This is a genomic window from Streptomyces polygonati (genome assembly GCF_042650325.1).
GTDB lineage: Bacteria > Actinomycetota > Actinomycetes > Streptomycetales > Streptomycetaceae > Actinacidiphila > Actinacidiphila polygonati.
Window position 1 is genome coordinate 1 of the sequence record NZ_JBHSBB010000052.1, and the last position, 57,671, is coordinate 57,671.

The following is a 57,671-nucleotide window of genomic DNA, read 5'->3' on the forward strand; positions in this document are numbered from 1 at the left end:
TCTTCGACAGCCGGTTGAACGCGGAGAACGGGGGGCGCTTGTTCGGGATCGTGGTGAGCTGCATACGGTACTTACCTCTTCCGTTGGTGGACACGTGAATTCTTAGTCGTTTCGAATTCACCGGTCAAAGACCCCGGCTACGAATATGGTTCGTAGCCGGGTCCGGAAGGGCCGTCGAATGTCCGCGTATCGCGCTGTAGGGTGGGCGGGGAAATACTAGGCGGCTGGGTATGTGACGCACGTCCTATGGACCGAATCACGGGAGGGCGCCTCCCGCGTCGCTTTATGTGATTCCTGATGCGCGTTATGTGGCCGCTTTTTCAGCTCCCACCGAGCCGCGTTTCCCCCGCGCTTTCAGACCCGGCCTGCCCGGTCGACGGACCGCGCGGCGGGGGGCCATGTGCCGACGACGGTGGGGCCCGGGACGCCCTGAATGCTTGTGTTACGTTGACGGCTCTGCGCTGCTGAGTCGAAGTGATGGCCACCGCCATCCCGGCGAGGGAAATGAGGGTGGCCGTCGTGGCCTCGTACCCCGCACCGTCCGACGCCCGACTGATCGGGCGTGAACGGGAGCTGGTCGCCTGCGAGCTGCTGCTCGGCCGGGCGGGACGCGGCGGCGGTGTGCTGCTGCTGCGCGGCTCGGCCGGGATCGGCAAGACCTCGCTGCTCGACGCCGCCCGCGCCCGGGCCGAGACGCTCGGCTTCCGGTTGCTGGGCACGGCGGGGGTGGAGGCCGAGTCGGCGTTCCCCTTCGCGGCCCTCCAGCCGCTGCTGCTCCCGGTGGTCGACACCGACCTCGGCCTGCCCGGGCATCTGCGCAGGGCCCTGCTCGCGGCGCTCGGCCTGGTGGACGCCGCGATTCCCGGAGTGGAGACGGTCGGCCTCGCCGTGCTGGGCCTGCTGTCCGGGCTGGCCACCGAGTCCGCGCCGCTCTGCGTCGTCGTGGACGACGTGCACTGGCTCGACGCCGCGTCCGCCGTGGTCCTGCGCTTCGTCGCGCGCCGGCTGGGCACCGACCCGATCGTGCTGCTGGCGGCCGGACGCGAGGGCGGCTGGGCCGCGGACGGAGGGCTGCCCGAGCTGAGGCTGGCACCGCTCGACCGCGCGGCGGCGGAGGCGCTGCTGGTGGCACGCGCCCCGCGGCTGCCGTCGGCGCTGCGGCTGCGCGTACTCGCCGAGGCCGACGGCAATCCCCTCGGACTGGTGGAGCTGTCCGGCTCGATCGACACGGCCCGGCCCGCCCGCAGCGCCCTCAGCGAGGTGCTGCCGCTGACCGACCGGCTGGAGGCGGCGTTCGCCGGGCGCACCGCCCCGCTGTCGGCGGCGACACGGACGGTACTGCTGATCGCCGCACTCGCCCCGACCGCGACCTTGGCGGAGGTGCTGGCGGCCGCGAGCACACTCGCCGGGTCGCCGATCGGGCTCGCGGCGCTCGACGCGGCCGTGGGGGAGCGGCTGGTGGACATCGAGGGCCGGCAGATCCGGTTCAGCCACCCGCTGGTGCGGTCCGGTGTGGTCCACGCGGCCCCCGTCTCGGTCCGCCGGTCCGCGCATCAGGCCCTCGCCAGTGCGGTCCAGGACCAGCGGCGGCGGCTGTACCACCGGGCGGAGGCGAGCGTCGGCTACGACGACGAGCTGGCGGACGAGCTGGCGGCGGCAGCCGAATCGGCGTTGCGCCATGGGTCACCGGCGGCAGCGGTCCTCGCACTCGACCAGGCGGTGACGCTGACCTCGCTGGGCCCGGCCCGCGGCAGGCGGCTGGTACGGGCGGCCCGGCTGAGCTTCGAACTCGGCCAGGCCGACGAGGTCCGGCGCTTCCTGGCGCAGACCGACGATGTCGCGCTGGCCCGGGCGGACCGGGCGACGGCGCGGCGGCTCGCGCTGGCCGTCGACAACCCGGACACCGCGGATCCCCGGCCGGCCTGGGAGCTGATCGGGCTGGCCGACGAGGCCATCGCGGCGGCCGACCACGACGGCGCCCTTGAGCTGCTCGGCTTCGCCGCCACCCAGATCGCGTGGGGCAAGCCGTGGGAGGAGGTCGGGCGCGCCATCGTCGCGACGGCCGAGCGGGTACCGGTGACCCGCACCGATCTGCGCGTCATCAGCATTCTCGCGCAGGTACTGCCGGTCGACGCCTACGCCGAGGTGGCGGCCCGCCTCGCGCGGCTGGACGACGAACAGCTCACCGACCCGGCCGCCCAGCAGCTGATCGGCTTCGTCGCCGTGTTCATCGCCGACTACGCCCGCGCCGCCCGGCTGCTGGACCGGGCCGAGCGGCAACTGCGCGAGGACGCCCGGCTCGCCCTGCTGGCCCAGGTGCTCACCTTCCGCGGTATCACCGCGTTCAGCTCCGGCCAGTGGCAGCTCGCGGAGCAGATCCTGGACGAGGCCGAACGGCTGGTCCAGGAGACCGTCCAGGCCGGCTGGGCCAACCGGATCCGCTACGTCCGCGCGGCGATCGCGGGCATGTGCGGCGATGAGCGCCGGCACCAGGAGATCATCGACGAACTCGTGGTGGCCTACCGGCGGACGCTGTCCTCGCACCGGGACAACCACTTCTCCTTCGTCCGCGGGATCACCGCGACCATGCTCGGCCGGCACGACGACGCGCTCGCCCTGCTGAACACGCTCTTCGAGCCCGACGACCCCACCTACGACCGGCGCACCTGCTACGACGCGCTGTTCTACCTCGCCGACTCGGCAGCGGCCAAGGACCGCGCCGTCGATGTCGAACGCGCCCTCGACGTACTGAAGGCCACCGTCCCCGAACCGTGGCCGCCGGCCCTCCAGTCGGCCGTGGACTACGCGCGCGCCGTCACGGCCGACGAGGCGCAGGCCGCGGCGCGGCTGGAGGCGGCGCTGGCGGGCCCCGCAGGCGCGAGGGCCTTCGATCGTGCCCGGCTGCAACTGGCCTACGGCCGCTGGCTGCGCCGCCGGCACCAGCAGCTCAAGGCCCGGGAGCGGCTCCGGGACGCCCGCGACGCCTTCGACAAGCTCGGCAACGAGCCCTTCGCCGCCCTGGCCCGCGCCGAACTGCGCGCCGCGGGCGAGACCAGCCCGGTGCGGCCGGACGCCGCCTGGGACCTGCTGTCCCCCCAGGAGGCGCAGATCGCCCGGCTGGTCGCCGAGGGCCTGTCGAACAAGCAGATAGGCGAGCGGCTGTTCCTCTCCCACCGCACCGTCGCCTCCCACCTGTACCGGATCTTCCCGAAGCTCGGCATCACCTCACGGGCCCAGCTGGCCGGCGCCGTGGCATCGGAGTGACGGGTGAGCGGCGGCCACGGCGCACGCCGAGGACACCGGAGCCGACGGCCCGAGCGTCCCGGCGCACCGGCGGCGGCGGCGGTCAGGGGCCGCCGCGAGGGTGGTGCGGGGTGTGGCGGCACGCTCATGGTCGGGCGGTCGGTTGAGCCAGCGCATGAAAGCCCCGGTGAAGCCGATGGCCAGCGTGGCGGCTCGATGGACTCCGTCACGTCCGTGGTGCGCCAGCAGCTCACGGAGCACGATGACCGTTCCCCCGCCGAACCCGATCGCGCTGCCCGCGGCCGCGCCCGCGTTCAGGTGCAGCATGAGTTCGCGCCAGTGGTTGCTCAGGGAGGTGTTGAGGCCCGTGGGCTGGGACGGCGTGCCGTTCGAGCCGGTCGCCCGGACCAGGATGCTGGTGATGGCGACGGCGGTCGCCATGCCCAGGCTGGTGGTCAGCCAGCGGGACAGACCGTCGGACGGCGACTTGGCGACCGCGTCCCAGGCCCCGGACCAGCAGCCTGTCACCAGGCCGATGGAGCCGATACCGGCGGCGAGTCGCCAGGTGGAGGACTGCATCCAGCCGACCAGTGTCACACCGGGCCCCAGCGGCACACCGAGTTCGACGCTGTCGTGCAGCGCGACGGCGCCGCCGTGCAGGGCGAGGGCGACGGCACCGACCGTCACGGTGACGGCGGCGGCCGTGAGCAGGCCCTGGCGCGCGCCGTCCGCTCGGTTCCTGCTGACCCCGGCGATGAGGCCGAGTGCCATGCCCACCGGTGTCCCGCGGGCCAGTCCGGTGGGGAAGCCACTGGTCAGCGCGTACACAGTGGCCGCCATCAGGCCGGACACGCAGGCCCACGCACGCGGTCCCACCATGCCGTGCCATCGTCACCAGGACAGATGCCCGGCATCGTCGTCGTCCAGATCGCGGGCCAGCTGACGAAGCCATCGCTGAGCGTCCGCGGCGCCCCACTCGCGCTTCGGAAGAGCGGCCCCGTGCAGTTCCGCCGCCGGCCCGTTCGCCGACGGGTCCGGGTAGGTGAAGGCCTCCGCGAGGAAGGCGTGCTCGTAGGTATGGCCGAGCGACGCGGTGGTCGTTCTGCTGACCGTGACGCCCGCCGGTGGCAACCGGCTCGAATCCCAGTCGACTTCAGCCGGATCGGCACTGACAAGGCCTCGCTTGGCGGCCTCAGGACGCCATTGCTCCCGGAGGGCTTCGGCCAGCGCGTCGGCGGCCTCGTCCACCTCCGCGTCGGACGAGGGCGCTGTCACATCATGCCGTGTGAGTATCAGAGCCGCCGATGAGCCCAGCGCTGCCAGCTCGGCGATCACCGAGGCCAGTCCACCTGAGAAGTCGGGCGGCCTGGTTGCCTGGGCCCATATCAGCCAGGCCGCGCCCGACAGGCACAGCGCCGCGCCCCCCACCCGCCCGAGGGTGTCAAGCCGTCTTCGAGCCCTGCCCAGGAATCAACACCAATGCCGGGGGCGGGTTCCCCCGCCGAGGGGCGCATAGAAGCAGAGGGAGCGCGTCGGCGCACACCAGCGGAGATCCGTCGTCGGATCGGTCTTCGGCGACGGCGGATACGGCGCCGGGGAGCGGACGATCGCGGACTCAGAAGGTGATGACCGCGCGACCGCCGTGCCACTGTCCCGCGACCATCTCGGCGAGCGTGGCCGGGGCCTGGTCGAGAGTGACCGGGATGATGTCCGGCATCAGACTGTGCTGCGCGGCGAAGTCGAGGGTGGCCCGGGTGTCCTTGGGGGAGCCGGACGGCGAGGCCATCACATGCAGCCGGTTCATGATCATGGGCTGGCTCGGCAGCTCGAGCGGCTGCGGACCGTAACCGAGCAGGACCAGTGTGCCCTCGGGAGCCAGTCCGCCGAGCATGGCGGAGGCGGTTTCGGTGGAGGGCGTGCTGTTGACGATCAGGTCGGCGCCGAAGCCCCAGTTCTTCAGCTCGGCGACGGGGTCACCGTCGCCGGTGGCTATGAACCGTTCGGCGCCCAGTTCCTTCGCGCGGTCCTCACTGCGGTGCGAGCGGCCCAGCGCGGCGACCCGGGCGCCCATGGCGGCGGCGAACCTGATCGCCATGCCGCCGATGGCCCCGGCGCCGATCACCGCCACCCGGGATCCCGGAGTGATGCCGGCCTGCTTCAGGCCGTTGAACGCGGTCAGGCCCGCGCACATCAGCGGGGCGGCACCGACCGGGTCGATTCCGTCCGGCAGGGGCGTGACGAATCCTTCGCGGAAGATCGCGTACTCGGCGTAGCCACCGTCGGTCTCGACGCCGGTGATGTGCTTGTTCGGGCACATGATCTGCTCGCCGCGGACGCAGTAGTCGCAGTGCATATCGGAGTCGTGCAGGAACTGCGCGCCCACGGTGGTGCCCACCTCCGGCCAGGTCACGCCGTCGCCCAGTTCGGCGACGGTTCCGCTGACCTCGTGGCCGGGGATCGTCGGGAAACGGGCCATCGGGTATTCGCCGTTCGTCAGGGTGACTTCCGAGTTGCACATCCCGCAGGCGATCATCTTCACCAGAATCTCGCCCGGTCCGGGCGCCGGAACATCACGCTCGACGAGAGTGAGGCCGGTATGCGGGGCGGAAAGCTCGGCAGCACGCATGATCGTCTCCAAAATGACTGGCCAGCGGGGTCGGACCCGCGGTGCGGACCGTCCCCTCGGACAAGGGAAATCCTCGATGATGGTCTGCACCTCCCAGTATAAAAGCGCGCTGAAAAACATAAACCGCAATGTCCTGCGCCCGGCCGTACGAATATGCGGCTCCGTCCGCGGATGCCGGCCGGCCGCGCGGGCCGTACGCTGAAATTGGCTGCGGGAATGTGCCCGGGCAGCGCTGCGAGGGGCAGACCAGGCGCTCCGGCCGACCAGGACACGCCGCCGCCGCGGCCGCATCGACCTGTGCCTGCGGAATACCCGGAACTGAAGAGGTGAGCAGACGTGTCCGAGACATCGAAGTTCCAGGAAACCCTCACCAAGGAAAATGCCGCAGTCGTCCTTGTCGACCACCAGGTAGGGCTTTACAGCGGCGTGCGTGACATCGGACTGCTGGAGCTGAAGCACAATGTGACCGGCATGGCCAAGGCCGCGCAGTTGCTGGACGTCCCGACGGTGGCGACCACGACCGCGGCCGACAGCATGTGGGGTCCGATGATCCCTGAACTGGCCGAGGTGCTGCCGAAAGACGCCGAGGTCATCGACCGCACCAGCGTCAACGCGTGGCACGACGACGGGGTCCGCGAGCAGATCAAGGCCACCGGCCGTAAGAAGTTGATTTTCGCCGGAGTCTCGCTGGAAGTCTGCGCGACGATGCCCGCCATCGCCGCGGCTGCGGAGGGCCATGACACCTACGTGGCACTCGACGCGTGCGGAACCTTCTGGCAGGCCAAGCGGGAAGCCGGCATCGCCAGGGCGCAGCAGGCCGGTGTGATCGTCAGCGACTACGGCACGCTGATGGTGGAGATCATGGGCGACAACGCCGCCCCCGAGGCCGGCGAGGTCTACGGCGCGCTCGACATGTCCTTCGCCACCCTGCTCGGCCAGATCTCCTCCGCTTACGGCGATGACGGGTGACCGGCGCTTCGGCGACAGCTGAACCCGGCCGACCGGAAAACGTGCAGGGTCCCGCCATGTCCGCGGTGGGACCCTGCACGTGCTGTGTGGGGGTGGGTCAGTTTGTGGTGCAGGTGAAGGTGGGCCAGGTGGTGGAGCCGTTTTTCTGGATGGTGAGGCCCCAGTTGTTGCCGTTGCCGTTGGGTTTGGCCACCAGTTGCTGGGCGTTGGGGTAGGTGGCGGTGATGTTCCAGGTGGACATGACTTTTTCGGGGGCGGGGATGTTGGCGGTGACGGTCCAGTTGGTGGAGCCGGTGACGGCGACGCTGAGGTTGTAGCGGTCGCTCCACTGCGAGCCGGCGGTGACGGTCGCGGTGCAACTCCCGCCGCTGCCACCGGTCGTGCCCGTACTGGTGCCGGACGAGGTGCCCGACGACGTTCCCGCCGAGGTGCCGGCGGACGTGCCGGCCGATGTCCCCGCGGAGGTGCCCGCTGAGGTGCCGGCCGACGTTCCGGCCGAGGTCCCGCCGCCGTCGGTGAGGGTCGGGGTCTGCCAGGTCCGCCAGGAGGCCAGGTCGCCGGCCTTCGAGGGGGCGACCTTGAACACGGCGGGCGCGTTGCCGGTGTTGAGCAGGAACTTCTGGATGCTGGCCTGGAGCGGTGCTTTCCATTCCGGCCGCACCGCGCAGTGCGTACCGTCCTGGACATCGGACCAGTAGGAGATGTTGCTGCCCGCGCCGAGCGCCTTGTAGACCTCCGCGCCACCGAGGGCGGCGAGGCTGCCGGATTTGGCGCCCAGCCAGTCCACGTGCGGGTTCTCCATGATGAAGGCCCCGCGCGGAGCGATCAGGCCGACGACCTCATGGGTGTCCACCGGCAGTCCGGCCGGGTTGCCCGTGAAGGACCCGAAGGCGTCGCCCAGCCAGGGCTGCTCGCTGTACGCGCTGCTCAGCGGCTGCGAGCCACTCTCGGTGGGGATGCTGCGGAAGACATCGGTGCCACCGGAACCCGATTCGATCGGCATGGTCAGCGCGATGCGCTGGTCGAACGCGCCGGCCACGAACGCGCCCTTGCCGTACCGTGAGCAGCCCGTGACGCCGGTCGCGTCGGCTTTCAGGATGCTGCCGCCGGACTGCTGGATGACGTCGATGATCCGGCTGACGCCCCAGGACCAGGCCATCAGCAGGCCGGTGCTGCTGTTCGCGCCGTAGATGCTGTAGAACGCGCCCTGCTTGTTGGTGCGCGGCGTGCCCTCCTTACCGACCGCGGTGGGATCGAAGTTGATCACCGCCGCGCCCGACGCCTTGATCGTGGCCGTGTCCGCGATTCCGCCGTAGACGATCACCGCCGGGAACGGCCCGGTGCCACTCGGCAGCGACACACTCGCCGAGAAGCTCGAACTGCGGCCCTGGTCACTGACGTTGACGGTGATGTTGGTGCTCGACACCGTCCCGGTGACACTGGCGGGCCGGGCCGGCTTCTGGCCGTAGACGGACGTCTCGGCCTGCCGCACGATCTCCTCGCGCCGGCACCGCCAGTCGGAGACCGTGCTGATCCGGGTGCCGTCCGTCCTGGTGAAGGGGTCGGGCAGCTTGGAGTTGGACGCCGTCTGGCCACTGGACACGGCGCAGTCCGCGCCCTCGTCCTCGACGGAAGAGGCGACCGCGGCGGTGGAGGCGAGCCGGGCGGTGGCGCGGACACCGCTGCTTCCGGCGGCGCCCGCCTGCGGGAGGAGGGCGGTGGTGGTCAGGGTCGCGGCGGCCACAAAGGCCACTGCCGCCCAGATCCGGGGCCGATATCGATGGAAACGCATGGGTGAGCCTCCAGAGCGGGGGTGCGGTCCGGGGGAGCGGTTCGCAGGGCGGAGCCGCTCGCGTACCGGAACACGCGGGGGTGGGGGGATGCGCGCCGACCAGCCGGGTGGAAGCCGTACCGTCGGCGCGATGGGGCGGGTTGCGGTGCGCCGGATACGGAGCCGGCTATGGGAGCGCTCCCAGGGTAGGGATGCCCCCCAGGCGCGGCAACATTCCGGACGCCGGTAGCTCAACTTGGCTGCTTTTACCCGTGATCCGACCTGCGTGCTGCCTCGGTCGGCGGGCGGGGCGGATGAAACCAGCCACCTCTATCCCTCCTACCTGCTGCTTTGCCGGATGGTTGTTTTCAGCCCTGGTGCGGAAAGATTTCCGAAACAAACACAGATCCAAGGTGTCCTCAGCGTGCACTCCACGCCGTCTTCGATCTCAGACCGTGGCTTCGGGTCGGCTGTAGGGCGCCAGATGGCCGCACATGCCCAGCACGTCCTGCGCCGGCGCGGGCAGTGACGCCACCGAAGCTTCCCGGAGATGGCGGATGTCGCCCTGTCGCAGGGCGGCGATCTCCCGGCCGGTCCGTTCGGCGGCGGCCGCCGCCCTTGTGCGTCGTGTCCGCTCCCAGTCGTCGAGCCGTGGGGCGACCAGGGCCGCGGCAGCGGCGTAGAAGGTGTCGAGTGCCTCGCCGTTTCCCCCCTCGACCTGTGCGACGAGGTCGCGGAAGCCGCTGATCGCCAAGTCCCGCCTGATACGGGCCCGTTGGAAGCGGCTGGCCGGCGGCCCTTCGCCCAGCGAGGCGGCGGCGCGGTAGCTGTCGAGATCGGCCAGCTGGGCCGGGGGGAAGGTCATCACGGCGTCCCCGGCTTCCGGCAGGCCGTCGTTCTGCATGACGACGAGAACGTCGAGATGGTCGAGGTTCACCGCTCGGTGGATGGTGCCCGGTGTGAACCAGACGGCGTCGCCCGCGGCGAGCGGGGTGCGGCGCAGCCCGTCGGCGGTCAGGGTGTGCAGCTCCCCGGTGCCCGCCAGGACGTAGTAGCACTCGGTGCAGGCGAGGTGCGTATGCGGTGTACCGCCGTGCAGGGCGTCCTCGGTGGGCCAGGGGTAGACCCGCAGCCGGGACAGCCCGACTCCTCCCGGCAGCAGCGGAATGTCGGTCATGCGATCCCTTTCCTGGTAGCCGTCCGGGTCGGCGCCGAAGACGGAGACCGCGGTACTGGTGCGCGTCATGGCGAGCGGTACTGGCGGTGCCTGTTCCCGCCCGCCGGCTGGCCGGTGCGCGGGTCACCGGTGCGTGCGCCGCGACGCGGCGACGAGGTGCGGCGGCACGGCGGGGCGCCGTGTGAGGGCGGCCGGGGTGGGTGGCCGGGAGGAACTCCGGAGGCTTCCGGGAGACGGCGAAGCCGGGTCGGAATTCCGAATGTTTCGCTGTCAGCTCCGGAAGATTAGGGCCGGGCTTCCGGCAGAGTCAAGGTATCGGTCGGCGTTGATGCCGACACCGTTCCGAACCGGAACATGGCCCAGACCTGGTATCTGGTGCCGGAGGTGCGGGAATTGTGTCCGAGGTGTTGACGATCGAGCGGCCCGGACGTAGCTTCCTGGCCAGCAAAGTTTCCGAACTGATTCCGAAAGTTTCGTATCCCTTGCCACGCAGAAGATGAGCAGGAGGCATGTGTGCCCGGCAGGACCTTCCGCGTAGCCGTTGTCGGAACGGGCAACATCGCAGCGGTGCACGCGCAGAACCTCGCGGGTCTGGCGGATCGTGCGGAGTTGGTGGCGGCGGCGGACATCGACCGGGAACGGCTGGACGCCTTCTGCGACCGCTGGAACGTGTCCGGGCGCTACCACGACCTGGAAACGCTGCTGGCCGTCGCCCGACCGGACCTGGTGCACCTGTGCACGCCGCCCGGGCTGCACAAGCAGCAGGCGCTGACCTGTCTGCGCGCGGGCGTCCACGTACTGTGCGAGAAGCCGCCGGCCCTCAGCCTCGCCGAACTCGACGAGATCGGGGCGGCCCAGACGGCCCGTGGAGCGTCGTTCGCCACGGTTTTCCAGCACCGTTTCGGATCCGGCGCCGCGCGGCTGCGTTCCGTGATGGCGTCAGGAGCGCTCGGCAGACCCCTGGTCGCCGTGTGCCACACCCTGTGGCACCGGCCCGACGACTACTTCGCCGTGCCCTGGCGCGGCAAGTGGGAGATCGAGGGCGGTGGTCCCACGATGGGCCACGGCATCCACCAGTTCGACCTCCTGCTGTCCGTGCTCGGCGAGTGGCGGGAGATCAGCGCCGTGGCGGCGCGCCTGGTCAGGCCGACGGCCACCGAGGACGTGTCCTGCGCCCTGGCCACCTTCGTCGACGGCACGGTGGCCACGATCGTCAACTCCCTGCTGTCGCCCAGGGAGACCAGCTATCTGCGCTTCGACTTCGAGCGCGCCACGGTCGAGGTCGAGCACCTTTACGGATACGGCGACGACGACTGGCGGATCCACCCCGCGCCCGGACACGAGGACGCGGTGACCACTGCCTGGCGGGCCGGACCCAGCGGCCGGTCGTCCGGCCACGCCGCGCAGTTCGCGGCGGTCCTCGACGCGCTGGAGGTGGGTTCGCCGCTGCCGGTGACGCTGCCCCAGTCCCGCGCCACCCTCGAATTCGTCGCGGCCACCTACGCCTCCGCCTTCGAACGGCGCCCGGTCCGGCGCGGGGAGATCGGCGCCGGCAGTCCCTTCTACCGGCGTATGCAAGGCGGCGGCCCTCCGTGGACGCCCGCCCTGACCGCCGCCCGACCCCAGGAGACGACCCTGTGAACACCCACCCGAGGCCGTATCCCCCCAGCACGGAGCCGGGTCCCTCCGGGCTCGCGGTCGACCACGAGCTCGACACCTCGCTGCGGATCACTTTCGACGGGCGTCCGCTGACCCGCTATGTCTACCGGCCCTGGGACGCCCAACTGGAGTCCCCCCGCCCCTACTTCCACCCACTGCGCACCCTCGGCGGCGACCTGGTCAGCATCTACCGGCCGCACGACCACATCTGGCACAAAGGGATCTCGCTGTCCCTGCCGAACGTCGAGACGGAGAACTTCTGGGGCGGCGCCACCTACCGGCGCGGCACGGGCTACGGCCAGTACGACAACAACGGGTCGACGGACCACGAGGAGTTCGCCGAACTGTCGGTCCGCGGCGGACGTCTGCTGGTCACCGAACGGTTGCGCTGGCACACCGAACAAGGACAGCCCTGGTTCACCGAGGTCCGCCGGTTCGCCGTGGAGGTGCTGCCGGACCAGGACGCCTGGGTGCTCGTCTTCGAGACCGCCCTCACCAATGTGCGGGGCCGGGACACGGTGATCGGCAGCCCGACCACCGAGGGCCGGGACAACGCCGGCTACGGCGGTCTGTTCTGGCGCGGGCCGCGGTCCTTCACCGGCGGCACGGTCTACACGCCCGACGGCGCCGGCGGCGACGAGCTGATGGGTGTGCGCACGCCGTGGATCGGCTTCACCGGCCGCCACGACGCCCACGGACGCTTGTCCACCCTCGCCTTCGTGGACGGCGCCGGCAATGAGCCCGGTGGTGAACACGTCACGTGGTTCGTCCGTTCCACTCCCTACGCCTGCGTCTGCCCCGCGCCCTTCTTCGACACGGAGGTGACCGTCGAGGACCGCCGGACCCTGACCCGGCGCTACGCCGTGGTGATCGCCGACGGCGACCGCGGACCGGACGGCACCGCTGAACTGGCCGAGGCCGGAAGGTCGTCGCTGGCAGCCGTCGGCACGATGACGCCGTCCGGCTGAAGGAGCGTGCAGCGTGCAGACGAGCCGAGCGGCCGGCGCCAGCAGCAGCACGACGAGCCACGGGACGAACGCCACCGCCGCGGAACCGCCGCCCCCGCGACGGATGAGCCTGCGGCAGCGCGTCAGGCGGGACCGGGTGCTCCTGCTCGCCGCGCTGCCGGGCATCACCCTGCTGCTGGTCTTCCAGTACCTGCCCCTGCTGGGCAACGTCATCGCCTTCAAGGACTACCAGCCGTACCTGGGGATCAACGGCAGCCCCTGGGCGGGCCTGCGCGACTTCGCGGTGATCTTCAACGGCGACCCCGCGTTCGTCAACGCGCTGGAGAACACGGTCGAGATCACCCTGCTCCAGGTCCTGGTGGCCTTCCCTGTCCCCATCGCGCTCGCACTGATGCTGGACAGCCTGGTGTCGGAGCGGGTCAAGCGCATCGTGCAGAGCGTCCTCTACCTGCCGCACTTCCTGTCCTGGGTGATCGTTGTCGCCATCTTCCAGCAGACGCTGGGGGACGCGGGGCTGCTCAACACCTTCCTGCGCGGCCATGACCTCGCCACCGTGCACGTGGTCGGGAACGCGACGGTCTTCAAGGAGATGATCACCGCCCAGGCACTGTGGAAGGACGCCGGCTGGTCCATGATCCTCTTCCTCGCCGCCCTGTCGCGTATCGACCCGGGCCTGTACGAGGCGGCGGCGGTGGACGGCGCGAGCCACTGGCGGCGGGTCTGGCACGTCTCACTGCCGGGACTGCGCGGCATCATCGTGCTGCTGCTGATCCTGCGGCTCGGCGAGTCCCTGACGGTCGGCTTCGAGCAGATCGTGCTCCAGCAGGGCGGTGTCGGCATCGACGCCAGCGAAGTGCTGGACACCTATGTCTTCAACAACGGTATCCAGCAGGGCGACTGGGGCGCCGCCGCGGCCGTGGGGCTCGTCAAGGGCGCCGTCGGCCTGCTGCTGGTGCTGGGCGCCAACAAAGTCGCCCACCGGCTCGGCGAACAGGGGATCTACCAGCGATGACCGGCAACACGCCCGGCCCGGCGCGCTTCGGCCGGCCGACCCCACTCGGCAGAACCGTCAAGACCGTGATCCTCACCGTGTGCTGCGCCGCGGTGCTGATCCCCTTCGCCGGCATCTTCGCCACCAGTCTCGCCGACCGCGCGGAGATCACCAGGAGCGGTGGGTTCGTACTGCTGCCCCACGGCGCGCACTTCGCGGCCTACCAGGCGGTGCTGTCCGGCGGCGTGGTCACGCGGGCCCTGGTGGTCAGCCTGCTGGTCACCGCTGTGGGCACGGTGCTGTCGCTCGTGTCGACCGCGCTGCTGGCCTACGGGCTGAGCCGGACCGACTCCGTGGGCCACCGCCCGCTGCTGATGACCGTGCTCTTCGCGCTGCTGTTCGCGCCCGGCATCATCCCGAGCTACCTGGTGGTCAAGCAGTTCGGGCTGCTCGACAGCTACTGGTCGCTCATCCTGCCCGCCATGGTCAACGCCTTCAATGTGGTGATCGTGCGCGCGTTCTTCATGGAGCTGCCCCGCGAACTCCTCGACAGCGCCCGTATCGACGGGGCCGGTGACTGGACCGTGCTGTGGCGGATCGTCCTGCCGCTCAGCCGCGCGGTGCTCGCGGTGGTCGGCCTCTTCTACGCGGTCGGCTACTGGAACTCGTTCTTCGGCGCGCTGCTGTACCTCAACGACACCTCCAAGTGGCCCCTGCAACTGGTGCTGCGCACCTATGTCGTCAACAACACCGCACTGGGCGTCGACCAGATCGGTGCCGGCGGTTCGTCGCTCCCGCCGCAGACCGCCATCCAGATGGCGATCCTCGTGATCTCGATCGTGCCCGTCCTGGTCGTCTACCCCTTCGTCCAGCGCCACTTCAGCAAAGGCGTCCTCACCGGCGCCGTCAAGGGCTGACCGCAGGGCCAGGCCCGCATCCCCCCTCCACCCGATCCCCAGGGAGAGCCCATGACCGGCAACACCCCCCGTATGGACCGACGATCGTTCCTGCGGAGCGCCGCGTTCGCCTCGGTGGGCGCCGCCGGCGGCGGCCTGCTGAGCGCGTGCAGTTCGTCGAGCGCCGGAACTGCGGACAACGCCGCCGACAACAGCGCCGTCGAACTGCCCGCCTACCAGCCCTACACCGCGGTGCGCCCCGACTACCCGGGCAACGCCCAGGGCCTGCTGAACGGATTCTCCGGCTACCCCGCGCACCCGGCCAGAACCATCGGCGCGCCGCCCGCGCACGGCGGGACCATCTCGGCCTTCGTGGAGACCGGGTCGCCCATCCCACCGGGCCTGGGCAGCAACCCCTACTGGCAGGAGCTGAACAAGCGGGTCGGGGCGAAGCTCGACCTCACCATCGTCCCCGCGGCCGACCTGACCACCAAGTTCGCCACCCTGATCGCCGGCGGCGACCTGCCGGACTTCATGGTGCCCCCGCTGCCGCCGCTGGCCGGGGTCCGCGGTCTGCCGCAATTCCTCGCCGCCAAATGCCAGGACCTGACGGAATTCCTCTCCGGCGACGCGGTCAAGGAATACCCCTACCTGGCCAACATCACCACCGACGCCTGGCGTTCGTGCGTGTTCGACGGCGGCATCTACGGCCTGCCCGTCTCCCGCGGCGTGGCGGGCAGTCTGATGTTCTACCGCGCGGACCTCTTCGACACGTTGGGAGCCGACCCCAACCCGAGCAGCTACGCCGAGTTCTTCCAGCTGTGCAAGGACGTCACCGACGCCAAGAAGGGCCGGTGGGCGCTCGTCACCGCGGGCTCCGCCGTCGCCTTCGTCGCCCAGATGCTCGGAGTGCCCAACGGCTGGAGCGAGAAGAACGGCAAGCTCACCAGCTCCTACGAGGACGAGAGGTACAAGCAGACGCTCTCCCAGGTCCGTACGATGGTCCAGGCCGGAGTGATCCACCCGGACAGCTTCGATCCGGCGGCGCCCTGGAAGCAGTGGTTCAACGCCGGCAACGGCCTGATGGGCGAGGACCGTTACACCGCCTGGCCCCAGTACTACGCCGACAACGTGGCCGGGTCCGCGTTCGAGGTGGCCGGGATGAGGCCGCCGAAGTTCGACGGCGGCGGGTTCGCCGGCACCTGGCAGTCGCCTCCGGTCAACAACTTCACCCCGCTCAAGAAGGCGTCCGCGTCGCGGATCAGGGAACTGCTGTCCGTGGCCAACTGGCTCGCCGCGCCGTTCGGGACCGAGGAGTACCTCTTCCGCAAGTTCGGCCTGCCCGGGACCGACTACTCCCTGCGGAACGGCGGCCCCGCCCCCACCCAGGCAGGGCTCGCCCAGACCGTACTCGGCATCCGCTACATCACGGACGCGCCCGATACCATCTTCGTGCCCGGCGATTCCGAGGCGACCAAGGCATGCTACGACTACCAGCGGGCGATCATTCCGACGTCCGTAAAAGACCCCACCGTCTCACTGTTCTCCGAGACCTACTCACGGACCGGCGCGGTGCTCGCCCAGCACCTGTCCGACGCGGCGAACGACATCCTCACCGGCCGTAAATCGATTTCCTCCTGGGACACGGCGGTCGGCCAGTGGCGCTCGTCCGGCGGCGACAAGATGCGCGCCGAATTCGAGAAGCAGTTGGGCTGACCGCGGCCGGCGGCCGGCAGGCCGGGCGGCGCCCCCGTACCGCCGCTCCTCCTCCATGGCCTCGGGGCGGCTGCCCTGGCCGCAGCGCCAGGCGGTACGATGGGACCGTGACCGTGCCCAAATCGCCCAAGCAGCAATCCAAGAGCGAACGGGGCAAGTTGGCGGCGGCCGGTACGGCGACGCTCGCGGAAATCGCCCGGCAGGCCGGAGTATCCGCACCCACTGTTTCCAAAGTGCTCAATGGACGCGCCCATGTCGCGCCCGCGACCCGGAATAAAGTGGAGGAGCTGCTCAGGGATCACGGTTACCGCCGTAAGCGCGGAGTCGCGCGGCCCCGCCCTTCCGGATTGCTGGAACTGGTCTTTCACGAACTGATCAGCCTGTGGGCGACGGAGATTATCAGGGGCGCCGAGAACGTCGCCCGTCAGGAGGGACTCACCCTCGTCCTTTCCGAGTCGGCGGGCCGGGAGGAGATGGGACTCTCCTGGGTGGACGGGGTGCTCACCCGGGATCCGGCCGGTGTCATCCTCATCATGTCCAACCTGACCGCCGAACAGAGCTCCCTCCTCGTCAGCCGGGACGTCCCGTTCGTCGTCATGGATCCCGCCGGGTCCCCGGCCGACGACGTCCCCTCCATCGGCACGACCAACTGGCAGGGCGGGTACACCGCCACCCGGCACCTGCTGGATCTCGGCCATCGGCGCATCGGCGTCATCGGCGGCCCGGCCGGCGTGCTGTGCAGCCGCGCGCGCATCGACGGCTACCGGGCCGCACTGGAGACGGGGGGTGTGATGTCCGACAGCGAACTGATCCGGCACGGTACGTTCCAGCACGACGCGGGCTATCACATCGGCAAGGAACTGCTGAGCGTCGCTGACCGCCCCACCGCGCTGTTCACCGGGAACGACATCCAGGCCATGGGCGTCTACCAGGCCGCGCGGGAGCTGGGGCTGCGCATCCCCGAAGATCTCAGCGTCGTCGGCTTCGACGACCTGCCGATATCCGCGTGGATGGGCCCTCCGCTCACCACCGTGCGACAGCCGCTGGTCGACATGGCGGAGGCCGCCGTCCGGCTCGTCCTGGAGCTGGGGCGCGGCGAGCAGCCGGGCATGCGCCGGCTGGAGCTCGCGACGAGTCTCGTCGTCCGCGACAGCACGGCGCCGCCCCCGGTCAGTCGTTGATCAGGTCGAACTCCTCATAGCTGCCGATCGACGTGCGGTTGGCGATCAGTGCGGCGGCGCCGGCGTTCTCCGCCGTGACGTAGTCGTTGTTGGCGTGGGCGCGCAGGCTGACGCTGCCGTCGGGGTTGTTGATCAGGTCGAAGGATTCCCAGGGGCCGATGGCGGTGCGGTTGGCGATCAGCGGGGCGGCTCCGCCGTTGTCGGCGGTGACGTAGTCGTTGTTGGCGTGGGCGCGCAGGCTGACGCTGCCGTCGGAGTTGTGCAGCAGGTCGAAGGACTCCCAGGCGCCGATCGCGGTCCGATTGGCGATCAGCGGCGAGGCGCCGGCGTTGTCGGCCGTCACATACTGGCTGTTGGCGTGGGCGCGCAGGCTCACGACGCCGGACGGGCCCGAGGTGCCCTGCCAGCTGTTGCCGCTCACCGTCGCGCTGAAGCCGGTGGAGCTGTTGAGGTAGGCGGAGGCTCCCGGCTTCAGACCGGTCACCGTGTTGCCGGTGATGGTGGCGGATCCGGAGGGCGCCGGGAGGTTGGGCGGTGAGATCGCGATGCCGTTGCGCCACGGGGAGGTGATCGTGTTGCTGGTCAGCTTGGTGCCGTTCGAGCTGGAGATGCCGATCGCGTCGTAGACGGAGCTGATGATGGTGTTGCCGGTGACGGTGGCGTTGGCGACGTCCCCGGTGGACTGGCCCGGGGCGTCGATGCCGATGCGCAGCGCGGGCTGGCCCTGGTTGTAGGCGTTGCCGCCGGACCGCACGATGGTGTTGCCCGACACCGTGGCCGAGGTGAGGTGGCTGCCGTTGGCGCTGAACTGGCCGACGCTCAGGCCCGTATAGCGCGCGGTGTCGGCGATGTAGTTGTTCTGCACGAGGTCGCCGCCACCGCCGTAGACCCCGATGCCGTGGGCTCCCCAGACGGCGATGACGGTGTTGTTGGTCAAGGTGGGGGCGGTCATCGCGGTGTAGTAGGTGGTCGTGCCGCCGGTGACGTTGTAGTTGACGGAGTTGATGGCCATTCCGTCGTCGCCGGTGCCGCGGATGAAGTTGTTGGTCGCGGTGAGGTGGTCGCCGACGCTGCTGTTGTTGGAGACGTTGTTGATGTTGACGCCGTCGGCCCACATGTCGGTGAAGCGGCTGTTGGACACGGTGCCGCCGGTACCGGCGCCCCATATCCCTGAGGTGTTGTGCTGGGCCCACACTCCGTTGACGGCCCAGTCGGTGCCGGACATGTCCATGGAGCCGCCGGAGCCGTCGACGGTGGCGCGGCTGGTCGCGTTGGAGTCGAGATGGAAGTTCTCCAGGGTGGTGGACACGCCGTGGAAGAGCGCGGCCGGGCCCTGGGCGTTGGGCAGGGGCACGGAACGGTAGATGGTGCTGTACCACATGCCAGCCCCCTCGATCGTGATGCCCGTGGCCGAGAGGCCGTTGGTGCCCTTCACATAGAAGGTCCCGGACGGGATCCAGAGGATCTTGCCCTGTGACTGCGCCTGGTTGATACAGGTCTGGATGGCCCCGGAGCTGTCCACCGACGCGCTGTCGGCGGAGCCGTTGGGCTGGGTGGGGTCGGAGACGGCCCCGCAGCTCGTGATGGAGACCGAGTTGGCCGGCTGGGTGATCGGCGCGGGGGGATTCTCCACGTCGATCACGTCGATGAGGTATTTGGCGGCGGTGTTGGCCGCGTCCTTCTGCAGGGTGATCGTGCTGCCCGGCGCGACGGCGGCACCGGTGACGAACGCGTGCGCGTCGTCGAAGAAGACCTGGGGGTCGCCGTCCGCCGGATTCTGGTCCTGGCCGCTGTACGCGGTGCCTTCGTACAGCCAGCTCTGCTTCGAGTTGAGGTTCAGCGCCTGGCGGAAGGTGCCGTCCACATAGAGGTTCAGGGTGGCGGTGGTGCCGCCGCCCGAGGCGCTGTCCGGGATGCTGGCCCGGACGTCGACGAAGCTGACCGGATGTCCGGTGGTGTTCGTCCAGCGGACGAACTGACCGGTGCCGGTGAGCTGCGCGTAGGCGTGTCCGGACGCTTCGAGCGCCGCGCTGGAGTACTGCGTGGTGGGCGCCGCGGTCACCGACACGGCGGTGGCGCCGCCGCCGAGCGTTCCGGCCTCGCCCTCGTAGCTGGTGAACGGGGTCGTCGCGCCGACCGTCGCGGCTGTCGCGGAGGGCAGCGAGAGGGCGACCACCAGTCCGGGTATCAGCGCCGACACCGCGACCAGTGCCGCGCCCCTGAGCAACTTCGCGCGCCCGCGCGGCCTCGACGGGCCCGGCGGGCGGAATCGGTCAGGCGCTGGATCGTGGTTCATGAGGTCCTTTTCATGGAAAACGCTCCGTGCGGTGGATCTGCTGCGGCGGATCCACCGAAGTGGGGGGAAGCGGAGCCGGGTCGGTGAGCCACGGCACACCTGTCCCACCGGACACTTCTGACGGTGTGGCTCCCGGCGCGGGTGATTCAACTGCGAACCCTGGGCGTCGTCAATAGTCCCAGCTCTGAATGTCGCGATTCTCGACTATGAGTGGGTTGGGGGTATTTACCGAGTGATGGAAGGGCGGATTCCGGCCTATACATCGGATGACGGGCGATGCTGTCGGGCCGGCTGGTCCTGTCGGTGTCCCGGCAGGCGACGCCGGGTCCTATGCCGGGTCCTATGCCGTGCCGGGACCGTCGAGGAAGCGAAGCAGTACGGCGGCCTCCGCGCGCAGCCGCGCGGCCCGGTCGGCGTGCGCGGGCGCGGTCAGCTGGGCCGCGGCCTCCAGCCGCTCGGCGGCCTCGGCGCGTACGACGTCCACCACATCGCGCTCGCTCAGCTCACGCCTCGCCGCTTCGGTGGCGCCGGCACCGACCGGCGACTGCTCAAGGGCCACGCCACGCAGCCCGGCCTCGTCCACGGGCGCAGCCTCGGCGTTGTCCAGCGCGGCGAGCGTCGTCCGCAGGGCGCTCACCGCGGCCTTGTCACGAACCCGCATGGCTTCCGGCAGGGCTTGACGCATACGAAGACGCAGAGACATGCCGACGACCCTATGGCGGCGCCCCCGGGATCCACAACGCGATCACCGGTGCCGGCGGGACGCCGCCCCGAGCAGGTCGGCTTCCGCCTGGCGGAACTCGGCGGCGTGAGCCGCGAAGGCCTCCGGGTGGAGGGCGAGCAGCTGGTCGAATCGGTGGTGGGCCCGGTCCAGGAGATCGTCGGCTTCCGGGTCGGGGCCCTGGGCGAGCAGGAGCAGGCCGAGAGTGCCCGCGTAGGTGGGGTCGTCGCTCGCGTCGCAGACGGGACGCAGGCGGGCGATGGCTGCGGGCAGCCGGCCGGAGCGGGCTTCCGCGATGGCGGTGCCGAGTTGGGCGCGGGCGTGGCAGGGGAGGATGGCGACGGCCCGCCGGTAGGAGGCCTCCGCCTCGGTCCAGGCGCCCGCGTGCTCGTGCAGGTGGCCCCAGTCGCGGTACAGACCGGCCAGGGCGACGGGCGAGACGTCCGGGTAACCGGCCACAGCCTCGTTGAAGAGCTCGTCCGCCGCGTCGGTGGCGCCCAGTTCGGCCTGGACGCAGGCCAGTCGGCCGAGCACGTGGCTGTCCTGGGTGATCTCGGAGGCCGCCTCCCACAGCCGCAGCGCCTCGGCTACACGTCCCGTCGCCTGCAGGACCGTCGCGCGCTCCTCCGCCAGCTCCCGGGCCGGCGCCGCGCGGGCTTCCCCCTCGTCCAGGCTCGCCAGCGCCGCGTCGAACAAGTGAAGCGCGCCCTCGGTGCGAGCCCGGGTCAGGTGGGCCGTGCCGTCCCGCGGAAACGCGGCCACCAGGGCGGCGGACCATCGATGGGCGGTCAGGACGTCGTCGACGCGCGCCAGCACGCCACCGCGGGTGAGCAGAGCGGTGACCAGCTCCGCCACCGCCGGCGGCTGGAATTCCCGTGCGACGCGACGCCGCGCCGACCCGATGGACGCGGTCAGGTTGGCCGCCGCGATGCGGCCGGACGTCATGACCGGCAAGGACGGACGTGCGCTCACGCGGACCTCTCCGGCCGGCCGCCCATCGGCACGCCCGGATCGGCCACCGGAGGGTGGTGGTTGGGCGGCGCGAGGTACGGGAACGTGGTGGTGGCCGGCACGGTCGCCCGGTCGACGCCGTCGCTGACGGCCTCCCCGCCGATTCCATTGACGATCAGGGTGTACAGCGCGTCGATCACGTCGTGGTTCGGTGTCCGGCCGCCGCAGCTGACATGGGTTCTGCCTTCCAACGCGGCCAGCTCGATTTCGAGGAAGCCGTCTTCGCTGTAGGGCTTGGACAGGTCGACGACGAGGAAGTCGTCCAGCAGGAGATCGGTCAGCGGATATCTCCCGTTGACCTTCAGTCCTGAGTCCTTTCGCGGGTCGAGGCTGTTGAACAGGTCGAGATTGGCGTCGATCCGGGCGCGGAAAGCGGCCAGATAGGTGTCGCCGAGCGCGAACGCGTCCTCCAGGTTGTACAGGTCCCGCAGATCCAGCTCCGGGTTCGCCGGATCGTTGCCGTTCTGGGAGAGCATGAAGTTCTTCATCTCCGGCCGCCCCTTCCGCTCGAAGCGGGACATCGGCCGGCCCAGCGTCGTGGTCTCGGCGACGACGGCGACGACGGGACCGACCCCGTCACCGAGGACCGCGCGCACATCGCAGTCGACGATGACGCTGAGCGCGTTCTGCCCTTCGACGCTGTTCGTTCCCACCGGCCGGAAGGCGAGTTCACGGGTACGCCTGGTGCGGACCTCGGCCGGCACGTCCATGAAAAACGGGTCCATCCGCAGCCCCGCGAACACCCGCAGGTCGCCCCCGGCGTCGTCCGGTTCACCGACCACGACGGTCCGGGCCGAGCCGCCGCTCGTCAGGAAGGTCGCCGTCTGCCGGGAACCGTCGGTGCCGCCGGTGCCGTCGAGGTCGGAGAAGGTGACGGTGACGCTGTGCTCGGCCGCCTCGAACCGGGTGAGCGGATGGTCACCCGGCCGCACCGTCGCCGTCCGGAGCCGGAACCGGTACGCGACCGCGTCCGAGAAGGCGGCGCCCGCCTGTGCGCCCGGGAAGACGTTCATGATGAGCGTCAGCCGACCGTCGGCGCCGGGTGTCGGGAAGGCGTAGAGATCGGTCAGGTCGACAACGGGGTCCCGCAGGGCTCGCTGGCTGGAAAGGTGATCGGACATGTCGCTCCTCAGTCGCTGGTCTCGCCGACGGACGCGATCCAGTTCAGGGCCCGGATTCCGGGCATGAAGAAGTACTCGCCGCCGGTGGTGGTCATGAAGCGGGGGACCTCTTGCAGGCGCCGGCGGACGGGGCGCCGCGGGATGGTGAACACCCCGGTGCCGTCGTTCGCGCCGATGAGGGGGTCCTTCTCGGCGCCGAGCCCGGTGAACTCCCCGTCGTCGACCCATTGGGACTTGATGAATTCGAACTGCCGGGCCAGATCGGTGCCCATGAAGATGAACACGACACCGCGGTCCACGCCGTCGTCGTCGAGCACCCCGTCCGGCAGCCCCGGACCGTAGGTGGCCCCGCGACGCAGCGCGCGGTGCAGGCTCGGGTCCACTGCGGTGCCGGCCAGCGAGTCACGCGGGTTCATCCGCCGGATGTGCGAGCCCAGGGGACAGCGCAGTCCGCGCGGGTCCTGGTCGCGGTAACCGAAGTCGTTGACCCGCTGCGGGTCGACGGCGATCGCGGGGTCGTCGTGCTCGGGGGCGAGCATCAGCGGCGCGCCGCTGCGCCAGCGGCCGATCATCTTCGCGGCCAGCAGCTCCTCCTCGTCCGGGGTGGCGGCGTTGTCGCGCAGATAGCGGCGGAAGGCCGCGACCCGGACGTGCAGTTTGCGGAAGGCCACATAGGTGCCGTTGCGGCCCAGCACCTCGGGTTCGGGCATGGGGGTGACCTGGCCGAGCTGGTTGATGTAGCCCATCAGGAACTCGCCGGCCCGGACGGGGTCGCCGAAGCCGGACGGATCGCCGTAGTGGTCGGCCCCGGTCCGGAAGATGTCGGCGACACCGCTGCCCTCGATATCGGGTTCGCCGATCCCGTCGACGAACCCCAGTTGGCTGTGCCCGGTGGGTAGTTGGGGGGTGTCGATCCGGTAGACCACCGATACGCCGGGCAGATTGGCGTGGGCCTGGTGGGCGGTGGCCAGCACGGACTGCAGCGCGGTGTCGTCAGGGGCGAACAGGGCCAGGGCGATGTGCACCTCGGTACTGCCGAGCGGGGCGTCCCAGTGCTCCGGGCCGCTGTCCCCGACATCCCCGAGCGTGGCCGCGCGGGCGGCCATCCCCGCCTTGAACTCCGGCGGGAAACTGTCCAGCGACGCTTCCGGCACGCCCAGGCGGCGCAGCCCGGAATGGCTGATCGCTACGTTCAGCCAGGCCCGTTTCGGCGGGTCCCACCAGTTCGTCGCCGTGGCCACCAGCGGTGCCAGCCGCCTGAGCATCTCCCGGCCGTGGGCCGGGTCGTCGACGCGCAGCAGGAAGTAGGCGCCGGTGTAGGGGGAGGGCCGCTGCCGCAGCACCGTGCCCTGGATGTCGGCCAGTTCCAGGACCTGCCCCGAGGCGGTCTCCTGGCTTGTCTCCTCGACCATGGCGAGGTCTCCTCTCGGTCCGGGTCCGGCTGCCGGTCGCGCGGGGTCCCCGGAGCCGCAGCCCTCCCGACTCCGGGGACCCCGCGGGCTTCGCAACGGCATCAGCTCTGGGCGACGTCGAGCAGGTCGTCGAACACGGCCGACAGGCGCAGGCCCTTCGCGATGTTGCGAGGGCTCGCCTCCGGGTTGGAGGCGTACCAGACGGACGCCTGGACCTGGTACTTCAGGATGTAGTCCACCGCCGACGGGTGCGTCAGCCCGGGGTAGCCCTCGGCGACGCCGACGAACATGTGGTCGATCCACGGGCTCGCGAACTTGATGACATCGGCGACATAGGGCTTGAAATCATCGCTGTACGTGGCGGCGAAGAGTATCTGCGTGTCGTTGTTGACCAGCCCGACCCGGAGATCGTGCACGGTTCCCAGCCGTCCTTCCCAGAACCCGGCCTCGTACTGCGCCTTGATCGCCCGCTCGCGGAACACAGCGGCGCCGCCGGGCTGGATGACAGGGGCGATCAGGCTGAACTCCGCCTTGTTCGCCACCCGCAGTCCGTAGCCCTCGAACTGCTGCCGGCCGTCCTGGGACGCCTTCTGGATCTCGGCGGGATCGATGTCCGCGGAGATGGGTTCGTACGGTGCCGCACTCATGTGGTCGGTCCTCTTCTGCCTGGGCGATGCGCCGGACTTGTTGATCACCAGACTGGTCCGGAGGCCCGCCGCGCCGCATCAGTCACCTCACTGTCGCCGCGGCCGCGGGGGTACCTAAGTCATCGCCCGGTGGCGTCCGGGTCCGGGCGGAGGCGGCGGCGACAGTGAGATGACTGAAGTCCTGAGGAGGACTTCACCATGCCTGCGATCACCATCACCGACGGCGCTTCGATCTTCTACAAGGACCGGGGCAGCGGACAGCCCGTCGTCTTCAGCCACGGCCCACTCCACCGGCGGCGGTGAGGTCACCCGCTACGTCGGCCGCCACGGCAGCGACCGCGTCGCCAAGGTCGTGCTGCTGGGCGCGGTCGGTCCGCTGATGCTGCGGACCGATGCCCATCCCGGCGGTCTGCCGATCGAGGTCTTCGACGGCATGCGCGAGGCGGTGCGCGCCGACCGCTCGCAGTTCTTCAGGGACCTGCTGCTCGCGGCAGGGGTCGCCGGGCTCGTCGTGGGCGTCATCGTCCTGGCCTGGCCCGTTCCCAGCCTGCTGGTGGTCGGCGTCGCAGTTGTTCCTGGGCGTCGTCGGCGTGCTGGCCGGGCTGGCGATGGTGGTGGCCCCCTTCGCGTCCATCACCGCGCTCACCCTGGTCGTGGGCATCTGGCTGGTCGTCCACGGCATCGCCGAAGCGGTCCACGCCATCCGGCTCGCCCGGACATGACCCGCGCCGCGGCGGTGCTCGGGTAGGGCGGCGAGCCCCTCGGGTCCGCGTCACGCCCCCTCCGGAGGACCGGGTGCCGCTGGGCCGCCGGGCGGGGCGAGGCGCGGTCAGCCGGCCCGTTTTCTGGTGGTCTTCTTCGCCGGGGTCTTCTTCCGGGCGGATTTCTTGGCGGGCATCTTGTGGACCTCGGCCTTTTCCTCGTGCTCGGCGCGGGCTTGTTCCGTCGCCCGCTGGAGTGTGGTCATGAGGTCGGTCACGCCGGTGTCCTCCGGCTCGGGCCGGGCTGGTTCCGGTGGGGCCTTGTGCTGGGCCTTGGCCTCGACGAGCTGGCGTACGGCTTCGGCGTACTCGTCGCGCATGGTCCGCATGTCGATGTCGCCGACCGCGCGGATGTACTGGTCGGCGGCGGCCCGCTCGTCGTCGGTGATCTCGACGTCGCCTTTGGGGGCGGCGTCGTCGGCGGGGCGGATCTCGTCGGGCCAGTGCAGGCGTTGCAGGACCAGGATGTCGTCCTTGGCGTGGATGAGGCCGAGGGCTTCGCCCGCACCCCGCACCGCGTATTTGCCGACGGCCGCCTTGCCGGAGCGGGCGAGGGCTTCGCGCATCAGGACGTAGGGCTTGTTCGCGGCGGCGGAGGCGGGTGCGAGGAAGTAGGGCCGGTCGAAGAACGCGGGGGGCACGCCGCCGAGTTCGAGGAATCCGCTGATCTCGATGGTCTTCGCGGTCGGCAGCGGCATCTCGTCCAGCTCGCGGTCCTCGATGGGCACGAGTGTGCCGTCGGGGGCTTCGTAGGCCCGGCCGATGTCTTCGGTGCTCAGCGGGTGCTCGTCCAGCTCGCACACCTTGGTGTATCTGACCCGGCCCTGGTCCTCGGCGTGGATCTGCCGGAAGGCGACACGGTGTGAGCGGGTCGCGGATTCCATCCGGACGGGGATGGCCACCAGGCCGAAGGTGAGGGTCCCGGACCAGATCGGGGGCATGTCGGTCCTTCCGCGTGGGCGCGTCCCCCTGCCCGCAGCCTAAGCGCGCGCGGCGTCCGGCGCGCGCCGGTCCCGTACGCCCACCGCCGGCGCCACATGGCCGGCGGACGGCGGGACACTACGTGCGCCAGTGGTATCCGAGGGCGAAGTCGACGGCGACCGCGTAGGCCACGTAGAGCAGCCACGCCCCCGTGGCCAGGTGGAAGAGGCCCAGCGCGCGTTCGGCCAGCGGGGTGCCGAACGAGAGGAAGAACTCGCTGAAGTAGACGGCGAACAGACCGAGGAAGACCAGGCCGACCGGCCAGTCGCCGACCCTGAAGAACACGGTCGCGCCCATCGCGGAGATCAGCATGAAGGCCACCGACATACCGGCGTTGGGGCGTGGATCGTTTCCCCGGTAGCGGTTCCAGCCGAGGCTGAACCAGTGGATGCCGTAGGCCGAGAAGGCGAACGCGGTCATATAGAGGGTCCGGTTCTGGAACACCTGGAACCAGGTCAGTCCGATGATGAGGATGAGGCCGGTGACGAACTGGCAGAACCCCGGCAGCCAGATGCCCCACACGCCGAGCGACCGGTCCACCCGCTCGTCGCGTTTCGGCCAGCCGACCAGCTCGTGCGGGGCCCAGATCAGATATCCCGTACCCAGGCCGAAGAAGCCGAGAGCGATCGGGGGGAAATCCGAGGGAGCGAAGGTGATCTGCATACCGTCATGCCTCCTCTGACCCTTGCTCTTTCCCGGGCCTTCTCCGTGGACTCGCGACCTCCTGCGAGATGGTTATCCGATATGTAATGGGTCTTCGTCCGTCCCGCACACCGAGCGGGCCCGTACGGCGGAGGAAATGGTCCCGTGCGGCGCGTTCCTGAGTTGCGGACGACCGGCCCGCCGGTACCTTCGACATGAAGTGATCGACGCCGCGATGGACCGGGCCGGAAGGAACAGGCCGATGGGCGTGAAACAGTGGATCGACAGCTGGCCGGTGTACCGCCAGCTCACCGGGGACGACCCGCTGGGCCGGGGCACAGCGGCGCGGTCCCCCCGCTCCGCCGGACTCACGCCCCGCACCGAGACCGCCGACCGGGTGACGGATTCGGTCTGCCCCTACTGCGCCGTGGGCTGCGCTCAGCGCGTCTTCGTCAAGGACGAGCAGGTCATCCAGATCGAGGGCAATCCGCACAGTCCCATCTCGCGCGGCCGGCTGTGCCCGAAGGGCTCGGCCAGCAAGCAGCTCGTCACCGGCCCCCATCGCGTGCAGAAGGTGCGCTACCGGCCGCCCTACGGCACCGAGTGGCAGGACCTGGACCTGGACGAGGCCATGGACATGGTGGCCGACCGGGTGCTGGACGCCCGGCGCAAGGGCTGGCAGGACGTCGACGAGTCGGGCCGGACGCTCCGGCGGACCATGGGGATCGCCAGCCTCGGCGGAGCGACGCTGGACAACGAGGAAAACTACCTGATCAAAAAGCTGTTCACGGCCCTGGGAGCACTCCAGGTCGAGAACCAGGCCCGTATTTGACACTCCGCCACGGTTCCCGGTCTGGGAGCCTCGTTCGGACGCGGCGGTGCCACCGACTACCAGCAGGACCTGATCAACTCCGACTGCATCGTCATCATGGGCTCGAACATGGCCGAAGCCCATCCGGTCGGCTTCCAGTGGGTCATGGAGGCCAAGGACCGCGGCGCCCGGGTCATCCACATCGACCCGCGGTTCACCCGGACGAGCGCGCTCGCCGACCAGCACGTCACGCTGCGGGCCGGTACGGACATCGCCTTCCTCGGCGGGGTGATCCGCTACATCCTGTCCCGCGACCTGTACTTCCGGGAGTACGTGGCGGCGTACACCAACGCCTCCTTCCTGCTGAACGAGGGGTTCCAGGACACGGAGGACCTGGACGGGCTGTTCGGCGGCTACGACGCGCGCACCGCCTCGTACGACTCCTCCGTCTGGGCGTACGAGAGCAGGGCGACCGAGGAGGGGTCCGGCCGCCGGGCGAAGGAGCAGTCCCACTCCTACCGCCACGGCGCGAGCGGCCCCGTCGTCGAAGGCGCCGCGGAGGGGATCGCCGCCGACCCCACCCTGGAGCACCCCCGGTGCGTCTTCCAGGTGCTCAAGCGGCACTTCTCGCGCTACACCCCGGAGATGGTGGAGCGGGTCTGCGGCGTGCCGCAGGACCAGTTCCTGGAGGTGTGCCGGGCCTGGACGTCCAACTCCGGCCGCGAGCGCACCGCCGGACTCGTCTACAGCGTGGGCTGGACCCAGCACTCGGTCGGCGCCCAGTACATCCGGGCCGGGTCGATCATCCAGCTGCTGCTGGGCAACATCGGCCGTCCGGGCGGCGGGATCTACGCGCTGCGCGGCCACGCCAGCATCCAGGGTTCCACCGACATCCCGACCCTGTTCAACCTGCTCCCCGGCTATCTGCCGATGCCCGACACCACCCACGAGGACCTGAGCGCCTATCTGCGGGGCCTCAGCGGCCGCAACCAGAAGGGATTCTGGGGAAACGCCGACGCCTACACGGTCTCGCTGCTCAAGGAGTACTGGGGACAGGCGGCGACCGCGGACAACGACTACTGCTTCGACTACCTGCCGCGTATCAACGGCGACCACGGCACCTACCGCACCGTGATGGACATGGTCGACGGCAAGGTCTTCGGCTACTTCCTGCTCGGCCAGAACCCGGCGGTCGGCTCGGCCCACGGCCGTATGCAGCGCCTGGGGATGGCCAATCTCGACTGGCTGGTCGTCCGCGACCTCGCCATGATCGAGAGCGCCACCTTCTGGAAGGACGCACCCGAGATCGAGACCGGCGAGATCGCCACCGAGAGCTGCCGGACGGAGGTGTTCTTCTTCCCCGCCGCCTCGCACGTGGAGAAGTCCGGCACGTTCACCCAGACCCAGCGGATGCTGCAGTGGCGCGACCAGGCGGTCGAGCCCGCCGGGGACCAGCGCTCCGAACTGTGGTTCTTCTACCAGCTCGGACTCCGGCTGAAGGAGAGGCTCGCCGCTTCGACCGACGAGCGCGACCGTCCCCTGCTCGACCTGGCCTGGGACTACGCGACCGAGGGCGACGAACCGTCGGCCGCGGACGTGCTGCGCCACATCAACGGGATCGACCTGAGCACCGGCCGTACCGTCAGCGGCTACACCGAACTGCGGGCCGACGGCAGCACGTCCTGCGGCTGCTGGATCTACAGCGGTGTCTACGCCGACGAGGTCAACCAGGCCCGGCGCCGGAAGTCCCGCTTCGAGAGCGGCCCCTACGACGCGGAGTGGGGCTGGACCTGGCCGATGAACCGGCGGGTGCTCTACAACCGCGCGTCGGCCGACCCGCAGGGGCGCCCCTGGAGCGAGCGCAAGAAGCTGGTCTGGTGGGACGCGCAGCGCCGTGAGTGGACCGGACACGACATCCCGGACTTCGAGAAGAACAAGCCGCCGGAGTACCGGCCGCCCGAGGGGTCCTCCGGGCCCGAGGCGCTGCGCGGCGACGACCCGTTCATCATGATGTCCGACGGCAAGGCGTGGCTGTTCGCGCCGACCGGACTGGCCGACGGACCGATGCCCACCCACTACGAGCCGGCCGAGTCGCCGGCGTGCAACCTGCTGTATGGCCAGCAGGCCAACCCGGTGCGCAAGGTGTACGGGCGCGCCGACAACCCGGCCAACCCGGCGGCGCCCGAGGCGCACACCGAGGTGTTCCCGTTCGTCTTCGGCGCCGCCCGGCTCACCGAGCACCACACCGCGGGCGGAATGAGCCGGCAGCTGTCCTACCTGGCGGAACTCCAGCCGGAGCTGTTCGTCGAGGTGTCGCCGGAACTGGCGGCCGAGCGGGGCCTGCGCCATCTCGACTGGGGACATGTGATCACCAGCCGGACCGTGGTGGAGGCCCGGGTGGTCGTCACCGACCGGATGGCGCCCCTGCGGGTCGACGGCCGGGTGGTGCACCAGGTCTGGATGCCCTACCACTGGGGGCAGACCGGCCTGACCACCGGGGACGTGGTGAACGACCTGATCGGGGTGGTGGCCGACCCGAACGTCTTCATCCAGGAGAGCAAGGTGCTCACCTGCGACGTCCAGCCGGGGCGCCGGCCGAGGGGACCGGCGCTGCTGCGGTACGTCGAGGACTACCGGCGCCGGGCCGGGGTCACCCCGCAGACCGGCACCCGCGTCGTGACAGCCGGAGACGGCGACCGACCCGCCCACTCGGAGCCCGACCGGCCGGAGGAGACATCATGACCCAGGAGCACAGCCTCTACGGGCTGCTCACCGACCCCGCCGCGGACGCCGGCCACCGCGATCACCCGCCCAGGGTCGGCTTCTTCACCGACACCTCGGTGTGCATCGGCTGCAAGGCGTGCGAGGTGGCCTGCAAGGAGTGGAACGGCGTACCCGAGGACGGCCTGGAGCTGCTGGGCATGTCCTTCGACAACACGGGCATGCTGGGCGCGAGTTCCTGGCGGCACGTCGCCTTCATCGAGCAGGAGGCCCCGCTGGGGAGGCAGGACGCTGGCCTGTCGGGCCTTCCCACCGGCCCCTCCGTCACCGCGACGGCGGACCGGACGGTCGCCGCCGCGATGCCCGCGGCGCCGCGGGGCGGCGCCGAGCTGGGGACCGGCCCCGTCGACCTGGGATTCCCCTCCTTCGACCTGCCCGGCTCGGGGACCGGCGCGGAGAGCCGTACGGCCTTCCGCTGGCTGATGTCCTCGGACGTGTGCAAGCACTGCACGCACGCCGGCTGCCTGGACGTCTGCCCCACCGGCGCCCTGTTCCGGACCGAGTTCGGCTCGGTGGTGGTCCAGCAGGACATCTGCAACGGCTGCGGCTACTGCGTGTCCGGCTGCCCCTACGGCGTCATCGACCGGCGGCCCGACGACGGACGGGCCTTCAAGTGCACCCTGTGCTACGACCGGCTCCGCGGCGACATGGAGCCGGCCTGCGCGCAGGCGTGCCCGACGAAGTCCATCCAGTTCGGCCCCCTGGACGAACTGCGCGAGCGGGCCGGGCGGCGGCTGGAGCAGCTCCACGAGGCGGGGGTGGGCGAGGCCCGGCTCTACGGGCACGACCCCGACGACGGGGTGGGCGGCGACGGCGCGTTCTTCCTGCTGCTGGACGAGCCGGAGGTGTACGGACTGCCGCCGGACCCGGTGGTGCCGACCCGCGACCTGCCGGCGATGTGGAAGTCCGCCGGGTACGCCGCCTCGGCACTGCTGGCGGCCTCGGTGGCCGTCTTCATCGGTGGCCGGCGATGAGCGCCGAGCAGCTCCGGCCGCCGAAGCCCGGCGCCAGGGCCGCCGAGGCATGGGCGCGCGTCCGGGGCCGAATCGGTGGGGCGAGGCCGGAGCCGTCCACCGGGACGCCGCCCGGGCACCGCTCCTACTACGGCCGGCCGGTGCTGAAACCCCCGGTGTGGGAGTGGAAGATCCCGGCGTACTTCTTCACCGGCGGCCTGTCGGCCGGCGCCGGGCTGCTGGCGGCCGGCGCCGATCTGACGGGGCGGCCGGCGCTGCGCAGGGCGGGCCGCCTGGGCGGCTTCGGCGCGCTGCTGGTCAGCTCGTATCTGCTGATCGCCGACCTCGGCAGGCCGGAGCGCTTCCACCACATGCTGCGCGTCGCCAAGCCGACGTCGCCGATGTCGGTCGGCACCTGGATCCTGGTGGCCTACGGACCGGGCAGTGCGCTGGCGGCCGGCGCCGAGCTGCTGCCGCGCGCCGTGCGCGCCACCCTCCCGGGCCGGCTGCTGGTGGTGGCCGCCCGCCCGGCCGGCCTGTCCGCGGCGCTCTTCGCCCCGGGACTCGCCTCGTACACCGCGGTGCTGCTCTCCCAGACGGCGGTGCCGGCCTGGCACGAGGCACGCGCGGAGATGCCCTTCGTCTTCACCGGATCGGCGGCGGCCAGCGGCGGCGGGCTGGGGATGCTGCTGGCGCCGGTGGCCGAGGCGGGCCCGGCCCGCCGGCTCGCGGCGGCCGGCGCGGCGGCGGAGCTTGTCGCGTCGCGGCTGATCGAACGGCGACCCGGCCTGGTGCCCACCGCTTTCACCACCGGCCGGGCGCACCGGCTGCGTCAGGCCTCGCAGTGGCTCACGCTGGGCGGAGCGGTCGCCGCGGTCACGGTGGCCCGGCGCAGCCGGCCGGCCGCCGCCGCGGCGGGCGTGGCCCTGCTGGCCGGCAGCGCGCTGCAGCGCTTCGGCGTCTTCGAGGCGGGCGTGGCCTCGACGAAGGACCCGGCCTATGTGGTGGTGCCGCAGCGGGAGCGGCTGCGGACCACGGGCGGCGTGGCCCGCGAGGCGGGGGCTTCCGACCGGCCCCGGTGACGGCTCACATGAAGTTGCGGGTGTGCAGCGCCGAGAGCTCGGCCGCCTCGTCGGCGGGGAAGCCGAGCCGCACCAGCCGGCGCTGCCGCCCTTCGTCCATCGCCGCCAGGAGGTCACGGACGGCCCGGTGGCCGCGGCCGATGGCGGTGGGCTCCCAGCCGCCGGCCGCCAGCAGGACGAGGGAGTCGAGGACGTCCTGGTTGAGACCGGCGGTGTCCCGCAGCACGTCGTGCCGGCGCTCGACCGCGCCGCGCAACCGGCCGCGCAGGCCCGGGTCCACGGACGACTGGTGCTCCAGATGGGCGACGCCGAAGGCGACATGGCGGGCCTCGTCCTGGTGGGCCAGGCGCACCACCGCACGGGTGACCGGGTCGGGCGCGTGCCGGTCCAGGAACGACAGCAGGTTGAGGAAGCTGCCCTCGCCCAGCACGGAGAGCAGGAACGAGGCGAGCGCGAAGTCGGGTTCGGCGAGCAGGGTGGCCAGAGAAGCGCGTCCGCCGGCCGAGGAGGTGCCCATCCGCCCGGTCCTCAGCAGCGCCCGGCGGGTGAAGACCTCCAGGTGGCGGGCCTCGTCCGCGGCCTGGACGGCGAGCAGTTGGACCACCTCCCGGAAGTGCGGATGGACCCGCGCCAGCAGCCGGGCCGGCAGCACCAGGGCCGCCTGCTCGTTCTCCACCAGGTAGGTCATCACCTGCACCACCGCCGCCTCCACGTCCGGCGGCAACTCGAAGGCGGCGTCCCAGGGCACCGCCGCGGCGGGGTCCCACTGGGCCGCGGCCGCGTGGGCGTACAGGCTGGGCGCGATCTCCGCCCACACCAGGTCGCGCTCGGCGAGATCGAACCCGACGGCGGGCGCCCCCTCCTCGACGAGCGCTCCTCGGGCGGCCAATCCCCAGCCGGGGTCCGGGCGTTCGACGATCCCGCGCGGCGAGGGCCCGCCGGCCCGCACCGCCCCGGCCCAGCGGTCGTGGCCGGCCGGCCCGCGGACGACCACCGCCCCGTCCGGGCTGTGCGGCCCCTCCCAGGGCCGCACCTGGTGACCCCGGCCGCGGCACCAGGCCGACAGGTGGACCAGCAGGGCCGGGTCGCGCCCGGTCACCGCGAGCTGCCCGCCGGGCGCCAGCCCGGCGAGCGCCCGCTGCACCAGGAGGTGTCCGCCCTGGCCGAAGGGGAGGTCCGCCAGATCGACCACGGTCCGCGACTCGGCCGAGCGGCTCACGGCCGGTAGCCCCCGGCGGTCACACGGCCCGCGGCGTCGTAGAAGCCCGTCTCGTCGACCGCGGTCTCCAGCGCCGCGAAGTGCTCGGTCCGGCCGGGCAGCCAGGCGTTGAGGCCCTCCAGGTCGAACAACCGCCTGACCTCGGGCTCGGCGGGCGACATGGTGAGCAGCAGTGCGCCGAAACGCTCCATGAGCGCCGCGGGCGCCGCGTCGTTGACCGCCATGACGCAGTGGTCGTAGGCCGGTGTCCGGGCGAGGATCCGGGTGCCGCCGGCCGGCAGGGTGCCCTCCTGCTCGAACAGCAGGTGGTTCGCGTCCAGCAGACAGGCGGCGGCGACCTGCCCGGCGACAAGCGCGCGGGCGGCCTCGCGCTCACCGCCGATGTGGTCGCCGTGCAGCCCGACGCCGACCTCATGTCCGTGTACCCGCACGTCCTCGCCGGGGCGCAGCCCTTCGGCGCGCAGCAGCGACAGCGGGATGAGGGTGGCCTGCGGCGAGTCCACCGCGCCCACCGCGACCGACTCGCCCTTGAGGTCGCGGGCGCGGGTGAAGGGCGCGTCGGCGCGCACCACGACGAGCGACCGCAGGCCGCGGTCGGTGTCCCGCATCACCAGCGGTCGTACCCGCGCGCCGCCGGCGGCCGCCAGCCGGCGGGTGCGGATCCACGCCAGCGGAGAGTTCCACGCCGCGTGGATCCGGCCCTCGGCGAGATCCTCGACCTGACGCTCGTAGTGCGAGTACAGGACGACGTCGAAGGGCAGGCCGCGCGCGGTCAGCCACGAGCGGAAGCCCGTCCAGATGGTCACCACCTTGGGGTCGTAGGCGACGGCCCCCATCAGCAGGGTCACGCGGCGCCGCCGAACAGCGGCAGGCCCAGGCCCGCACGACCGCTGAAGTCGTACAGCGCCTCGGTGGTGGGCGCCATGACCCGGGCCGCGAGCGCGTCCCGGAAGCGGCGCTCGACGCCCAGGTCGCGGCGGAACGCGGCACCGCCGCACAGCCGCATGACCCCGTCGGCGACCTCCGCCGCGGTCTCGCCCGCGACTGCCTTGACCTGCAGGACGCGCAGCATCGCGTCCTCGCGGCCCGTCTCCAGCGCGGTGAGCGTGTCGGAGAGGAACGCCCGCGCGGTGTCGGCGCGGGTACGCAGCCTGGCGAACGCGGCCACCACCGGTGGCTGTTCGGCCAGGCTCTGCTCCAGGTGCTCCAGCCGCGCCTGCGACAGATGGGCGCGGGCCTGGCCGAGCAGCGCCTCGCACACTCCCACGCAGAAGGCCGCGTTGAGCACCAGGAAGCGGGGGAGCGCGGTGGTCAGGGCGATGTCCAGGCCCTGCCCGTCCGCGCCGAGCATCGCCGAGAGCGGTACGTCCACGGCCTCGGCCGTGATCGGGCAGGAGGCGTTGCCGCGCAGTCCGAAGCCGTCGAAGGAGCCCCGGACGGACAGGCCGGCGGTGTCACTGGGCAGCTGCCACAGCGTCATCGGCCCGGGCGCCGACAGCGGCCGGCTGGACCACACATAGCTGTCCGCGTGGCCGGCGGAGGTCACCCAGCTCTTGCGGGCGTCGAGACGCACCCGGCCGCCGCGCTCCGTCGCGGTGCCCAGCGGAGCCCAGAAGTGGCTGCGCGAGCCGCTCTCCGAGAAGGCCAGCGTGGTCAGATGCCGGCCCGCGGCGATCGCCCGCCGCAGCTCCTCGCCGCCGTGCGCCTCGATCACGGCGGTGGCCGAGTAGTGCATGAGCACCACCATGGCGGTGGACGAACAGGCTGTCGCGAGGTGCTCGACGACCTCGGCCGCGGTGGCCAGCGACGCCTGGGCGCCCCCGACCTCGGCGGCGCTCAGCAGACCGAGCACACCCGCCCGGCCCAGCGCCGCCACCGCTTGCGCGGGAAAGGCGCCCTCGCGGTCCACCGCGGCCGCGCCGGGCAGGACCGTGTCCTCGATCACCCGCTTCAAGACGTCCGACACGTCCTCCGGCGGGAGGGCGGGTGAGGTGGTGGAACGGGCGGCGGACGGAGCGCTCATGGTTGTGCTTCCTCGGGACGTGCGGCGGGTGGAGACCTGGCGCCTGCGACGCTAAGGGCGCCGCCGCGGCCCCAGGGGGGTCGGCGGAGAGGGCTTCACCCGAAGGGGTACGCGGCGTTGGGCCGGTCGGGTCGCCCGCGCGGCCGACCCGACCGCGCGGTCCTGCGACAGGCCCGGCGCGCGCACGCGCCGGGCGGCGGCCCGGGGACCCGTTCAGCGCAGGACGAGCGGGTGTTCCCGGCGGGCGACCAGTTCCCCGACCACCGGTGCGCCGGGGACCTCGCCCGCCACCAGCAGTCCCCCGGAGGTCTGCGCGTCGGCCAGGAGCAGCCGGGTCAGCTCGTCGGCGGAGCCGAAGTCGGTGTGCGGGGCGACCCATGCGAGATTGCGGCGGGTGCCGCCGCTGACGAACCCCTCCCGGGCGGCCGCCGCCGCTCCGTCGAGGAAGGGCACCGCCGAGACGTCGATCACGGCGGTCACCCCCGACGCGCGGGCCATCTTGAACACGTGGCCGAGCAGGCCGAATCCGGTGACGTCGGTCGCGCACACCGCCCCCGCCGCCAGGGCGGCCGCGGCGGCGTCCCGGTTCAGCCCCACCATCGCGGCCACCGCCTCCGGGAAGACCTCCCCCGTCGCCTTGTGCCGGTTGTTGAGGACGCCCAAGCCCAGCGGCTTGGTCAGCGACAGCGGCACACCGGGCCGGCCGGTGTCGTTGCGCAGCAGGCGCTCCGGATCGGCCACGCCGGTGACCGCCATGCCGTACTTGGGTTCCGGGTCGTCCACGCTGTGGCCGCCGCCGACATGGCAGCCTGCTTCCGCCGCGATGTCGAGCCCGCCGCGCAGCACCTCGCGGGCCAGCTCGAAGGGCAGCACCTCCCGGGGCCAGGCGAGCAGGTTGACGGCCACCAGGGGAGTGCCGCCCATGGCGTAGACGTCGGACAGCGCGTTCGCGGCGGCGATCCGTCCCCAGTCGTAGGGATCGTCCACCACCGGGGTGAAGAAGTCGGCAGTGGCCACGACGGCGAGCGCGCCGGGACCGCCCGGCAACCGCACCACGGCCGCGTCGTCCCCGCTGTCGAGGCCGACAAGCAGGTCCGCGGCGCCGCCCCCCGCGGGGCCGCGGCCGGTCAGTCCGGCCACGACCTCCTCCAGCTCGCCCGGGGGGATCTTGCAGGCGCATCCTCCACCGTGCGCGTACTGGGTCAGCCTCATGCCTGCCTGCGTGGTCGCGGTCGCCATCACATGTCCCTTCTGCTGCTCTGCTGCTCTGCTGCGGGTCCCGCCGTGTCCGGACACGGCCGTGGGTTGGGCTGTTGGACTGGGCGGCTCGGCGCGTGCGGCGCGGTGCGTTGACCCCCGGCGGGCCCGGCGGTTCGATGACGCGTGAGCGGGCCGTGCGCGCGGCGGCCCGGCGGGGAGGCGTAGAGGTGCCTGGTGGCCCTCCCGGTCTTCAAAACCGAGGTGTCCGAGCAACTCGGGCAGGCGGGTTCGATTCCCGTCCGCCTCCGCTTTCGTCGCGGCGCCGCGACACCGGGCGACCGGGTCGGCGGTCCGCGCGGCCTCAGCCCTCATCGCCCGTGTCCCCCGGGCGCGTCGGGGCCGGGCAGCGCCGCAGGGAACCGTCGAGACGGACGGTGTGGCCCCGCCGGTCGAGGTGTTCGAGCAGCGGGATGACGACGCGGCGGGTGGTGTCCAGCGCCCGGCGCGCCTGACTGGCGGTGAAGGGCTGGGGGAGCCGGGACAGGACGGCTGCCGCCCGCCCGTCCGCGCCCGGCAGCAGCACGACGCCGTCCGCGATCCGCAGCAGGGTGCCCGCGGCCGCGGCGGCGGCCAGCAGCCGGGGCGTCAGGCCGAGCTGTTCCAGCCGGTCTGACTCGGGGGCACGGAAGGGCGCGCCGGCCAGGTCGGCGCGTACCGCCGCGACGGCCGCCTCGACCGCGGGCGGCAGGGCGGGCAGGGCCTGGCTGCCGTAGAGCCGGCCGTCGCGCTGCCGCAGCCCGGGATCGGCCGCCAGCAGCGCCTCGACCAGGCAGCGGTCCGGCAGACCGAGCGCCTGGCGGGCGGCCTCCAGCGGAAGGCCGGGGTCCAGCGGGCGCCCGGCGGCGTGCTCGTCGACGGCCTGGCGGAGTCCGGTACGCAGGGCCGACCAGTGGTCCGGATCGGCCAGCCAGTCGCCGGCCACCGGGGCGTACGGCGCGCGCACCCCCATGGCCTCCAGTTCGGCACGGCGCACCAGCCGGCGCCGCCGCACCTCCGCCGCTCCGTCCGCCGGCACTCCCACGGCCCGCAGCTCCAGCGCCCGGGCCGCGGCCGATCCGCGCCGGGTGAGCCGCGGCGGGCGGACGTCCAGCACGGTGACCCCGGCCGGGACGCGGTGCCGGCCCGGATCGCGCAACAGCGCCCGGTCCGCGATCCGCAGCGGCAGCGCGCCGGCCAGCCGCAGGCGGGCGGTGTCCTCGCCCAGCGGCCGGACGGCCACCGGGACGGCCGCCGAGCCGATGTGCAGGGTGAGTTGCCCGGGCAGGTCACGCGCGGGGTCGCCGTCCAGCCGGATGTCCACCGTGTCCGCGGTGAGCCAGCGGCCGGGCGTGAGCAGCGCGTCCCCGCGGCCCAGGCCGTCGGAGCCCGGCCCGTGCAGGTTGACCGCCACCCGGGCGACCGCACCGACCTCGCCGCGCGACTCCTTCAGTGTCTGCAGGCCCCGGATCCGGAACAGCGGGCCGCCGCACGCCGGTTCGAGCTGGTCTCCCACCCGCAGCGTGCCCGCGCCGAGCGTGCCGGTGACGACCGTGCCCCGGCCGCGCACCGTGAAGACCCGGTCCACCCACAGGCGCACGTCCGCGGCGGTGTCGGGGGCGGGCAGCGCCCGGGCCAGCCGGGTCAGCGCCGCACGCAGGCCGTCCATCCCGGCGCCGGTCACCGGGCTGACGGCCACCGACTCCACCGAGCCGAGCGAGGACCTGGCGATCCGGGTCAGCGCCTCCGCGCGGACCGCCGACGGATCCGCCAGGTCAGCGCGGGAGACCGCGAGCAGGCCGTGGCGCGCACCGAGCGCGTCGAGCACCGTGAGGTGCTCCTCGGACTGCGGCTGCCAGCCCTGGTCGGCGGCCACCACGAACAGCACCGCGGGGACCGGCCCCACACCGGCCAGCATGTTGCCCACCAGGCGCTCGTGTCCCGGTACGTCGACGAAGGCCATGTCCCCGACACCGGGCAGCCGGGTCCACGCGAACCCCAGGTCCAGGGTCATGCCGCGCCGCCGCTCCTCGGCCCACCGGTCCGGCTCCATTCCCGTCAGAGCCCGCACCAGGGTCGACTTTCCGTGGTCGACGTGTCCGGCCGTGGCGACGACGTGCACGCGGGATCACCTCCCGCGCGGGTCGTGGGCGCCGGTCGGTGGGGTGCGCTCCGCACGGCCGGCGGCGGAAGGTCCGAGGTCCCGCCCGCTTCCCGGGGAGCGTCCCGGCGCGGGTGTCACTCCCGGTGAGGCCGCCGGGCGGGAGCCGACCGGCGGGGCGGCGGCCGCCTCGCCCGCCTGCCGGGCGGCGGCCGCCAGCGCGTCGTCCATGTCCTCCGGAACCGCCCGCAGGTCCAGCAGGCACCGGCCCTGCTCGACCCGGCCCATCACGGCCGGCACCGCCTGCCGCAGCGGGCCGGCGCAGGAAGCGGGCAGCGACACCGCGGCACTGGGCAGCGCGACCCCGGGCGCGCCCCCGCCGCCGATCACTGCCTCGCTGGCGACCGCCCGGCAGTCGAGCCCCGCCGCACGCAGGGACGCGGCGAGCCGCTGCGCGCGTTCGCGCAGCCGTCCGGGGTCCGCGTGCAGTGAGCTGTGGACGGGTGTGGCGGGCCCGCGCAGCGTCGCCTCCAGCGCGGCCAGCGTCAGCTTGTCCACGCGCAGCGCCCGGGCGAGGGGATGGCGCGCGAGCCGCCGCACGAGGTCCGCGCGGCCCAGCAGCAGACCGCACTGCGGACCACCGAGGAGCTTGTCGCCGCTGGCGGTCACCAGGTCGGCCCCGGCCCGCAGCCAGCCGGTCGCGTCCGGCTCGTCCGGCAGCGCGGCGTCACGGGTCAGCAGCCCGGAGCCGATGTCGGCGACGACGGGCACGCCCAGCCCCCGCAGGTCGGCGACGCCGACACCGCCGGTGAAGCCGGTGACCCGGAAGTTGGAGGGATGCACCTTCAGGACGAACCCGGTGTCGGGGCCCACGGCCGAGGCGTAGTCCGCGAGCGCGGTGCGGTTGGTCGTGCCGACCTCGCGCAACCGGGCACCGGTCGACACCAGCAGGTCCGGCAGCCGGAAGCCGTCCCCGATCTCGACCAGTTCGCCGCGGCTGACCACGATGTCCTTGCCCCGCGCCAGCGCCGTCGCCGCCAGCACCAGCGCCGCCGCCCCGTTGTTGACGACGTGTGCGGCCTCGGCGGCCGGCACGCGCCCGAGCAGCGCCTCGATCGCGGACCGGCCCCGCCGGGCCCGGGCGCCGGTGGCCAGGTCGAGCTCCACGTCCGTGGTGCCGCTGGCGGCGAGCAGCGCCTCGCGGGCCGCCGCGGAGAGCGGTGCCCGGCCCAGATTGGTGTGGAGCAGCACCCCCGTCGCGTTGATCACCGGCCGCAGCGCCGAAGCGGTGGCCGGCAGGGCGGCCACCGTCTCCTCGGCGACGTCGGACGGCGACAGCTCACCGGCACGGGCGCGTTCCTGGACGCCCGCCAGTACGGACTTCACCACTCCGCGTCCCAGCCGGTCCACGGCCGCGGCCAGCCGGGGGTCGGCGAGCACCGCGTCCGTACGCGGCACATGGCGCCGGGTGTCGACCGGGAGGGTGGGGGTGGGGGTGATCTCGCCTTCCATCTCCTGCGCCTTCGCCGAGGGCCGGCAGGCGGGGAAGAGGCCGGGTGCGCGCCTTCCCCGGAACGGGCCTGCGGACCGGCTCGTCCGTACCCGGGGCGGTCACCGTACTGCCGCCGCGCCACGGACCGGCCGCACGGCACCGGCGGACACGGCGGGGCCACCCGGATATCACCCGTCCGGCGCAGCTCCCCGCCCGGAGCCCGCCGCCGGCCCGGCACCACCGCCCCCCGTCGCGGACCGCGCGCGGATCACCGAGCGGCAGGCTCGGCGGGGGCGTCCGACGGGGGCCCGCCGGGTGGGCGCTCGAAGGCGAACAACGAGGTCAACCGCCTGTTCGGCGCACTCCGGCAGCGTAGTGATCTCGGCGGCGTACACTCGGCAACCGCTCGCCACGGGGTGGGTAGTGATCCGGAGGGGGAAAGCGGATGGACATCATCTATCAGGCGCTGGTCGACGAACGGGGTGATGTCGTGGCCTCGGTCCGCGCCGAAGCGGAACGGGTCCTCAGGGACCTGGCCCGCGACATGGCCGGCATCGCCCCGGCGGGCACCCCGTGGTTCGGCTCCGCGCAACCGGGCGGCGGCCGCGCGCAGGGCGGGACGGGCGGCGCCTTACGCCGGGCCCTGCCCGGGGCGCCGGAAGCCGGCGAGTCCTGAGCCGCCCGCGACCGACGCATACAGGAAGGCCCACGAACGGCGGGAGCGGTGCACCCGCGGGACCTCCGCCGGTATCCACTCCGCATGCGTGAGGCACCGTCACCTCGGTGCGGCCGGAACCCGCCCGCCTCGGCGCCGGTGGAGCGGACCGTCGTGGCGGCCCGCTCCACTGCCCACCCCTCGGCCGGACCGGCGCAGGGGCAGCCCCCCGCGTAACCGCCGCCGAACCGGCCGCCGCCGTGCTTCCCGGCGGCTTCACGGAGCCGGAGGATCTGCCACCCCTCCGGTGAGCAGATGGACCCCGTGGGACAGCCGGGCACCCGCCGGGCTCCGGCGCGCCACCGTCCCGGCACCTACGCAGCCTGTAGGTGATCGGTCGTCGGCCGTTCCGCGACTGTTCAACCAGCCGTCCCCGTCCGTGATTTGTGTGGTCCCTATGTTGCCTGAGGGATTGCAAGGAGGGACTCATGGACGAACAGCTCGCGGTCCGGGCTCGGGGAATCAGCAAGTGTTTCGGCGACGTCGTCGCCCTGGACGGCATCGATCTGGATGTGGCGCGGGGGCAGGTCCACGGCCTGGTCGGGCCGAACGGCGCCGGCAAGACGACCTTGCTGGGACTCCTGCTGGGCCTGGCCGTCGCCGACGGCGGCCGGCTGGAGATCCTGGGTACGCCGGTCGGGCGCGCGCTGGCGGCTCCTGACGGTGTGGCCGGCTTCGTGGACGGGCCGGGTCTGTACCCCTCGCTCACCGCCCGGCAGAATCTGGCCGCGCTGGCCGCTCTGCGCGGCCAGGACGCGCGGACGGCGGGGATCGACGACGTGCTCGATCAGGTCGGGCTCAGCGATGTCGCCGACGACCGGGCCCGCGGCTTCTCCCTCGGCATGCGCCAGCGGCTCGGGCTCGCCGCCGCCCTGCTCACCAAGCCCCGGCTGCTGGTGCTCGACGAACCCGCCAACGGGCTCGACCCGGCGGGCAAAAGACACGTCCACGGTGTCCTCACCCGGCTCGCGGCGCAGGGAACCAGCGTCGTGATGTCGAGCCACCGCATGGACGACCTGGAGGCGCTGTGCTCCGAGGTCACCATCCTCGCCACCGGACGGGTCGTCTTCTCCGGGCCGCTGGGCAAGCTGGCCGCCGAGAACAGCGAACTCGACTACCGGCTGCTGGCCTCGGACCCGCGGGCGGCGCGCGAGCTGGCGCTCGACACCGCGGGGATCAAGGTCGTCGAGGACGCCGGCCCGTGGCGCGGCGCCGAAGTGCTCGTCGTCCGCGCGCTGCTGCACGCTCTCGACGAACTGGTGGCGCGACTCGTGACCGCGGGCGTCGCGGTGCGCGAACTCGCCCCCGTGGTCTCACCGCTCGAGGCCGCCTTCCTCGCCCTCACCGAACAGCAGGAGTCCGGCCGATGAGCGCCACCGCGACCGCGCCCGCGATCGACGACAACGTTGCCAGCACCCGTCCTGTCTCGGTGGCGCGCGGCTACCGCTTCGAGCTGGTCAAACTGGTCTCGCAATGGCGTATCCGCCTGCTGGTCCTCGCCTGCTGGATCGCGCCGGCGCTGTTCGTCGCCGCGGTGAGCCAGCAGAGCACGCTCCCCTCCGACACCCTGTTCGGCCGCTGGATGCACGCCACCGGCTGGGCCGGACCGCTGATGATGCTCGGCTTCGCGGGCACCTGGGCGCTGCCGCTGCTGACCTCGCTGGTGGCCGGCGACGTGTTCGCCGCCGAGGACCGGCTCGGCACCTGGCGGCACCTGCTGGTCGCCGTCCGGTCACCGCGGCGGATCTTCGCCGCGAAGGCACTGGCCAGCCTTACCGTCATCCTGCTGCTGGTGGCCGGACTGGCCGTCTCCAGCACGGTCGGCGGGCTCCTGGCCGTCGGCGACCACCCGCTGGTCGGCCTGGACGGGCACTTGCTGACGCCGTCGGACGCCGCCGGCAAGGTGCTGCTCGCCTGGGTCTGCGTACTCGCCCCGACGCTGGCCCTCGCCGGGATCGGACTGCTCGGGTCCGTCGCCCTGGGCCGGTCCCCGATGGGCCTGCTGCTGCCCGCGCTCGTCGCGCTCGCGATGCAGCTCGCCCAGATGCTGCCGCTGCCGGTCGCCGTCCGCCTCGCCCTGCCCGGCTACGCCTTCATCGCCTGGCACGGGCTGTTCACCACTCCCGCACAGGTCGCCCCGCTCCTGATCGGCGTCGCGGTCAGCCTGGTGTGGGCCGCGACCGGGACGGCGCTGGCCTACCTGTTCTTCATACGGCGCGACTTCACCAATCCGACCTCCGACGGCGCCGGGCGCCGCGCGGTCACCACCGGAGTCCTGCCGCTGGCCGGACTGCTCGCCCTCACCGTCGCGGTCGTCGCGGTCGCGACGCCGTCGACGGGCTCCGGAATCGTGCGGAGCAAGGTGCAGCGCTCGGTCGCCACGGCCTTCGCCCACCTCTACCGGATCCAGACCGAGCAGCTGAACCGCCCCGCCGTCACCGAGGCACAGCTGAGGGTCACGGCGGCGTGCAACAAGGGCGACGGCCAGGTCGCCCCCCACGGTGCGGGCAACGACTGGCGCTGCGTCGTCACCTGGCACCTCCCTGGCGTCGAGGCCGCGGGGACGGCCATCTACCAGCTCGACGTCACCTCGGACGGGCGGTACGTCGCCGACGGCGACGGGCCGAAGGAAGTGAACGGCTACTTCCTGGTGCGGACCCCGATCGGGAACGCGCCGAACCCGCTGTGGCAGTTCGACGGAGACGTCGACCTGCTCTCGTGAACGGCCGGTTCTCCATGCGGCCCCGAGGCCGCGCCCCGGAACCCGCCGGAGCGGTTCGCCGGCAACCGCGAGCCGTTCGTCACCTCCTCGAAAGGAACACTCCATGCAGGTCATACGGCAGCGCCGGATCAACGAGAAGGCGCAGGTCAGCCTACTCGGTCGGCGCGTCGGCCGCCGAACTGCCCTGGTGACGGCGTGCATCACCGTCGCCCTCGGCGTCACGGGAACCGCCGTGGCCTCGACGCAGCAGTTCGGCAAGCAGCAGGTCGGCCAGATCACCGCCAAGGGCCAGGTCGTCTCCAGCGACCAGTACATCGACCCCTACGGCGACCACCTCGTCATCAACGACGGCAAGATCATGTCGTCGACGGTCAGCCCCGACGGCACGCACCTCGCCGCCTCGGTCACCGACGGCTCGGTGGCGCTGAACATCGTGGACCTCAAGACCTGGAAGGTGCTGCAGCGCGTCGGCAACTCCGCGTCAGCGGACCTGCGCATCAGCGGCAACGACGTCGGCCAGGAAGGCCCCACGTACTCGCCCGACGGCAAGCAGCTGTGGCTCGGCCAGACCGACGGCTACACCAAGTTCACCGTGAACCCGGACGGCACCCTCGCCAACCCGGTGTCCGTCAAGATCCCGGCGGACGGCCCCAAGCACGCCCTGGTCGGCGCGGCGGTGTTCTCCGCCGACGGCGCGGTCGTGTACTCCGCGGTCAACGGCCAGAACCGGGTCGTCGCCATCAACGCCTCGACCGGCGCCATCCAGCAGAGCTGGACCGTGGGCAACGCCCCGCGCGGCATCGTCAAGGTCGGCGACAAGCTCTACGTCAGCAACGAGGGCGGGCGGGCGGCCAGGCCCGGCGAGACCACGATCAACTCCTACAACACCCAGGTGCCGGCCAACCCGGTGACCGGCGCCACCACCACCGGCACGGTCAGCGTCATCAACCTGGCGAAGCCGAACGCCGCCGTCGCGAGCATCGACGTCGGTCTGCACCCGACCGCCCTGTACGCCGCGAAGGGGGCGGTGTTCGTCACCAACACCGCCACCGACGACGTGTCGGTCATCAAGACCTCCAACGACAAGGTCGTGCAGACCATCGCCACCCGGCCGTGGCCGGAGGCGTCGGTCGGCTACGAGCCCAACGCGGTGACCCTCACCGACGACGGCCACCTGCTGGTGACCCTCGGCCGCGCCAACGCGATCGCGGTCTACCGGTACACCAGCCCGCAGGAGCCGGTCAGCTACGTCGGTCTGCTCCCCACGGACTACTTCCCGTCCGAGATCGCCACCGTCGGCAAGCAGATCGTCGTCTCCAACACCCGTGGTGTGGACGCCCTGCGGCCCACCACGGCCGCCGGGCACGGCACCCACGACACCACGTCGAGCGTGCAGCACTTCACGCTGCCGAGCGACAAGACCATCAAGTCCGAGACGGACAAGGTCTTCCAGCAGAACGGCTGGACCAACGGAGCCGTCAAGGAGGCCAAGGGCAAGAGCAAGGCCAAGCCCGTCCCGGTCCCGGCCCGCCTCGGCGACCCGTCGACGATCAAGCACGTCTTCCTGATCGTCAAGGAGAACCGGACCTACGACCAGGTCCTCGGCGACATCCCGCAGGGTAACGGCGACCCCGCGCTGACGCAGTTCGGCGAGAACGTGACGCCGAACCAGCACGCGCTGGCCGAGCAGTTCGGGCTGTACGACAACACCTACGACATCGGCACGAACTCCGCCGAGGGCCACAACTGGCTGATGCAGGCCGACAACCCCGAGTACACCGAGTCCTCGGCCGGCGAGTACCTGCGCAGCTACGACACCGAGGACGACGCTCTCGGCCACCAGCAGTCCGGCTTCCTGTGGACCGGAGCGCAGGCGGCCGACAAGACGGTGCGGGACTTCGGCGAGTTCCAGCAGTTCCTGACCAAGCCGGCCGCCGCCACCTGGCAGAATCTCTACTGCGATTCGAAGAACATGGCCGCCACCGGGCAGGGCACCGCCTACCCGCTGGACTCGTCCTCGCCGATCCCGTCGCTCAACGACGTGTCCGTGCCCGGTTTCCCGAAGTTCGACACCAGCGTCCCGGACGTCTACCGGGAGCAGATCTGGCAGCAGGACTTCGAGAAGAACGGTCCGGCCAACCTGAACATGTTCTGGCTCTCCAGCGACCACACCGGCGGTCCGGCCAGCCCGGCCGCCCAGGTCGCCGACAACGACCTCGCGGTCGGCAAGATGGTCGACACCATCTCGCACAGCAAGTACTGGAAGGACTCGGCGATCTTCGTCGTCGAGGACGACTCCCAGGCCGGCCTCGACCACGTCGACGGCCACCGCGCCCCGATCCAGATCATCAGCCCCTACGCCCAGCACGGCGTCGTCGACAGCCACTACTACTCGCAGATCACGATGGTCCGCACCATCGAGCAGATCCTCGGGATCCAGCCGATGAACCAGAAGGACAGCGCGGCCACCCCGATGACGGGGGCGTTCACCAAGAAGGCGAACCTCAAGCCCTTCAACGCGCTGGCCAACCGGACCTCGCTCACCGACGGTCTGAGCACCCCGCCCGCCTGCGGCGTGGACACCCCGGCCCCGCAGGACCCGAAGGCGGCCGCCGTGCCGTCCACCACGGTGCCGGCCGCCGAGCAGGGCGTCGCGGCGCAGTGGAACACCTGGAAGTCGCACCAGCGGCTGACCGGCCCCAACGCCGTGCCCGACTACGCCAACCCCGCCCAGATGAACCACCTCACGTGGTACGAGACGCACAACTGGAAGCAGCCCTACCCCGGCGAGGCCAAGATCTTCGCGCCGAACGACGTGCCCGGCGCCTACATCCCCTCCTCGGACAACGACGACTGACCCGGGCGGATCGCCCTCGGGGTCCCTGGCCGGTGTCACGCCGGCCGGGGACCCCTGGCAGAGGTCAGTACGCGCCGCGGCGCCGCAGTGACCGGGGCCGGCCGTCCGGGTCGGCCACCAGACGTTGCAGGGGCAGAGCGGCCGCGCTCGCCGCCCGGGAGAGTTCCGGCGTGGGGTAGGGGCGCAGCCGGCCCGGCGGGCGGGGGCCGGACCGGCCGCCGCGGTGCCACGTGTCCAGCGCCGCGGCCGACCGGGCGAAGGCGCGGAAGGCCGCAGCCGGGTCGAGGAGGGCGTCGGGGTCGTCGCAGTCGAGGTGTTCGGCGCCGAGTTCGAGGCGCAGCGCGCGGGCGAAGACGCGGGCGCCGTCGCCGAGGCCGCCGGGGTCGCGCGGCTCGCGGGGGTCGGGGCGGTCGTCGAGGACCGCGCAGGCGAGTTCCGAATCGTGGGTCCAGGAGCGCCGGTTGACATTGTCGGAGCCCACCGAGGCCCAGACGTCGTCGATCACGCAGACCTTCGCGTGGACGTAGACGGGTGTGCCCTGGTGGTTCTCCGGGCTGTAGACGGCGAACCGGTCGCCGCCGGCCCGGTGCAGCGCCCGGAGCGCCTCGATCCGGCCCAGCAGGTTCATGGGCGCGGTGAGCCGGCCGTCCTGGTCGGGATGGGCGGGGACGACCGCGATCATCAGCAGGTCCGGTCGGGTGGTGAGCGCGCGGGCGAAGCCGGCCACGATCTCGGCGGACCACAGGTACTGGTCCTCCAGGTAGATCAGCGAGGTGGCGCGGGCCAGCGCCTTCCGGTAGCCGCGGGCGATGCTGCGCTCGCCGAGCGGTGCGAAGGGGTAGCCGCGGCGCCGGGCCGGGTAGGTGCGCAGGAGTTGGACGGTGTGCGACCCGCGCGGCCCGGGGTCGGGCGGCTGCGGCGGCAGCGGGTCGGCCACCGTGTCCTCGTGGTGGACCAGCTGCCGCAGCCTGCTCAGCGGGCTGCGGCTGAGCGGCGCCGGGTCCTCCCAGCGCTCCCGGAAGGTCGCCTCGACGAAGCCGACCGCCGGGCCCCGGACCGCGAGCTGGACGTCGTGCCAGGGCGGGCGGGGACCGTAGGCGGCGGCCAGTGGCAGGGCGCGGGGATCGCCGCCGTGCTCGGCGTCGTCGCGGCGGCTGTGGCACAGGTCGATGCCGCCGACGAAGGCCACGTCCTTTTCGGGGCGGCCGGGGTGGCGCAGGACGACGAACTTCTGGTGGTGCGCTCCTCCCGGTCGTACCCGCATGTCCAGCAGGCACTCGCCGCCGGCCGCCTCGATCTCCTCGCCCAGATACCGGTTCTCGCGCTCGCTGAACGCCAGCCGGTCCAGATGCGACCGCCACACCAGGCCCTTGACCACCACGCCGCGCCGGGCGGCGTCGCACAGCACCTCGCCGATCTCGCTGCCCGGACCGTCCAGCAGTTCGTCCGGGTCGCCGCGCCAGTCGGTGAAGAACAGCAGGTCCCCGGCGCGCTGTTCACGTATCGCGGTGAGCAGCGCGGTGAAGTAGGCGGCGCCGTGCACCAGCGGGCGCACTTCGTTGCCCCGGGACCACGCGCCCGGTTCGGGGCCGCGCCGGTCGAGTTCGGTGGCCGCATTGCCCCGCTCGTCCGGGGTGAGCAGCCAGTCCGCAAGCCTCATGTCGGCCCTCCTGTCCCGGTCGGCCTGCCATGCCGCCTACCCGTGCTCGGCGGGGTCATCCGCCATGGCCCGCGGCTACCTCTCGGACAGCTCCATCAATCCGTGGAGGTGACCGATGGCGACGAAAGCCGCCGTCCAGCACACCACGATCGCCGCCACGATCAGGGCCGACGCCAGCCGCTGCCGGGCGGGCGGACGAAGCAGCAGGTCGACCCGGCGGCCGACGTCGTTGCGCGCGCCGCCCAGGCTCCCGCTGGGCGCGGGCCGCGTGTCGGACGCGAGAGCCGCGGCGGCGAGCGCGTGCGCGACGGCCCCGCGGTCCCCGACCTCCCGTGCCGCGCTCTCGTCGGCCCACCGTTCGACGGCGAGGTCGATGGCACGGGAAACCGGGAGCAGCAGCGGATCGGCGGCCGCGGCCAACCGCCCCAGCTGGACGTAGCGGTGATGGTGATGCCGCAGATGGGAATCCTCATGGGCCAGCAGCACCCGGCGCTGCGGCGCGGACAGTTGCCCCAGCATGCCCGTGGAGACGACGATGCGGCGATGGCGGCCGGGGATCGCGTAGGCGACGGCCGCGTCGTCCTGGAGAAGAGCCAGGTCCCCGCCGAGCGAGGGAAGCGACGCCGCGGCCGCGGACGCGCGGCGGGCCTGCCGTACGACCCGCACCAGATGGACGCCCGCGGAAGCGAGCAGGGTCGCCGCGGTCGCGCCGGCGACGGCGCAGACCGCGGGCGGCACCGGCAAGCGGGCCCGCAGGGCGGCCGGGGACCAATGGTGCAGTCCGGCCAGGAAGGGCGCCTCGGCCAGGGCTATCACGGCGGCGAGACAGAGCAGCAGCCCGGTCGTCAGCGCCACGGTCAGCGCCAGACAGGTCAGCAGCGCGCTCGCCGTCGCGGGCGCCAGGCGAGTGCCGACACCGCGGACCAGCCACGCGCTGAGCGCTCCGAGCACCAAGGGCACGACAGCCGCGAGCAGCACGGCCCAGTCGTTCAGGCCAGCCGTCACCGCTCGTCCTCGCGCTCGGAGTCGTCGAGCAGGGAGCGCAGCAGCTTCTCGGTCTCCTCGTCCAACGAGCCGACGAAACGGGCCAGCACACTGGTGCGGTCCTTGCCCGACTCCAGCAGCATGCGCATCCGGTGGGCGGTGGCAGCGGCTTCGGCGTCCGCCGGGCCGGCTCCGACCAGCCGGTAGGCGAACGCCCGCCCCTGCGAGGAACGCAGCAGGACGCCTTTCACATACAGCCGGGTCAGGGCGGTCAGCACCGTGTTGTACGCGAGACCGCCACCCAGTTCGGCCTGCACCTCGGACGCGGTCATCGGGACGCCCGCCGCGGCCAGGCAGGCGATGACCTCCCGCTCCAGACCGCCGGGCGAACGGCTCCGCCTCGCGTTCATCCCGGCCTTCCGCCGCGCTCCACGCCGCACCGCTCCGGACCGGAGGTGCTGTGTTCCTCAGTTTGTCAGACCGACGTTCCGGCGCTCGACGGTCGCCCGCCCCCGCGGTGCGCCGATGCCGGACCCGGTAAGAGCAGAACGGATCCAATGCTCAATCCGACCTGAAGTTCGTTGGAAATTACTGATTTTGATTGAGATATTGCGCGACTCTGTCCGGGGGGCTACGTTTCGGTCCGGTCGGACCGAGCGTGCCCGGTCCGACCGCCGCCATCCGTCGATCGCGCAGTCCACCCGGGGGTCCCATGCGTCCCAGCACACGCGTGCGCAGATTGCTCGCCGGTCTCTTGCCGGGAGTGCTGCTGCTCGCGGGCTCGGTCTTCCTGTCCGGCAGCGCGTTCGCCGACGAGACCACGGTCTCCACCGACACCCTGCGCACCGGGTGGGACCAGAACGAGCCCGGGCTCGGGCCGTCGTCCGTGTCCGCCCCGGACTTCGGCCAGTTGTTCTCGACCACGGTCAACGGCCAGGTCTACGCCCAGCCGATCGTGGTGGGCGGCACCGTCGTGACGGTCACCGAGAACAACTGGATCTACGGGATGAACGCGGCGACCGGCGCCGTCACCTGGTCGCGCAGCGTCGGCGCGCCCTGGCCGGCCTCGGCCATCGGGTGCGGCGACCTGGTGCCCAATGTCGGCATCACCAGTACCCCGGTGTACGACCCGGCGAGCAACGCGCTCTTCTTCATCGCCAAGGTCAACGACGGGCCCGACGCCAACAACCCGCACTTCTATCTGCACTCGGTCAACCCGGCGACCGGCGCCGAGCGGTCCGGCTGGCCGGTCACCGTCCAGGGCTCGCCGACCAACAACCCGGGCGCCACCTTCAACCCCAAGACCGCCGCGCAGCGGGCGGGTTTGCTGCTGCTCGACGGCGTGGTGTACGCCGGGTTCGCCAGCCACTGCGACTACGGACCGTACGTCGGCTACGTGGCCGGGTTCAGTACGACGACGCCGGCCATGACCACTCTGTGGTCCACCGAGTCCAGTTCCTCCACCGGGATGGCCGGCATCTGGCAGTCCGGCGGCGGCCTGGTCTCCGACGGCCCGGGCCGTATCCTGCTGGCCACCGGCAACGGGGTGTCGCCGCCCCCCGGACCCGGCACGGCGCCGCCCGGCAACCTCGCCGAGTCGGTGGTACGGCTCCAGGTCAACAGCAACGGCTCACTGAGCGCACGGGACTTCTTCAGCCCGTCCAACAACAGCAAGCTGGACCAGGACGACACCGACCTCGGCTCCGGCGGTCCGATGGCGCTGCCGGCCGGATTCGGCACCACCGCCCACCCGCACCTGCTCGCGCAGACCGGCAAGGACGGCCGGGTCTTCCTGCTGGACCGCGACAACCTCGGCGGCAGCACACAGGGCCCGGGCGGCAGCGACGCCTCGGTCGGACCGCCGGCCGGGCCGTACAACGGGGTCTGGGGCCACCCGGCGTTCTGGGGCGGCGACGGCGGCTATATGTACCAGGTCGAGAACCAGGGCTTCCTGCGCGCCTTCAAGTACGGCGTCAACGGCAGCGGTCTGCCCGTGCTCAGCTCGGCCGGCACCAGCGCGTCGACGTTCGGCTACACCTCCGGCTCACCGGTGGTCACCTCCACCGGCACCACCTCGGGCTCGGCCATCGTGTGGGTGGTCTACGCCGACGGCTCGACCGGCGCCAACGGGCAACTGCGCGCCTACGACGCCGTGCCCGTGAACGGCCGGCTCAACCTGCGCTACTCGGCTCCGATCGGTACCGCGACCAAGTTCGCGGTACCGGCCACCGACGGCAACCGTGTCTTCGTCGGCACCCGCGACGGCAAGGTCTTCGGCTTCGGCCGGCCCACCACCGCGTCGTTGACCAGCGCGCCGACCGACTTCGGCAACGTCGCCGTCGGCACCACCGCGAACGCGACGGTGACGGTGACGGCGAGCCGGACGGTGACCATCTCGGCGATCGGCACCGCGGCGCCGTTCGGCGTGACACCCCCGGCCCTGCCCGTCACCCTCAACGCCGGCGGGACACTGACCGTGCCGGTCAGATTCGCCCCGACGGCGCCCGGGGGCGCCAACGGCACCCTGCAGTTCACCACGGACTCCGGCACTGTGCCGCTGAACCTGTACGGCAGCGGCACCCAGGCCGGGCTCGGCGTGACACCGTCCACCCTGTCCTTCGGCACGGTGCCGACCGGCGCGAACAAGACGCTCAGCGCCAGCATCACCAACACCGGTACGTCGGCGGTGACCATCACCGGCTCCACGGCGCCGGCCGCGCCGTTCACCGCCACCGGTCTGCCCGCCAACGGTTCGACCCTGGCGGCCGGGGCGTCGGTGTCGGTCACGGTGACCTACAAGCCGACCGCCACCGGCAATCAGACCGGATCCCTCGTGGTGACCAGCAACGCCGGCTCGGTCACCGTGCCGCTGATCGGCACCGCGGTCGCCGGCGCCGCGCACCTGACCATCACCCCCAACCCGGTCGCGTTCGGGACGGTGGCGGTCGGGCAGACCGCGACGCAGATCTTCGACATCGCCAACACCGGCAACATCACACTGACGATCACCAAGGCCGCGCCGCCCGTCGGCGTGTTCAACACCACGGCGCCCGTCTCGGAGGGCCAGCAGCTCGCACCCGGCGACATCATCCAGCAGAGCGTGACATTCAGCCCGACCGCCCTCGGCGCGCAGTCCGCGGCATACTCCATCACCGGTGACGACGGCCAGGGCCCCATCGCGGTCCGGCTCACCGGCACGGGCGCCACCGCGACCGGCACCGGGGCCACCGACATCGCGGCGGGCAAGCCGACCACGGCCTCGGGTTCGCAAGGCGGCTACCCGCCGGGCAACACCACGGACGCCGACGTGAACTCCTACTGGGAGAGCACCAACAACGCCTTCCCCCAGTGGTTGCAGGTCGACCTCGGCGCGTCGACCAGCGTGGGCAAGGTGACGCTGCGGCTGCCGCCGGCCACGGCCTGGGCCACCCGGACACAGACCCTATCGGTGCAGGGCAGCACGGACGGCACGACATTCACCACCGTCGTCCCCTCGGCCGGCTACACGTTCAACCCGGCCACCGGCAACTCGGTCGACATCCTCTTCGCTCCGACCACCGCCCGCTACCTGCGGCTGAACCTCACCGCGAACACCGGCTGGCCCGCCAGCCAGGTGTCGTCCTTCGAGGTGTTCCCGACGCTTTCCGGCACCGGCCCGGCGACACTGTCGACCAGCCCGACCTCACTGACCTTCGACGGGACCCCGGTCAACACCAATAGTGACTGGCAGACAGTGACCGTGACCAACACCGGTACCGGACCGGCCACGCTGTCGTCGATCGCCACGTCCGGGGACTACACCATGACGTCCACCTGCGGCGCCACGCTGGCCGCGGGCGCCAACTGCGTGGCCACCGTGACGTTCCACCCCTCGACGACCGGCACCCGCACCGGCGCGCTGACCATCACCAGCACCGCGAGCAACAGCCCCACGACCGTCGCCCTGTCCGGAAGCGGCACCGCGACGGGCTCGGCGACGCTGGCCGCCAATCCCGCCGGGGTGACGTTCGGCACGACGACCGTCGGTACGGTCAGCGCGGCGTCCGCGGTGACGATCACCAACACCGGTACGGTCGCGGCCGGCATCACCGCGGTCACGGTCACCGGGCAGTTCGCGCAGACCAACAACTGCGCCACCCTGGCCCCGGGCGGCACCTGCACCGCCAACATCACCTTCGACCCGACCGCGGCGGGCACCGTCACCGGCTCATTGACGGTCACCAGCAACGCCGCGAACTCCCCGCTGACCGTGGTGCTGTCCGGTACCGCGACCGCCGCCGGCACGACGAACCTCGCGCTCAACAAGCCGACGAGCCAGTCCTCCAACACGCAGACCTACGGGTCGGCCAACGCGACCGACGGCAACGCCGACACCTACTGGGAAAGCGCGAGCAACGCCTTCCCGCAGTGGCTGCAGGTGGACCTCGGCTCCGCGCACGCCGTCGGCCGGGTCGTGCTGAAGCTGCCGCCCTCCACGGCATGGGGCACCCGCGCCCAGACATTCGCGATCAGCGGCAGCACGGACGGGAACACCTTCACCACCATCGTCGCCTCGGCCGCGCACACCTTCGACCCGGCGACCGCGAACACCGTCACCATCACCTTCCCGGCGACCAGCGCGCGCTATCTGCGGGTGACCATCACGGCCAACACCAGTTGGCCGGCCGGCCAGGCCTCCGAGTTCGAGGTCTACACGGCGTAGGGCCGGGCGGCGCCCTGATCCTCGCGAAAACTTGCCGCCGGGACGGTCGCCCGGGCACCTGCCGAGGCATCCCTGGCACAATCCACAGCCGGCCGGACAGCGGCCGGCTGTGGAGCACGGCCGTGTGATCCCACGCGCCTGGACGCCGCGGCGCGTGGGTGTCCCGTTCACGGACTTAGACATCCGATGTATTGCTGATCGAAGGCTTGACACCTCCTGCTCCTGACGACACTGTGTGGCGCATCACCCCCACATGTTTCACGGGTCCCTCCCCCCACGGAGGTGACCGTCGCCTCGGGAGGGGCCAGTGCGCTCACAACCTTCGTTCGGACGCTACGTCAAGTTCCGAATGGTCCGATCATCCGCTGTGGCTGTTGCCGCGCTGCTCGCGGCGGGTTTCCTTGTGCCCGCTGTGTCGCAGCCTGCTGCGGCGGCCACCACGACGACTGCCTGGCAGGGTGGTGGTTTCCATGTCGACACGCCGAATGTGGTCCGGCGTTCCGACATCGTGCTGGGCAGGCCGAACACGGCGGCGGCGCAGTCGCTGCCGCTGGGCAACGGCTCGCTGGGTGTGGCCGCGTGGGCCGCGGGTGGTTTCACCGCGCAGCTCAACCGTGCCGACACGCTGCCGGGCCGGCTGTCGCCGGGTCAGGTGACCATCCCGGGTCTGTCGGCGCTGACCGGCGCTTCGGACTTCAAGGGCTCCCTGGACGTCTACACCGGGGTGCTCAGCGAGTCCGGCGGGGGGATGACGCTCAAGGCGTGGGTGTCGGCGACCAAGGACGAGCTGGTCGTCGACGTGACCGGCGCCAACCCCAATAACCAGCAGAGCGCGACGGTCAGCCTGTGGTCGGGGCGCAGTCCGCAGGCCGCGGTGTCCGGGGCCACCGGGACGCTGGCCGAGACCTGGGTGGACGGCTCCGAGGCCGGCCATTCGGGGCGGACCTTCGGGTCGCTGGCCGCGGTCACCGCCGGCGGCCGGAATGTGGCCTCCACCGTGGTCAGCTCCACCCAGGTGAGGACCACCTTCACCCCCAACACCGACGGCACCTTCCGGGTGGTGGTCGGCGCACCCGCGTGGACCGGCGGCAACGCGGCCGGTACCGCCTCGGCGCTGCTGGGCTCGGACGCGACGGTGGCGGAGTCCTCGCTGCTGTCCACGCAGCAGTCCTGGTGGGCGAACTTCTGGGCGAACACCGGGGTGCTGGAGGCGAACTCCTCCGACGGGCAGGCGCAGTACATGGAGACGCTGCGCACGCTGTACCTGTTCATGGAGGCCGCCTCGATGCGCGGCACGATCCCGGGCAGCCAGGCCGGTGTGGCGGACATGTTCAACTTCGGGCAGGACCACCAGAACTGGACGCCGTCGGCGACGTGGCTGTGGAATCTGCGCACGCAGATCTCGGCCAATATGAGCAGCGGCAACTTCGCGCTGAACACCCCGATCTTCAATCTGTACCAGAACAACCTGTCGGCGATCGAGGCGTGGACCAAGCAGCAGATGGGCGGTCTGCCCGGGGCGTGCGTGCCCGAGGTGATGCGCTTCAACGGCAACGGCGGCGACCCCGGTGCGGGCGCCAACGCCGCGTGCAGCCAGCCCGGCAGCCCCAACTGGAACGCCCTGGACATCAGCTCCGGGCCCGAGATCAGCCTCTACGTCTGGCAGCAGTACCAGGACACCGGCGACCTGAACTTCCTGCGCACGTACTACCCGCTGATGAAGGACTCCGCGGTGTTCCTGCTGGCCTACCAGAAGGTCGGCAGCGACGGGAAACTCCACGCGGTCGCCAACGCCCACGAGACCCAGTGGGCCGTCCAGGACCCCACCACCGACCTCACCGCCGACTCCGCCCTCTTCCCCGTCGTCATCAAAGCCGCCCAACTGCTCAACACCGACAGTTCGTTCGCCGCGCAGCTCACCACGGCCATTCCGCAGATCCCGGCCTGGGCGCGGACCGACTACGGGCGCACGCAGGTGCTGCCGGCTTCGGCGGACTCCTCGAACAACGACATCATCGCGTACTCGTACCAGCCCACCGCGCAGATCCGGAACGGCGAGAACATCGACCTGGAACCGGTCTGGCCCTGGAACCTGATCACCGACGACCCCGGTTCGCTGCACGACCTCGCGGTGCGCAGCTACAACCACCGCCAGTTCTACGGAGCCGGCAATGACTGGAATATGGACGCCATCGACGCGGCCCGTCTCGGTCTGGCGAGTGAGGTCGCTTCGAGGCTGGTCGCGATCACGCAGGGCCATCAGGTCTACATCAACGGTCTGGCCGACCTGGGCAACACGGTGGGCACCGAGGCGTACATCGAGCAGGCCTCGGGTGTGGCCACCGCGCTGAACGAGGCGCTGGTGCAGGACTACGACGGGACGCTGCGGATCGCGCCGGCCTGGCCGGCCGGCTGGGACGCCAGCGGCACCGTGTCGGTGCAGGGCAACACCAAGGTCGACGTCCAGGTCCAGGGCGGCACCCCGGTCACCGTCGCCATCCAGGCCGGCTCCACTCAGACCATGAAGGTCAGAAACCCCTGGCCCGGCCAGTCGATCGAGGTCGTCAACGGCTCCAGCAACGCCGTCGTGGTCTCCCCGACCACCGCCGCCAGTATCAGCGTGCCCGTCACCTCCGGCACCTCCTACCTCGTCGAACGCACCGGCAGCCTGACCACCGCACTGCCCTACGCCCAGGTCACCGGCACCCCCGCCACCACCGCCCGCCACCTCGGCAACGTCCAGATCGGCCTCGACAGCACCGGCGGCGGCACCACCCCGCCCACCGGCACCGTCATCTCCCTGCGCGCCCACGCCAACGGCGACTACGTCACCGCGGACAACGCCGGCGCATCCCCCCTCATCGCCAACAAGACGTCGATCGGGACCTCCGAGCAGTTCGACGAGATCGACGAGGGCGGCGGTTACATCGCGCTCAAGGCGCACGCCAACAACAAGTACGTCACCGCGGACAACGCCGGCGCCGCACCCCTGCTCGCCAAAGTCGACGCGGTCGGCACCTGGGAGCAGTTCCTGCTCGTCCACAACGGCGACGGCAGCATCAGCCTCCAGTCCCGGATCAACGGCGACTACGTCACCGCCGACAACGCCGGCGCCTCCCCGCTCATCGCCAACCGCACCGCCATCGGCCCCTGGGAGTCCTTCGACCTGATCAACGACTGAACGTCGTCAGCCCGCGGCGCGCCGCGCCGCGGGCTTCCCACCGGCCTGCCCCCTGCTCCCCCCACAGGTGAAGGACCGCCACACCCATGACCTCGCACCGGACAGCACTCCGCATCCGCCGTACCGCATTCCTCCTGGCCGCCCCCACGCTGGCGATCGCGCTGCTGGCCACGGCGACCCATGTCGACGCGGCGCCCGCCGCCGCGTCTCCCGCCGCCACCAGCGGCTATCTCGGCGTGACCTTCGGGATGGACACCGACACCCTGAACGGCAATCACCAGAACCAGGGCAACACCATCTACAACCTGCCGCTGTACAAGACCACCGGCGACCTGAACGCCTTCTGGGACGACTACGTCGAGG

At 71.7% G+C, this 57,671-nt stretch carries 41 protein-coding genes, 1 tRNA gene and 1 pseudogene (1 of these 43 running past the window's edge); 21 read left to right on the forward strand and 22 right to left on the reverse strand.

Features of this window, described 5'->3' with window-relative positions; translation table 11 throughout:
* Window positions 1-510: 510 nt before the first annotated feature.
* Window positions 511-3,264, forward strand: coding sequence for a LuxR C-terminal-related transcriptional regulator (locus ACFO3J_RS34930; RefSeq protein WP_386438579.1), 2,754 nt, complete (start codon window positions 511-513; stop codon window positions 3,262-3,264).
* Here the strand turns inward: ACFO3J_RS34930 and ACFO3J_RS34935 are convergent.
* From ACFO3J_RS34935 to ACFO3J_RS34945, 3 genes are all read right to left on the reverse strand, one after another.
* Window positions 3,226-4,122, reverse strand: coding sequence for a hypothetical protein (locus ACFO3J_RS34935; RefSeq protein WP_386438582.1), 897 nt, complete (start codon window positions 4,120-4,122; stop codon window positions 3,226-3,228). The two genes, ACFO3J_RS34930 and ACFO3J_RS34935, sit on opposite strands and share 39 nt — an antisense overlap.
* 12 nt (window positions 4,123-4,134) lie before the next feature.
* Entirely contained in the window at window positions 4,135-4,578 is a 444-nt protein-coding gene (locus ACFO3J_RS34940) for a hypothetical protein (RefSeq protein ID WP_386438585.1), read from the reverse strand.
* Between the two features lie 280 nt (window positions 4,579-4,858).
* Window positions 4,859-5,989 carry an alcohol dehydrogenase catalytic domain-containing protein gene (locus ACFO3J_RS34945; RefSeq protein ID WP_386438588.1) on the reverse strand — a complete coding sequence of 377 codons (1,131 nt, stop codon included), beginning with the start codon at window positions 5,987-5,989 and terminating at the stop codon, window positions 4,859-4,861.
* A gap of 216 nt (window positions 5,990-6,205) precedes the next feature.
* Between ACFO3J_RS34945 and ACFO3J_RS34950 the strand changes: the two genes are divergently transcribed.
* Window positions 6,206-6,838 (forward strand): isochorismatase family protein, encoded by a 633-nt coding sequence (locus ACFO3J_RS34950; RefSeq protein ID WP_386438591.1) that lies wholly within the window; start codon window positions 6,206-6,208, stop codon window positions 6,836-6,838.
* Between the two features lie 97 nt (window positions 6,839-6,935).
* On the opposite strand, the gene ACFO3J_RS34955 is transcribed toward ACFO3J_RS34950, so the two are convergent.
* A complete protein-coding gene (locus ACFO3J_RS34955) occupies window positions 6,936-8,630 on the reverse strand; it encodes a glucuronyl esterase domain-containing protein (RefSeq protein WP_386438594.1) in 1,695 nt (564 codons plus the stop codon).
* Window positions 8,631-9,057: 427 nt separating this feature from the next.
* On the reverse strand, window positions 9,058-9,855 hold the full coding sequence (locus ACFO3J_RS34960) for a cupin domain-containing protein (protein WP_386438596.1): 798 nt from the start codon (window positions 9,853-9,855) through the stop codon (window positions 9,058-9,060).
* 444 nt (window positions 9,856-10,299) lie between these two features.
* Here ACFO3J_RS34960 and ACFO3J_RS34965 point away from each other — a divergent pair, with 444 nt between their 5' ends.
* From ACFO3J_RS34965 to ACFO3J_RS34990, 6 genes are all read left to right on the forward strand, one after another.
* Entirely contained in the window at window positions 10,300-11,427 is a 1,128-nt protein-coding gene (locus ACFO3J_RS34965) for a Gfo/Idh/MocA family protein (protein WP_386438599.1), read from the forward strand.
* On the forward strand, window positions 11,424-12,413 hold the full coding sequence (locus ACFO3J_RS34970; protein WP_386438602.1) for a DUF6807 domain-containing protein: 990 nt from the start codon (window positions 11,424-11,426) through the stop codon (window positions 12,411-12,413). Before ACFO3J_RS34965 ends, ACFO3J_RS34970 begins: the two co-directional genes overlap by 4 nt.
* Window positions 12,414-12,426: 13 nt before the next feature.
* Entirely contained in the window at window positions 12,427-13,425 is a 999-nt protein-coding gene (locus ACFO3J_RS34975; protein WP_386438604.1) for an ABC transporter permease, read from the forward strand.
* The gene (locus tag ACFO3J_RS34980) at window positions 13,422-14,321 is read left to right on the forward strand and encodes a carbohydrate ABC transporter permease (RefSeq protein WP_386438607.1); all 900 of its coding nucleotides are present in this window, start codon (window positions 13,422-13,424) and stop codon (window positions 14,319-14,321) included. The genes ACFO3J_RS34975 and ACFO3J_RS34980 overlap by 4 nt, the downstream gene beginning before the upstream one ends.
* Window positions 14,322-14,372: 51 nt before the next feature.
* Window positions 14,373-16,016 (forward strand): extracellular solute-binding protein, encoded by a 1,644-nt coding sequence (locus ACFO3J_RS34985; protein WP_386438609.1) that lies wholly within the window; start codon window positions 14,373-14,375, stop codon window positions 16,014-16,016.
* A 113-nt stretch (window positions 16,017-16,129) separates the two neighbouring features.
* Window positions 16,130-17,197 carry a LacI family DNA-binding transcriptional regulator gene (locus ACFO3J_RS34990; protein ID WP_386438779.1) on the forward strand — a complete coding sequence of 356 codons (1,068 nt, stop codon included), beginning with the start codon at window positions 16,130-16,132 and terminating at the stop codon, window positions 17,195-17,197.
* Here the strand turns inward: ACFO3J_RS34990 and ACFO3J_RS34995 are convergent.
* From ACFO3J_RS34995 to ACFO3J_RS35020, 6 genes are all read right to left on the reverse strand, one after another.
* Window positions 17,187-19,397: a right-handed parallel beta-helix repeat-containing protein gene (locus tag ACFO3J_RS34995; protein WP_386438612.1), complete on the reverse strand. Its 2,211-nt coding sequence runs from the start codon at window positions 19,395-19,397 to the stop codon at window positions 17,187-17,189. The two genes, ACFO3J_RS34990 and ACFO3J_RS34995, sit on opposite strands and share 11 nt — an antisense overlap.
* 436 nt (window positions 19,398-19,833) lie before the next feature.
* Window positions 19,834-20,154 (reverse strand): hypothetical protein, encoded by a 321-nt coding sequence (locus ACFO3J_RS35000; RefSeq protein ID WP_386438782.1) that lies wholly within the window; start codon window positions 20,152-20,154, stop codon window positions 19,834-19,836.
* An 84-nt stretch (window positions 20,155-20,238) separates the two neighbouring features.
* The gene (locus tag ACFO3J_RS35005) at window positions 20,239-21,186 is read right to left on the reverse strand and encodes a hypothetical protein (RefSeq protein ID WP_386438614.1); all 948 of its coding nucleotides are present in this window, start codon (window positions 21,184-21,186) and stop codon (window positions 20,239-20,241) included.
* Entirely contained in the window at window positions 21,183-22,346 is a 1,164-nt protein-coding gene (locus ACFO3J_RS35010; RefSeq protein ID WP_386438617.1) for a DUF4331 family protein, read from the reverse strand. Before ACFO3J_RS35010 ends, ACFO3J_RS35005 begins: the two co-directional genes overlap by 4 nt.
* A gap of 8 nt (window positions 22,347-22,354) precedes the next feature.
* Window positions 22,355-23,758, reverse strand: coding sequence for a Dyp-type peroxidase (locus ACFO3J_RS35015; RefSeq protein WP_386438620.1), 1,404 nt, complete (start codon window positions 23,756-23,758; stop codon window positions 22,355-22,357).
* 101 nt (window positions 23,759-23,859) lie between these two features.
* Complete coding sequence (locus ACFO3J_RS35020) at window positions 23,860-24,405, reverse strand: hypothetical protein (protein WP_386438623.1); 546 nt, start codon at window positions 24,403-24,405, stop codon at window positions 23,860-23,862.
* A 198-nt stretch (window positions 24,406-24,603) separates the two neighbouring features.
* Between ACFO3J_RS35020 and ACFO3J_RS35025 the strand changes: the two are divergent.
* Both ACFO3J_RS35025 and ACFO3J_RS35030 read left to right on the forward strand, forming a co-directional pair.
* Window positions 24,604-24,886: pseudogene (locus ACFO3J_RS35025) on the forward strand (hypothetical protein); the annotation flags it as partial.
* A gap of 88 nt (window positions 24,887-24,974) precedes the next feature.
* On the forward strand, window positions 24,975-25,127 hold the full coding sequence (locus tag ACFO3J_RS35030; RefSeq protein ID WP_386438785.1) for a DUF308 domain-containing protein: 153 nt from the start codon (window positions 24,975-24,977) through the stop codon (window positions 25,125-25,127).
* 107 nt (window positions 25,128-25,234) lie between these two features.
* Here the strand turns inward: ACFO3J_RS35030 and ku are convergent, their stop codons facing one another.
* A complete protein-coding gene (gene ku / locus ACFO3J_RS35035) occupies window positions 25,235-26,107 on the reverse strand; it encodes a non-homologous end joining protein Ku (protein ID WP_386438626.1) in 873 nt (290 codons plus the stop codon).
* A 118-nt stretch (window positions 26,108-26,225) separates the two neighbouring features.
* Window positions 26,226-26,810: a hypothetical protein gene (locus ACFO3J_RS35040; protein ID WP_386438628.1), complete on the reverse strand. Its 585-nt coding sequence runs from the start codon at window positions 26,808-26,810 to the stop codon at window positions 26,226-26,228.
* A 241-nt stretch (window positions 26,811-27,051) separates the two neighbouring features.
* On the opposite strand from ACFO3J_RS35040, the gene fdh reads away from it, so the two are divergent.
* Genes fdh through nrfD form a run of 3 tightly spaced genes read left to right on the forward strand, consistent with a single transcriptional unit; the run spans window position 27,052 to window position 32,416 of the window.
* Window positions 27,052-30,342 (forward strand): formate dehydrogenase, encoded by a 3,291-nt coding sequence (fdh, locus tag ACFO3J_RS35045; protein WP_386438631.1) that lies wholly within the window; start codon window positions 27,052-27,054, stop codon window positions 30,340-30,342.
* On the forward strand, window positions 30,339-31,355 hold the full coding sequence (locus ACFO3J_RS35050) for a 4Fe-4S dicluster domain-containing protein (protein WP_386438633.1): 1,017 nt from the start codon (window positions 30,339-30,341) through the stop codon (window positions 31,353-31,355). Before fdh ends, ACFO3J_RS35050 begins: the two co-directional genes overlap by 4 nt.
* Window positions 31,352-32,416, forward strand: coding sequence for an NrfD/PsrC family molybdoenzyme membrane anchor subunit (nrfD, locus tag ACFO3J_RS35055; RefSeq protein WP_386438636.1), 1,065 nt, complete (start codon window positions 31,352-31,354; stop codon window positions 32,414-32,416). Before ACFO3J_RS35050 ends, nrfD begins: the two co-directional genes overlap by 4 nt.
* 4 nt (window positions 32,417-32,420) lie before the next feature.
* Here nrfD and ACFO3J_RS35060 read toward each other — a convergent pair whose 3' ends face one another.
* The 4 genes from ACFO3J_RS35060 to selD form a co-directional block, all read right to left on the reverse strand.
* The gene (locus tag ACFO3J_RS35060) at window positions 32,421-33,635 is read right to left on the reverse strand and encodes a ferritin-like domain-containing protein (RefSeq protein WP_386438638.1); all 1,215 of its coding nucleotides are present in this window, start codon (window positions 33,633-33,635) and stop codon (window positions 32,421-32,423) included.
* Window positions 33,632-34,483 (reverse strand): phosphate/phosphite/phosphonate ABC transporter substrate-binding protein, encoded by an 852-nt coding sequence (locus ACFO3J_RS35065; protein WP_386438641.1) that lies wholly within the window; start codon window positions 34,481-34,483, stop codon window positions 33,632-33,634. The genes ACFO3J_RS35060 and ACFO3J_RS35065 overlap by 4 nt, the downstream gene beginning before the upstream one ends.
* The gene (locus ACFO3J_RS35070) at window positions 34,480-35,658 is read right to left on the reverse strand and encodes an acyl-CoA dehydrogenase family protein (protein ID WP_386438643.1); all 1,179 of its coding nucleotides are present in this window, start codon (window positions 35,656-35,658) and stop codon (window positions 34,480-34,482) included. The genes ACFO3J_RS35065 and ACFO3J_RS35070 overlap by 4 nt, the downstream gene beginning before the upstream one ends.
* 213 nt (window positions 35,659-35,871) lie before the next feature.
* Window positions 35,872-36,897 (reverse strand): selenide, water dikinase SelD, encoded by a 1,026-nt coding sequence (gene selD, locus ACFO3J_RS35075; protein WP_386438644.1) that lies wholly within the window; start codon window positions 36,895-36,897, stop codon window positions 35,872-35,874.
* A 176-nt stretch (window positions 36,898-37,073) separates the two neighbouring features.
* Between selD and ACFO3J_RS35080 the strand changes: the two genes are divergently transcribed.
* Window positions 37,074-37,167 (forward strand) — tRNA-Sec (locus tag ACFO3J_RS35080).
* Between the two features lie 52 nt (window positions 37,168-37,219).
* On the opposite strand, the gene ACFO3J_RS35085 is transcribed toward ACFO3J_RS35080, so the two are convergent.
* The gene (locus ACFO3J_RS35085) at window positions 37,220-39,016 is read right to left on the reverse strand and encodes a SelB domain-containing protein (RefSeq protein ID WP_386438647.1); all 1,797 of its coding nucleotides are present in this window, start codon (window positions 39,014-39,016) and stop codon (window positions 37,220-37,222) included.
* Window positions 39,017-39,022: 6 nt separating this feature from the next.
* Entirely contained in the window at window positions 39,023-40,507 is a 1,485-nt protein-coding gene (gene selA / locus ACFO3J_RS35090) for an L-seryl-tRNA(Sec) selenium transferase (protein WP_386438650.1), read from the reverse strand.
* 425 nt (window positions 40,508-40,932) lie between these two features.
* On the opposite strand from selA, the gene ACFO3J_RS35095 reads away from it, so the two are divergent.
* The 4 genes from ACFO3J_RS35095 to ACFO3J_RS35110 all read left to right on the forward strand — a co-directional run bounded on the left by ACFO3J_RS35095 (window position 40,933) and on the right by ACFO3J_RS35110 (window position 46,781).
* Window positions 40,933-41,163: a hypothetical protein gene (locus tag ACFO3J_RS35095; RefSeq protein ID WP_386438652.1), complete on the forward strand. Its 231-nt coding sequence runs from the start codon at window positions 40,933-40,935 to the stop codon at window positions 41,161-41,163.
* Between the two features lie 467 nt (window positions 41,164-41,630).
* The gene (locus tag ACFO3J_RS35100; RefSeq protein ID WP_386438655.1) at window positions 41,631-42,572 is read left to right on the forward strand and encodes an ABC transporter ATP-binding protein; all 942 of its coding nucleotides are present in this window, start codon (window positions 41,631-41,633) and stop codon (window positions 42,570-42,572) included.
* A complete protein-coding gene (locus ACFO3J_RS35105; RefSeq protein ID WP_386438658.1) occupies window positions 42,569-43,924 on the forward strand; it encodes an ABC transporter permease in 1,356 nt (451 codons plus the stop codon). Before ACFO3J_RS35100 ends, ACFO3J_RS35105 begins: the two co-directional genes overlap by 4 nt.
* Before the next feature lie 103 nt (window positions 43,925-44,027).
* On the forward strand, window positions 44,028-46,781 hold the full coding sequence (locus ACFO3J_RS35110) for an alkaline phosphatase family protein (RefSeq protein ID WP_386438661.1): 2,754 nt from the start codon (window positions 44,028-44,030) through the stop codon (window positions 46,779-46,781).
* Window positions 46,782-46,845: 64 nt separating this feature from the next.
* Here the strand turns inward: ACFO3J_RS35110 and ACFO3J_RS35115 are convergent, their stop codons facing one another.
* The 3 genes from ACFO3J_RS35115 to ACFO3J_RS35125 form a co-directional block, all read right to left on the reverse strand.
* Window positions 46,846-48,441 (reverse strand): phospholipase D family protein, encoded by a 1,596-nt coding sequence (locus tag ACFO3J_RS35115; RefSeq protein WP_386438663.1) that lies wholly within the window; start codon window positions 48,439-48,441, stop codon window positions 46,846-46,848.
* A 75-nt stretch (window positions 48,442-48,516) separates the two neighbouring features.
* Window positions 48,517-49,446 carry a M48 family metalloprotease gene (locus ACFO3J_RS35120; RefSeq protein WP_386438666.1) on the reverse strand — a complete coding sequence of 310 codons (930 nt, stop codon included), beginning with the start codon at window positions 49,444-49,446 and terminating at the stop codon, window positions 48,517-48,519.
* Window positions 49,443-49,835 carry a BlaI/MecI/CopY family transcriptional regulator gene (locus ACFO3J_RS35125; protein WP_386438668.1) on the reverse strand — a complete coding sequence of 131 codons (393 nt, stop codon included), beginning with the start codon at window positions 49,833-49,835 and terminating at the stop codon, window positions 49,443-49,445. Before ACFO3J_RS35125 ends, ACFO3J_RS35120 begins: the two co-directional genes overlap by 4 nt.
* 320 nt (window positions 49,836-50,155) lie before the next feature.
* Here ACFO3J_RS35125 and ACFO3J_RS35130 point away from each other — a divergent pair, with 320 nt between their 5' ends.
* From ACFO3J_RS35130 to ACFO3J_RS35140, 3 genes are all read left to right on the forward strand, one after another.
* Window positions 50,156-54,127 (forward strand): choice-of-anchor D domain-containing protein, encoded by a 3,972-nt coding sequence (locus ACFO3J_RS35130; RefSeq protein ID WP_386438671.1) that lies wholly within the window; start codon window positions 50,156-50,158, stop codon window positions 54,125-54,127.
* Window positions 54,128-54,494: 367 nt separating this feature from the next.
* On the forward strand, window positions 54,495-57,308 hold the full coding sequence (locus tag ACFO3J_RS35135; protein ID WP_386438674.1) for a fascin domain-containing protein: 2,814 nt from the start codon (window positions 54,495-54,497) through the stop codon (window positions 57,306-57,308).
* Between the two features lie 86 nt (window positions 57,309-57,394).
* On the forward strand, window positions 57,395-57,671 hold the start of the coding sequence (locus ACFO3J_RS35140) for a DUF5010 domain-containing protein (RefSeq protein ID WP_386438677.1). The gene runs 1,283 nt beyond the window's last position; the window shows 277 of its 1,560 coding nt (coding positions 1-277); its start codon is at window positions 57,395-57,397; the stop codon falls past the right edge of the window.

Coding starts and splice junctions, on each gene's coding strand:
- ACFO3J_RS35050 (WP_386438633.1), top strand. CDS start 30,339: ATGACCCAGGAGCACAGCCTCTACGGGCTGCTCACCGACCCCGCCGCG.
- ACFO3J_RS34985 (WP_386438609.1), top strand. CDS start 14,373: ATGACCGGCAACACCCCCCGTATGGACCGACGATCGTTCCTGCGGAGC.
- ACFO3J_RS35095 (WP_386438652.1), top strand. CDS start 40,933: ATGGACATCATCTATCAGGCGCTGGTCGACGAACGGGGTGATGTCGTG.
- ACFO3J_RS35020 (WP_386438623.1), bottom strand. CDS start 24,405: ATGAGTGCGGCACCGTACGAACCCATCTCCGCGGACATCGATCCCGCC.
- ACFO3J_RS35105 (WP_386438658.1), top strand. CDS start 42,569: ATGAGCGCCACCGCGACCGCGCCCGCGATCGACGACAACGTTGCCAGC.
- ACFO3J_RS34960 (WP_386438596.1), bottom strand. CDS start 9,855: ATGACGCGCACCAGTACCGCGGTCTCCGTCTTCGGCGCCGACCCGGAC.
- ku (WP_386438626.1), bottom strand. CDS start 26,107: ATGCCCCCGATCTGGTCCGGGACCCTCACCTTCGGCCTGGTGGCCATC.
- ACFO3J_RS35040 (WP_386438628.1), bottom strand. CDS start 26,810: ATGCAGATCACCTTCGCTCCCTCGGATTTCCCCCCGATCGCTCTCGGC.
- selD (WP_386438644.1), bottom strand. CDS start 36,897: ATGGCGACCGCGACCACGCAGGCAGGCATGAGGCTGACCCAGTACGCG.
- ACFO3J_RS35115 (WP_386438663.1), bottom strand. CDS start 48,441: ATGAGGCTTGCGGACTGGCTGCTCACCCCGGACGAGCGGGGCAATGCG.
- ACFO3J_RS35100 (WP_386438655.1), top strand. CDS start 41,631: ATGGACGAACAGCTCGCGGTCCGGGCTCGGGGAATCAGCAAGTGTTTC.
- ACFO3J_RS35110 (WP_386438661.1), top strand. CDS start 44,028: ATGCAGGTCATACGGCAGCGCCGGATCAACGAGAAGGCGCAGGTCAGC.
- selA (WP_386438650.1), bottom strand. CDS start 40,507: ATGGAAGGCGAGATCACCCCCACCCCCACCCTCCCGGTCGACACCCGG.
- ACFO3J_RS35000 (WP_386438782.1), bottom strand. CDS start 20,154: ATGCGGGTTCGTGACAAGGCCGCGGTGAGCGCCCTGCGGACGACGCTC.
- ACFO3J_RS34980 (WP_386438607.1), top strand. CDS start 13,422: ATGACCGGCAACACGCCCGGCCCGGCGCGCTTCGGCCGGCCGACCCCA.
- nrfD (WP_386438636.1), top strand. CDS start 31,352: ATGAGCGCCGAGCAGCTCCGGCCGCCGAAGCCCGGCGCCAGGGCCGCC.
- ACFO3J_RS35015 (WP_386438620.1), bottom strand. CDS start 23,758: ATGGTCGAGGAGACAAGCCAGGAGACCGCCTCGGGGCAGGTCCTGGAA.
- ACFO3J_RS35125 (WP_386438668.1), bottom strand. CDS start 49,835: ATGAACGCGAGGCGGAGCCGTTCGCCCGGCGGTCTGGAGCGGGAGGTC.
- ACFO3J_RS35070 (WP_386438643.1), bottom strand. CDS start 35,658: ATGAGCGCTCCGTCCGCCGCCCGTTCCACCACCTCACCCGCCCTCCCG.
- ACFO3J_RS35010 (WP_386438617.1), bottom strand. CDS start 22,346: ATGTCCGATCACCTTTCCAGCCAGCGAGCCCTGCGGGACCCCGTTGTC.
- ACFO3J_RS34955 (WP_386438594.1), bottom strand. CDS start 8,630: ATGCGTTTCCATCGATATCGGCCCCGGATCTGGGCGGCAGTGGCCTTT.
- ACFO3J_RS34945 (WP_386438588.1), bottom strand. CDS start 5,989: ATGTTTTTCAGCGCGCTTTTATACTGGGAGGTGCAGACCATCATCGAG.
- ACFO3J_RS34935 (WP_386438582.1), bottom strand. CDS start 4,122: ATGGTGGGACCGCGTGCGTGGGCCTGCGTGTCCGGCCTGATGGCGGCC.